This window comes from Micromonospora fulviviridis (genome assembly GCF_014648395.1).
Lineage (GTDB): Bacteria > Actinomycetota > Actinomycetes > Mycobacteriales > Micromonosporaceae > Micromonospora > Micromonospora fulviviridis.
The window spans coordinates 154,921-212,591 of sequence record NZ_BMRA01000011.1 but is presented as its reverse complement, the minus strand read 5'-3'; the positions used below and the strand labels follow the sequence as shown (position 1 = coordinate 212,591).

48 protein-coding genes, 2 tRNA genes and 1 pseudogene (1 of these 51 running past the window's edge) are annotated in these 57,671 nt (G+C 71.6%); 20 read left to right on the top strand and 31 right to left on the bottom strand.

All coding sequences use genetic code 11. From position 1 onward, the window contains the following. Window positions 1-762, top strand: partial view of a phosphotransferase enzyme family protein gene (locus IEY96_RS26420; protein WP_189197506.1) — the 3' portion only. 204 nt of this gene lie to the left of the window's left edge; only the last 762 of its 966 coding nucleotides appear in the window; its start codon lies beyond the left edge, outside the window; the stop codon is at window positions 760-762. Between the two features lie 122 nt (window positions 763-884). Further along, entirely contained in the window at window positions 885-1,178 is a 294-nt protein-coding gene (locus tag IEY96_RS26415) for a hypothetical protein (RefSeq protein WP_189197505.1), read from the top strand. A gap of 31 nt (window positions 1,179-1,209) precedes the next feature. On the opposite strand, the gene IEY96_RS26410 is transcribed toward IEY96_RS26415, so the two are convergent. From IEY96_RS26410 to gyrB, 10 genes are all read right to left on the bottom strand, one after another. Continuing rightward, window positions 1,210-1,800 (bottom strand): VanZ family protein, encoded by a 591-nt coding sequence (locus tag IEY96_RS26410; protein WP_189197504.1) that lies wholly within the window; start codon window positions 1,798-1,800, stop codon window positions 1,210-1,212. Window positions 1,801-1,919: 119 nt separating this feature from the next. Then, entirely contained in the window at window positions 1,920-3,083 is a 1,164-nt protein-coding gene (locus IEY96_RS26405; protein ID WP_189197503.1) for a CU044_5270 family protein, read from the bottom strand. Then, window positions 3,080-3,607, bottom strand: coding sequence for an RNA polymerase sigma factor (locus IEY96_RS26400; protein WP_229791920.1), 528 nt, complete (start codon window positions 3,605-3,607; stop codon window positions 3,080-3,082). Before IEY96_RS26400 ends, IEY96_RS26405 begins: the two co-directional genes overlap by 4 nt. Before the next feature lie 628 nt (window positions 3,608-4,235). Further along, the gene (locus tag IEY96_RS26395; RefSeq protein WP_189197582.1) at window positions 4,236-4,652 is read right to left on the bottom strand and encodes a hypothetical protein; all 417 of its coding nucleotides are present in this window, start codon (window positions 4,650-4,652) and stop codon (window positions 4,236-4,238) included. A 414-nt stretch (window positions 4,653-5,066) separates the two neighbouring features. After that, window positions 5,067-5,142, bottom strand: a tRNA-Ala gene (locus IEY96_RS26390). A gap of 46 nt (window positions 5,143-5,188) precedes the next feature. Then, window positions 5,189-5,317: a DLW-39 family protein gene (locus tag IEY96_RS32940; RefSeq protein ID WP_208862918.1), complete on the bottom strand. Its 129-nt coding sequence runs from the start codon at window positions 5,315-5,317 to the stop codon at window positions 5,189-5,191. A gap of 43 nt (window positions 5,318-5,360) precedes the next feature. Then, a tRNA-Ile gene (locus tag IEY96_RS26385) sits at window positions 5,361-5,434 on the bottom strand. A gap of 149 nt (window positions 5,435-5,583) precedes the next feature. Continuing rightward, window positions 5,584-6,501 carry a DUF3566 domain-containing protein gene (locus IEY96_RS26380; protein WP_189197501.1) on the bottom strand — a complete coding sequence of 306 codons (918 nt, stop codon included), beginning with the start codon at window positions 6,499-6,501 and terminating at the stop codon, window positions 5,584-5,586. A gap of 3 nt (window positions 6,502-6,504) precedes the next feature. Then, window positions 6,505-9,030 carry a DNA gyrase subunit A gene (gyrA, locus tag IEY96_RS26375; RefSeq protein ID WP_189197500.1) on the bottom strand — a complete coding sequence of 842 codons (2,526 nt, stop codon included), beginning with the start codon at window positions 9,028-9,030 and terminating at the stop codon, window positions 6,505-6,507. A gap of 130 nt (window positions 9,031-9,160) precedes the next feature. Then, window positions 9,161-11,107, bottom strand: a complete 1,947-nt coding sequence (gyrB, locus tag IEY96_RS26370) for a DNA topoisomerase (ATP-hydrolyzing) subunit B (RefSeq protein ID WP_189197499.1) — start codon at window positions 11,105-11,107, stop codon at window positions 9,161-9,163. 525 nt (window positions 11,108-11,632) lie between these two features. Here gyrB and IEY96_RS26365 point away from each other — a divergent pair. After that, complete coding sequence (locus IEY96_RS26365) at window positions 11,633-12,187, top strand: hypothetical protein (RefSeq protein ID WP_189197498.1); 555 nt, start codon at window positions 11,633-11,635, stop codon at window positions 12,185-12,187. On the opposite strand, the gene IEY96_RS26360 is transcribed toward IEY96_RS26365, so the two are convergent. Next, on the bottom strand, window positions 12,172-12,666 hold the full coding sequence (locus tag IEY96_RS26360) for a MarR family winged helix-turn-helix transcriptional regulator (RefSeq protein WP_189197497.1): 495 nt from the start codon (window positions 12,664-12,666) through the stop codon (window positions 12,172-12,174). The two genes, IEY96_RS26365 and IEY96_RS26360, sit on opposite strands and share 16 nt — an antisense overlap. Before the next feature lie 71 nt (window positions 12,667-12,737). Here IEY96_RS26360 and IEY96_RS26355 point away from each other — a divergent pair, with 71 nt between their 5' ends. Next, window positions 12,738-12,992: a hypothetical protein gene (locus IEY96_RS26355; RefSeq protein ID WP_308429951.1), complete on the top strand. Its 255-nt coding sequence runs from the start codon at window positions 12,738-12,740 to the stop codon at window positions 12,990-12,992. 3 nt (window positions 12,993-12,995) lie between these two features. Here IEY96_RS26355 and IEY96_RS26350 read toward each other — a convergent pair whose 3' ends face one another. From IEY96_RS26350 to dnaA, 5 genes are all read right to left on the bottom strand, one after another. Further along, window positions 12,996-13,610: a DciA family protein gene (locus tag IEY96_RS26350; protein ID WP_373293649.1), complete on the bottom strand. Its 615-nt coding sequence runs from the start codon at window positions 13,608-13,610 to the stop codon at window positions 12,996-12,998. Next, window positions 13,600-14,733: a DNA replication/repair protein RecF gene (gene recF, locus IEY96_RS26345; RefSeq protein WP_189197496.1), complete on the bottom strand. Its 1,134-nt coding sequence runs from the start codon at window positions 14,731-14,733 to the stop codon at window positions 13,600-13,602. The genes IEY96_RS26350 and recF overlap by 11 nt, the downstream gene beginning before the upstream one ends. Window positions 14,734-14,749: 16 nt before the next feature. Further along, window positions 14,750-15,622, bottom strand: coding sequence for a phosphogluconate dehydrogenase (NAD(+)-dependent, decarboxylating) (gene gnd, locus IEY96_RS26340; RefSeq protein WP_189197495.1), 873 nt, complete (start codon window positions 15,620-15,622; stop codon window positions 14,750-14,752). A 40-nt stretch (window positions 15,623-15,662) separates the two neighbouring features. Continuing rightward, on the bottom strand, window positions 15,663-16,796 hold the full coding sequence (dnaN, locus tag IEY96_RS26335) for a DNA polymerase III subunit beta (RefSeq protein ID WP_189197494.1): 1,134 nt from the start codon (window positions 16,794-16,796) through the stop codon (window positions 15,663-15,665). 765 nt (window positions 16,797-17,561) lie between these two features. Next, window positions 17,562-19,388 (bottom strand): chromosomal replication initiator protein DnaA, encoded by a 1,827-nt coding sequence (gene dnaA, locus IEY96_RS26330; protein WP_189197493.1) that lies wholly within the window; start codon window positions 19,386-19,388, stop codon window positions 17,562-17,564. A 576-nt stretch (window positions 19,389-19,964) separates the two neighbouring features. Between dnaA and rpmH the strand changes: the two genes are divergently transcribed. The 9 genes and pseudogenes from rpmH to IEY96_RS26285 form a co-directional block, all read left to right on the top strand. After that, window positions 19,965-20,102, top strand: coding sequence for a 50S ribosomal protein L34 (gene rpmH, locus IEY96_RS26325; protein ID WP_074478258.1), 138 nt, complete (start codon window positions 19,965-19,967; stop codon window positions 20,100-20,102). A gap of 34 nt (window positions 20,103-20,136) precedes the next feature. Continuing rightward, window positions 20,137-20,550: a ribonuclease P protein component gene (gene rnpA, locus IEY96_RS26320; protein ID WP_189197492.1), complete on the top strand. Its 414-nt coding sequence runs from the start codon at window positions 20,137-20,139 to the stop codon at window positions 20,548-20,550. A gap of 41 nt (window positions 20,551-20,591) precedes the next feature. Beyond that, entirely contained in the window at window positions 20,592-20,831 is a 240-nt protein-coding gene (gene yidD, locus IEY96_RS26315; RefSeq protein ID WP_229791919.1) for a membrane protein insertion efficiency factor YidD, read from the top strand. Continuing rightward, window positions 20,832-21,833, top strand: coding sequence for a membrane protein insertase YidC (yidC, locus tag IEY96_RS26310; protein ID WP_189197490.1), 1,002 nt, complete (start codon window positions 20,832-20,834; stop codon window positions 21,831-21,833). A gap of 217 nt (window positions 21,834-22,050) precedes the next feature. Then, window positions 22,051-22,635 (top strand): Jag family protein, encoded by a 585-nt coding sequence (locus tag IEY96_RS26305; RefSeq protein WP_189197489.1) that lies wholly within the window; start codon window positions 22,051-22,053, stop codon window positions 22,633-22,635. Window positions 22,636-22,910: 275 nt separating this feature from the next. Beyond that, window positions 22,911-23,828, top strand: coding sequence for a 16S rRNA (guanine(527)-N(7))-methyltransferase RsmG (gene rsmG, locus IEY96_RS26300; protein ID WP_189197575.1), 918 nt, complete (start codon window positions 22,911-22,913; stop codon window positions 23,826-23,828). 579 nt (window positions 23,829-24,407) lie between these two features. Beyond that, complete coding sequence (locus IEY96_RS33285) at window positions 24,408-25,436, top strand: ParA family protein (protein ID WP_373293652.1); 1,029 nt, start codon at window positions 24,408-24,410, stop codon at window positions 25,434-25,436. A 27-nt stretch (window positions 25,437-25,463) separates the two neighbouring features. Further along, the gene (locus tag IEY96_RS26290) at window positions 25,464-26,519 is read left to right on the top strand and encodes a ParB/RepB/Spo0J family partition protein (protein WP_189197488.1); all 1,056 of its coding nucleotides are present in this window, start codon (window positions 25,464-25,466) and stop codon (window positions 26,517-26,519) included. Window positions 26,520-29,476: 2,957 nt separating this feature from the next. Beyond that, window positions 29,477-30,399 (top strand): annotated as a pseudogene (locus IEY96_RS26285) (hypothetical protein); the annotation flags it as partial. Here IEY96_RS26285 and IEY96_RS26280 read toward each other — a convergent pair. Both IEY96_RS26280 and IEY96_RS26275 read right to left on the bottom strand, forming a co-directional pair. Next, complete coding sequence (locus tag IEY96_RS26280; RefSeq protein ID WP_189197487.1) at window positions 30,298-31,296, bottom strand: D-alanine--D-alanine ligase family protein; 999 nt, start codon at window positions 31,294-31,296, stop codon at window positions 30,298-30,300. The pseudogene IEY96_RS26285 and the gene IEY96_RS26280 sit on opposite strands and share 102 nt — an antisense overlap. Window positions 31,297-31,303: 7 nt before the next feature. Beyond that, entirely contained in the window at window positions 31,304-32,617 is a 1,314-nt protein-coding gene (locus tag IEY96_RS26275; protein WP_189197486.1) for an aminotransferase-like domain-containing protein, read from the bottom strand. Window positions 32,618-32,906: 289 nt separating this feature from the next. Here IEY96_RS26275 and IEY96_RS26270 point away from each other — a divergent pair, with 289 nt between their 5' ends. After that, window positions 32,907-33,572 (top strand): GNAT family N-acetyltransferase, encoded by a 666-nt coding sequence (locus IEY96_RS26270; protein WP_091316295.1) that lies wholly within the window; start codon window positions 32,907-32,909, stop codon window positions 33,570-33,572. Between the two features lie 14 nt (window positions 33,573-33,586). Here the strand turns inward: IEY96_RS26270 and IEY96_RS26265 are convergent, their stop codons facing one another. From IEY96_RS26265 to murJ, 7 genes are all read right to left on the bottom strand, one after another. Further along, window positions 33,587-34,747, bottom strand: coding sequence for an N-acetylmuramoyl-L-alanine amidase (locus IEY96_RS26265; protein ID WP_189197485.1), 1,161 nt, complete (start codon window positions 34,745-34,747; stop codon window positions 33,587-33,589). A gap of 190 nt (window positions 34,748-34,937) precedes the next feature. Then, window positions 34,938-35,261, bottom strand: a complete 324-nt coding sequence (gene trxA, locus IEY96_RS26260) for a thioredoxin (RefSeq protein WP_073836974.1) — start codon at window positions 35,259-35,261, stop codon at window positions 34,938-34,940. 38 nt (window positions 35,262-35,299) lie between these two features. Continuing rightward, complete coding sequence (trxB, locus tag IEY96_RS26255; RefSeq protein WP_107077222.1) at window positions 35,300-36,253, bottom strand: thioredoxin-disulfide reductase; 954 nt, start codon at window positions 36,251-36,253, stop codon at window positions 35,300-35,302. 178 nt (window positions 36,254-36,431) lie between these two features. After that, window positions 36,432-37,403 carry an RsmA family anti-sigma factor gene (locus IEY96_RS26250; protein WP_189197484.1) on the bottom strand — a complete coding sequence of 324 codons (972 nt, stop codon included), beginning with the start codon at window positions 37,401-37,403 and terminating at the stop codon, window positions 36,432-36,434. Then, window positions 37,400-38,131, bottom strand: a complete 732-nt coding sequence (sigM, locus tag IEY96_RS26245; protein ID WP_189197483.1) for an RNA polymerase sigma factor SigM — start codon at window positions 38,129-38,131, stop codon at window positions 37,400-37,402. The genes IEY96_RS26250 and sigM overlap by 4 nt, the downstream gene beginning before the upstream one ends. A 43-nt stretch (window positions 38,132-38,174) precedes the next feature. After that, the gene (locus tag IEY96_RS26240; protein ID WP_189197482.1) at window positions 38,175-39,788 is read right to left on the bottom strand and encodes a protein kinase family protein; all 1,614 of its coding nucleotides are present in this window, start codon (window positions 39,786-39,788) and stop codon (window positions 38,175-38,177) included. 430 nt (window positions 39,789-40,218) lie between these two features. After that, a complete protein-coding gene (gene murJ, locus IEY96_RS26235) occupies window positions 40,219-41,958 on the bottom strand; it encodes a murein biosynthesis integral membrane protein MurJ (RefSeq protein ID WP_189197481.1) in 1,740 nt (579 codons plus the stop codon). A 133-nt stretch (window positions 41,959-42,091) separates the two neighbouring features. Between murJ and IEY96_RS26230 the strand changes: the two genes are divergently transcribed. From IEY96_RS26230 to IEY96_RS26220, 3 genes are all read left to right on the top strand, one after another. Beyond that, window positions 42,092-43,552 carry a CCA tRNA nucleotidyltransferase gene (locus tag IEY96_RS26230; protein WP_189197480.1) on the top strand — a complete coding sequence of 487 codons (1,461 nt, stop codon included), beginning with the start codon at window positions 42,092-42,094 and terminating at the stop codon, window positions 43,550-43,552. Between the two features lie 176 nt (window positions 43,553-43,728). Continuing rightward, the gene (locus IEY96_RS26225; protein ID WP_189197479.1) at window positions 43,729-45,771 is read left to right on the top strand and encodes a S8 family serine peptidase; all 2,043 of its coding nucleotides are present in this window, start codon (window positions 43,729-43,731) and stop codon (window positions 45,769-45,771) included. Window positions 45,772-46,275: 504 nt separating this feature from the next. Then, window positions 46,276-47,841: a trypsin-like serine protease gene (locus tag IEY96_RS26220; RefSeq protein WP_189197478.1), complete on the top strand. Its 1,566-nt coding sequence runs from the start codon at window positions 46,276-46,278 to the stop codon at window positions 47,839-47,841. A gap of 122 nt (window positions 47,842-47,963) precedes the next feature. Here IEY96_RS26220 and IEY96_RS26215 read toward each other — a convergent pair whose 3' ends face one another. From IEY96_RS26215 to IEY96_RS26200, 4 genes are read right to left on the bottom strand one after another with little or no spacing between them, the layout of a single operon-like run. Further along, on the bottom strand, window positions 47,964-49,469 hold the full coding sequence (locus IEY96_RS26215) for a flotillin family protein (RefSeq protein ID WP_189197477.1): 1,506 nt from the start codon (window positions 49,467-49,469) through the stop codon (window positions 47,964-47,966). A 26-nt stretch (window positions 49,470-49,495) separates the two neighbouring features. Beyond that, window positions 49,496-50,038, bottom strand: a complete 543-nt coding sequence (locus IEY96_RS26210) for an NfeD C-terminal domain-containing protein (RefSeq protein WP_189197476.1) — start codon at window positions 50,036-50,038, stop codon at window positions 49,496-49,498. 18 nt (window positions 50,039-50,056) lie between these two features. Next, window positions 50,057-51,166, bottom strand: a complete 1,110-nt coding sequence (locus IEY96_RS26205) for a TolB family protein (protein WP_189197475.1) — start codon at window positions 51,164-51,166, stop codon at window positions 50,057-50,059. After that, window positions 51,163-51,675 (bottom strand): SigE family RNA polymerase sigma factor, encoded by a 513-nt coding sequence (locus IEY96_RS26200; protein WP_229791917.1) that lies wholly within the window; start codon window positions 51,673-51,675, stop codon window positions 51,163-51,165. The genes IEY96_RS26205 and IEY96_RS26200 overlap by 4 nt, the downstream gene beginning before the upstream one ends. Window positions 51,676-51,745: 70 nt before the next feature. Here IEY96_RS26200 and IEY96_RS26195 point away from each other — a divergent pair, with 70 nt between their 5' ends. Next, the gene (locus IEY96_RS26195; RefSeq protein WP_189197473.1) at window positions 51,746-52,225 is read left to right on the top strand and encodes a methylated-DNA--[protein]-cysteine S-methyltransferase; all 480 of its coding nucleotides are present in this window, start codon (window positions 51,746-51,748) and stop codon (window positions 52,223-52,225) included. Window positions 52,226-52,287: 62 nt separating this feature from the next. Here IEY96_RS26195 and IEY96_RS26190 read toward each other — a convergent pair whose 3' ends face one another. Both IEY96_RS26190 and IEY96_RS26185 read right to left on the bottom strand, forming a co-directional pair. Continuing rightward, window positions 52,288-53,367 (bottom strand): inositol-3-phosphate synthase, encoded by a 1,080-nt coding sequence (locus tag IEY96_RS26190; RefSeq protein WP_091264990.1) that lies wholly within the window; start codon window positions 53,365-53,367, stop codon window positions 52,288-52,290. A gap of 24 nt (window positions 53,368-53,391) precedes the next feature. Then, window positions 53,392-54,030: a PadR family transcriptional regulator gene (locus tag IEY96_RS26185; protein WP_189197472.1), complete on the bottom strand. Its 639-nt coding sequence runs from the start codon at window positions 54,028-54,030 to the stop codon at window positions 53,392-53,394. A gap of 174 nt (window positions 54,031-54,204) precedes the next feature. On the opposite strand from IEY96_RS26185, the gene IEY96_RS26180 reads away from it, so the two are divergent. Together IEY96_RS26180 and IEY96_RS26175 are read left to right on the top strand one after the other, a co-directional pair. Continuing rightward, complete coding sequence (locus IEY96_RS26180) at window positions 54,205-54,651, top strand: DUF5318 domain-containing protein (RefSeq protein ID WP_189197471.1); 447 nt, start codon at window positions 54,205-54,207, stop codon at window positions 54,649-54,651. A gap of 194 nt (window positions 54,652-54,845) precedes the next feature. After that, window positions 54,846-57,641: a transglycosylase domain-containing protein gene (locus IEY96_RS26175; RefSeq protein ID WP_189197470.1), complete on the top strand. Its 2,796-nt coding sequence runs from the start codon at window positions 54,846-54,848 to the stop codon at window positions 57,639-57,641. Window positions 57,642-57,671: the final 30 nt, after the last annotated feature.

The window sequence follows — 57,671 nt, the reverse complement described above, 5'->3', positions numbered from 1 at the left end:
GGCTTCCTCCGGGCGCAGGGAGTCCGGCAGGTCGTCGCGCCGATCGACCTGCCCGGCGGCGGAGCCGGCCGGGCGTTCGGGGACCATCAGCTGCTGCTCTACCCGTTCCACGACGGCGGCAGCCGGTGGGGCCGCGGCCTCACCGACCGCCAGTGGATCGAGTACGGCGAGTTCCTGGGCCGGCTGCACGCGGTCACGCCGAGCGCCGACATCGCCGCGGTCCTGCCGCACGAGACCTACCGGTCGAGCGCGGGCGAGCGGCTGCGGACCCTCGGCGGGCAGGCTGCCGCGAGCGACATCCTCGGCGCGTTCTGGGACCGGTACGCCGCCGCGCTGCACCGGCTGTCGGACACGGTCGACGACCTCGCCTCCCGCGTGACGCGAGGCCGGCACGTCGTCTGCCACGCCGACATCCACCCCGGCAACCTGATCGCCGACGGCGACGGACCACTGCACGTCGTGGACTGGGATGCGCCGATCCTCGCGCCGCGCGAGCGCGATCTGATGTTCGTCTTCAGCCAGGACTTCGGCGATCACCCGATCAACGCGCACCGCGCCGAACTCTTCGGGCGGGGCTACGGGCCGCTGGAACCGGACCAGACCCTGCTGAGCTACTACCGCGGCGAACGGCACCTGGACGACATCGCCGTCTTCCTCGGTAGCATCCTCGACCCCGAGGCCAGTCCGGAATCCCGGGCCAACGACCTGCACTGGCTGACCCGCATCGCCGAGACGGTCGCCGACCCCGGCTACGCGCCCTGATCCGCCGAGCCCATCCGGCGCCGATGCACGCCGTTCGGCAGCTCTGTCTGCTGCCTCGGGCTGAAGGGCTGAGATGTTCAAAGCGACGGGTAGGGGCCGTGGCCTCTCCTATCCTCGGAACTGTGGCGGAGGAGGACGCGGAGCTGCTGACCCTGTTCCGGAACGCCGTTCGGCGGGTGCGCCAAGCCGCCGTGAGGCATCAGGACGAGGAGTTGCACCAAGCTGCGGCAGAGATCGGCTACGCGGTGTGCACGGTAATGCGCGGTCAAGGGCAGGCCTGCCTGGCGCCCGAGGACATGTGCGACTGTCCGGTCTGCGGCGCTCATCCGGGCCAGAACTGCATCTCCCTCCCGGGCCATTCTCTGGGTGACCGGCCGTTTCACACCGAACGGCAGCACCAGTGGGAGAAGGCGTAGGCCCCTGGCCGGTGACCGGACCGCAGGCGGCTCAGCGTCCCGGTACCGGGGCCGGTCGAGGTCGACCTGACGACGCTCCGGCCGTGGCGCGCCACCAGCGGCGCGACGCCAGCGCGGCCAGCCCCGCGCCGGCGGTGTTGAGCAGTACGTCGTCCACGGACGAGACCCGGTCCAGCCGCAGGACGTACTGCGCGACCTCGACCAGGGCTGAGCAGGCCGCCGCGAGCGCCAGGATCCGCGGTACCGACGCCAGCACCGCGAACCGCAGCGGGGCGAGGAACCCCAGCGCCGCGAACACCAGCAGGTTGCCGACGATCTGGACCGTCACCGTCAGCGGCCCGCCCGCGAGGACCGTGAACAGATCCCGCAGCGGTACGAGGCTCACCCGACCGGGGACGGCACCGGCCCGGTCGCCCGGCAACATGATCATCCATACCCACGGCACGGTCCCGTAGACGATGCCGGCCTCGGCCAGCGACGTCCGCCACGGCTGGGTGGCGCCGCGGACACTCCGACGGCGTGCCAGAGCCCACACCGCCAGCGCGGCCAACGGCAGCGCGGCCACCGTGAGGAGCACCACGCCGTTGAACGTGCCGAGCCAACCGTGCCACCCCCGGACCATGCCACCCCCGTTTCCGTCCGAGACAACGCCACTCTAGGGCCGCATACCCGGCCGTCGGCGCTCCGGGCGGGAGACGCGGCCGGCGGCGCTGCTGCGCCGCCGGCCGGGTGTTCAGGAGGTCAGTTCTTGACGTCCACCGCCGGCGGGTCGTCGTTGGTGTTCTTCGATACGAGTACCAGCTGGTACGTGGACAGCGCTCCCGGTGCGATCCACGACCACGAGCCACTCGGCTTCACCGCCCGCATCTCCCTGGCCAGGGCCTGCCCGGTGTCCGGGTCGATGATCAGACGCACCTCGAAGCGGCCGATCGCGGGGTTGTCCTGCGTGAATGCGATCGCCTGTCCGGGCCGACCGCGCATGTCGTGGACGGCTCCCAGCCCGCGCACCCCGGGCAACGTGGCGAGCACGCGGTATGCGGCGGCGCGGACCGCATTGCTGACCGGCAGGTCGATCACCACGTGGGCGGCGACGGTGAGCAGCCACTGGTCGCGGTCGGTGGGCATGTCGCCGCCTCCCCCGCCGAAGCGGCTGAGCAGTGCGCCGCGGAGGGCGGTCGGGTCGGTCGGCAACGCGTCGAGTTGCGCCTGCGACACGTTCCGGTCGCCGAGGGCGAAGAGGTGCTTTGCGTCGACCGTGTTGCCGTAGACCTTGCCCGGTGCGATCTGCAAATCGAACGGCTTCGGCTTGGAGATCTTGATGGTCGCCGGGGAACCGTCGCGGCGCCAGGCGGCCTCGTCGCTCGGTGTGGCGGGCGCGGCGCCGAGCGACTGCGAGATTGCCCAGCTGCTGTCAGCGCCGGAGTTGGCCAGCCAGTACTGGCCACCGGTCTTCTGGAACATGGTGTACGTGCCGTCGGCGGCATTGACCGGCACCGCGAAGCCATTCTCCGTTTGGATGGTCAGATAGCGCCCGTCGGCTTGCGGCGCTTTGTCGCTGCGTTCGGCTGCCACGAGCAGCAACCGGCTGGAGTCCATCGGCGCCTGTGTGGCCGGCGATGCGACCTCGGGTGCGGCATCGGGTGCATTGCGCGGAGCGGCGCCTGGTCCGGCCACGGCCACCGCGACGGCGGTGACGGCCGCCGCCCCCACGGTTCCGAGGAACGCCATCCGTAGACGCTTGGGCCTGCGGAGCTGGTCAGGAGTGGCGCGCCTTTCGGCGGCCGAAGGATGAGCCACGATGCCGGCAACGGTGTGTGCGGTTTGCTCGCCCCGACTCGGCGGTGGGTCCAGTCGTGCCGGCCGGGCCTTGGCAAGCAGGTCCACAACATCCGGTGAACGGCTCATCGGATCGACTCCTTCGGTACGAGCGTGGCGAGGGCAGATCGGGGGGATTCCGGTCCGATGGCGGCAGCCATGGCGACCTTGAAGTGACGCCGGGCGCGGTGCAGGCGCACGTAGTACGTCGCTGTGGAACAGCCGAGGACCCGGGCCGCCTGACCCGGCGCGAGCCCATGCCAGGCAACCAGCGTCAACAATTCGCGGTCACCGTCGGACAACTGGGCCAGAGCAGTGAGCACCGCGGCCCGCTCGGCGACGCCGTCTGCCACGTCGACGACGGACAACTCCTCGTCGGCGATCCACGCGCGCATCTCGGCCGCGATGGCCTGCTGCCGTTCCTCCGCGCGGTATCGCTCGCCCACGACATTGCGGGCGACGGCAAGCAGCCATGGCAGCGGCGTTGCCCTCGGCAGTTCCGGCAACCGCCGCCACGCCACCAGGAACGTCTCGGCCACGACCTCATCGGCCAACTGGCGACCGGCGCGCGTGACGGCATACGCATACACCTGCCGGTAATGCGCCTGGTACACAGCGGTGAAATGGTCCTCCGGTTGAAGTTCTGGCACTGGCTTCGGCCCTTCCTGTCAGAGGTTCCCCCGTCACCAGGAAATGTCTCGGGCACGCCGTTTCTTACATCGGTCACCGTTCTCGACCCGGTCACCCTCCGAAAGGCGGACCTCGGATCATGTCCTATGGCCTTGTCAGAACCTCGGCTCGACCGGTGAGGGCAGCATGTCGGCCCACTTGCGTAACACGTCGTGGCCGGTGGCTCCGAAGTTCAGGCGGGGGATGCGCGCCCAGTAGCAGGCCATGAGGCACACGAGGCAGGGCTCGCTGCCGGCGTACATGACGCCGTCTTCGAGGAGGTGTCGCCCTAGTACTCCGGGCGGAGCCACGCCGGACCGCGGGGCAGTTCGTGGAGGGGCTGCTGTCGGGTGTGGAACGTAAGACCTGCTGGTCCCTCGCGGAGCAGGCGGGTCACGCTGATCCGCAGGCGATGCACCGGCGGCTGGCCTTCTACCTGTGCTGGGCGCCTCGCCAGCGCACACCCTGCACTGGTCGATCTGGCGACGAACATCCCAAGCCCGAGCCCGGCGCTCCCACTATCAGCGCAGATCCGGACACAGCGCCGGCCGAAAGATCAAGTGAGCTGGAATACTAGGCCCCTCCCTTCGGGTATCCCAGGTAACTCTCGCCGGCCTGGGAACCGAGGCCTCCGGGCGGCTGCTTCCACTCGCCGGCACGCTTCCTCGAGATCGACAGGTGGGGCCAACGCTTTCGTGCCGCTTGCCGGCTGGCACCTACCGCCGCGCCTAGCTCGGGATAGCCGGCACCGCACTGCACCGCTTCCTCCGCGCTGTCGGACACGATGTCAGCGAGCAGGCGGCGCATCTGTTCACCTGCCGCCATGCGTGCCAGGTGGGCGGCCAGCATCCGCTGCTCGCCCCCCGACTCATGGTCGCCCAGGGCGCGGGCATCGGGGCCGGCGGCCGTCAGCCGCCGCGCCCAATCGGCGGCAACAGCACCAAGCTCTCGCCGCAACTCCTGGTGCTCATCCGGTGTCAGATCCCGCATGGTGCGACTCCTCTCGCCAGGTAGCTCACCCTCAGGGTCCGCGCGACAACAAAGGTTGTCAACCCTGGCGCGTGCCCGTGACGGCAGGACCCGCACCTGACGGATCACCGCACCCAGCTACGGGGCGACCCTCGGCGACCCGTGGCGGGCCGGTTGTCGGCACCGAGCGTGCCCCATGGTCCATGCAAATGACTCCCCTGCTTGATCGGCCGCCGTCAAAGCGGGTCAGGCCCAAAGATCAAGTGATGTTGGAGTACCAGGTTGGTGCCGGCGTGACGTAGGGCCATGACTTCGGCGTGTGCGGTCGGATCCCGCAGCTCGACAACACTGCTGGTGCCCTCGCCGATCTCTCCCATAAGGGGACGGCGTGACCGCTTGGCTGTACCCGGGACCGAGATCAACCGGTGTTCGTGCTGGTGGAGCCCAGGGGACTTGAACCCCTAACCCCTGCCTTGCAAAGGCAGTGCTCTGCCAGTTGAGCTAGGGCCCCGAGAACGGGCGGAGTCGCCCGGTGCTGGCAGTCGGAGGAGGCGCGGTCAGCGCAGGTCGGGCGCGGTGGTCGCCTCGTGCCACAGAGCGCGCTCGTCGTTCGAGGCCTTGATCTTCTTGGCCACGACGGCGGCAACGCCGACGACGCCGACCAGGATCAGGAGCTTCTTGAACATGGGCTTGACCCCTCGCGCTCGACTATCGTCGGACGATGTGCGGTGGGGCTAGCTGGAATCGAACCAGCGACCTCAGAGTTATCAGCTCTGCGCTCTAACCGACTGAGCTATAGCCCCGCGTAGCGACGAGCAAGGTTAACCCATCGCCGCCGTGGCTCCCAAATCGGGGGCCCCTGCCGGCGCGCTCACCCGCGCCATCCTGAACCTACCCGGACACGCGACGCCGGGGCGACCGCTTTACGCGGTGCCCCGGCGTCGTCGTCGGGTCAGTCCCGCTCGGCGAGCGTCAGCTCGATCCCGCCGACCAGGTCGGCGCAGACGTTGTAGACGAACGCGCCCAGCGTGGCCAGCGCGGTGAAGAGCACAACGTTGACCAGGCCGATCAGGGCGGAGCTGAGGATCACGCCCTTGGCGGTGATCCGGAAGCCGCCGCCGCCCTGGCCGCCGCCGGCGTTCACCAGGTCGGTGAGGCTGTCGTTCACGCTCTTGAACACGCCCATCGCGTCCAGGGCGAGGTAGAGCACCGAGGTGGCGACGACCACCACGATGAAGAGCACCACGGAGACCGCGAACGCGAACTTCATCACGGACCACGGGTCGATCCGCTTGAGGTTCAGCCGGGCCCGGCGCGGTCCGCGCGACGCGGCCGAGCTGACCGAGGTACGCGCGGCGCGTACCGCCTCACCCACGCGGGCGGCCCCGACGGCGGCCGCACCGCTGATGCCCGGCGGCAGGCCGCCCCCGTTCGCGGGGCGGCCCGAGGTGCCGGGACGCGCGCCGTCGGGCGACGGCTTCGGCGCCGTGCCGAGGCCCGCGCCGACACGCGGCTGGGTGCCGGTGGTGCCGGTGGACGGCCGGGCGGCCGCCGCCGGCTGGACCGGCTGGGCCGGCTGCGGTGTCGTGGCGGGCTTCGCCGCGGCCGGGGCGGCCAAGCCGTCGGCCGACGTCGGGGCGTCGACCTTCGTCTCGGCCTGCTCGGACGGGCTCGAGTCCGCACCGGGCTTGTCCGGCGGCGGGGCCATGCCGGGGGCCCGGGTGAACTTCGGGGCAGGCGCGTCGGCGGGGACGGTGGCCCGGCCCACGGCCGCGCGGCCGGTCGCTGGTGTACCGCCCTGTGCGGCCTCCTCGTCGACCGGGTTGGCCGAGGTCCCCTTGTTCCCCGACTTCGCCTGTGTCTCCGTCATCAACTAGTCCTGTTCGTCAGGCTCGTCGGCATTGCGAGCAATCGCCACGATAGTCACGCCGTCCGGGAGGTCCATCAGCTTGACCCCCATTGTGTTCCGGTCCCGCGTACGGCGTACAGGCTTCACCGGAGTCCGGATGACGCCACCGTTGCTGGTGATGGCGAACAGCTCGTCGTCCGGGCTGATCACCACCGCGCCGACCAGACCACCGCGTCGCTCGGTGATCTTCGCAGTCAGCACGCCCTTACCTCCCCGGCCCTGGACCGGGTATTCCTCGATCGGGGTACGTTTCGCGTATCCCCCGTTCGTCGCGACCAGCACGTCCATTTCCATGCCCTCGCGGACGACCTCCATCGCCAGCAGGACATCCTCCTCGCTGAAGCGCATGCCGATCACACCAGAGGTGGCGCGGCCCATCGGGCGCAGCGCCTCGTCGCTGGCGTTGAACCGAATCGCCTGGGCGTTCTTGGAGACCAGCAGCAGGTCGTCGGTCGGGGCGACGAGGGCAGCACCGACCAGCTCGTCCTCATCGCGCAGGTTGATCGCGATGACTCCGCCGGAACGGTTGGAGTCGAACTCCTCGAGCCGCGTCTTCTTCACCAGGCCGTTCTTCGTGGCCAGTACCAGGTAGGGGGCCACCTGGTAGTTCGGAATTTCGATGATCTGCGCGATCTGCTCGTCTGCTTGGAAGGCGAGCAGATTGGCCACGTGCTGGCCCTTGGCCACCCTACTGGCTTCGGGAAGCTCGTACGCCTTGGCCCGGTAGACCCGGCCCTTGTTCGTGAAGAACAGGATCCAGTCGTGGGTGGAGCATACGAAGAAGTGGCTGACGATGTCGTCCTGCCGCAGTGTCGCCCCGCTGACGCCCTTGCCGCCGCGCCGCTGGGAGCGGTAGAGATCGACCTTGGTCCGCTTGGCGTACCCGGTGCGGGTGATCGTGACGACCACGTCCTCGCGGGCGATGAGGTCCTCCATCGAGACCTCGCCGTCGAACGGCACGATCTTGGTGCGCCGGTCGTCGCCCCACTTGGCCACGATCTCGCCCAGCTCCTCGGAGACGATCCTCCGCTGCCGCTCCGGCTTGGCCAGGATGTCCTTGAGGTCGGCGATCTCCACTTCCAGCTTGGCCAGGTCGTCCAGGATGCGCTGCCGCTCCAGGGCGGCCAGCCGGCGCAGCTGCATGTCGAGGATCGCGGTCGCCTGGACCTCGTCGATCTCCAGCAGCCGGATCAGGCCCTGGCGGGCGTCCTCGACGGTGGGCGAGCGCCGGATCAGGGAGATCACCTCGTCGAGCGCGTCCAGCGCCTTGGCCAGACCGCGCAGGATGTGCGCCCGCTCCTCGGCCTTGCGCAGCCGGAACGCGGTCCGCCGGCGGATGACCTCGATCTGGTGCTCGACGTAGTAGCGGAGGAACTGAGCCAGGTTGAGCGTGCGCGGCACGCCGTCGACCAGCGCCAGCATGTTGGCGCCGAAGGTCTCCTGGAGTTGGGTGTGCTTGTAGAGGTTGTTCAGCACCACCTTGGCGACCGCGTCGCGCTTGAGCACGAGCACGATCCGCATGCCGGTACGCCCGGAGGACTCGTCGCGGATGTCGGCGATCCCGGCGAGCTTGCCCTCCTTGATCAGCTCGGCGATCCGCTCGGCCAGGTTGTCCGGGTTGACCTGGTAGGGCAGCTCGCTGACCACCAGCGCCGGCCGGCCGCGCTTGTCCTCCTCGACCTCGACCACCGCGCGCATCCGGATCGAGCCGCGCCCGGTCCGGTAGGCGTCCTGGATGCCGGCCTGGCCGACGATCAGGCCGTGGGTCGGGAAGTCCGGGCCCTTGACGATCTCCAGCAGCGCCTCGAGGGTGGTGGCCTCGTCGGCCTCCGGGTTCTCCAGGCACCACTGCACGGCCGCGCCGATCTCGCGCAGGTTGTGCGGCGGGATCTTGGTGGCCATGCCGACCGCGATGCCCTCGGAGCCGTTGATCAGCAGGTTGGGGATGCGGGACGGCAGGATGGTGGGCTCCTTGGCCCGGCCGTCGTAGTTGTCCTGGAGGTCGACGGTGTCCTCGTCGATGTCCCGGAGCATCTCCATCGCCAGCGGGTCGAGCTTGCACTCGGTGTACCGCATGGCCGCGGCCGGGTCGTTGCCCGGCGAGCCGAAGTTGCCGTTGCCGTCGACCAGCGGGTAGCGCAGCGACCAGGGCTGCGCCATCCGGACCAGCGCGTCGTAGATGGCCGAGTCGCCGTGCGGGTGGAACTGACCCATCACGTCACCGACGACGCGGGAGCACTTCACGTAGCCGCGGTCCGGCCGGTAGCCGGAGTCGAACATGGCGTAGAGGATCTTGCGGTGGACCGGCTTGAGCCCGTCCCGGACGTCCGGCAGGGCCCGCCCGACGATCACGCTCATCGCGTAGTCGAGGTACGAGCGCTGCATCTCGACCTCGAGCCCGACCGGCTCGATCCGGTCGTGCGCGACGACCGCGGCGAGTGTCTCCGGGGTCTCCGGCTCGTTCGGCGTGGACTCGGGAGTATCGGTCACTGTTAACCCTTATCAGACTCAGAGTCGTTTTCGTGCTGTGGATAACGGCTGTGGAAACCGGCCAGACTGTGGATAACTCTGTGGACCGCCGGGCCGGCCGGTGGATCCCCGGCCGACCCGGCCCGGCCCGTCAGATGTCCAGGAACCGCACGTCCTTGGCGTTGCGCTGGATGAACGACCGGCGCGCCTCGACGTCCTCGCCCATCAAGACGCTGAACAGCTCGTCGGCGGTTGCGGCGTCGTCGAGCGTCACCTGGCGCAGGGTGCGGGTCGCCGGGTTCATCGTGGTCTCCCACAGCTCGGGATAGTTCATCTCGCCGAGACCCTTGAACCGCTGGATGTCGTCCGGCCGTGCGTTGGCCTTCTTCTGCTGGCGCAGCGCGATCAGCCCGTCCCGCTCCCGGTCCGAGTACGCGTACTGCGCGTCGTCGCCCTTCTTGTTCCACTTGATCTTGTACAGCGGCGGGGCGGCCAGGTACACGTGGCCCAGCTCGACAAGGGGTCGCATGAAGCGGAAGAGCAGGGTGAGCAGCAGCGTCTGGATGTGCTGGCCGTCGACGTCGGCGTCGGCCATCAGCACGATCTTGTGGTAGCGCAGCTTCTCGATGTCGAAGTCGTCGTGGATGCCGGTGCCCAGCGCGGTGATGAGCGCCTGGACCTCGTTGTTCTTCAGCACCCGGTCGATGCGGGCCTTCTCCACGTTCAGAATCTTGCCGCGGATCGGCAGGATCGCCTGGGTACGCGGGTCGCGCCCCTGCTTGGCCGAGCCGCCGGCGGAGTCACCCTCGACGATGAACACCTCGGACTCGCGCGGGTCGGTGGACTGGCAGTCGGCCAGCTTGCCCGGCATCGAGCCGGACTCCAGCAGCGACTTGCGCCGGGCCAGCTTGCGCGCCTGCTGCGCGGCGATCCGGGCTCGCGCCGCCTGGGACGCCTTCTGGATGATCATCTTGGCCTCGGCCGGGTTGCGGTCGAACCAGTCGACCAGCCACTCGTTGCAGACCCGCTGCACGAAGCTCTTCACCGGCGTGTTGCCGAGCTTGGTCTTGGTCTGGCCCTCGAACTGCGGGTTGGCCAGCTTGACCGAGATGATCGCGGCAAGGCCCTCGCGGATGTCCTCGCCGGAGAGCTTCTCGTCGCCCTTGAGCAGCTTCTTCTCCGCGCCGTAGCGGTTGACCACGCTGGTCAGCGCAGACCGGAAGCCCTCCTCGTGCGTGCCGCCCTCGTGGGTGTTGATCGTGTTGGCGAAGGTGTAGACCGACTCGCCGTACGACTCGTTCCACTGCATGGCGATCTCGACCGACATGCCCTCCTCCTCGGCGCCGAACTCGACCACGGTCTTGTGGATCGGGTTCTTGGAGGCGTTGAGGTGCCGGACGAAGTCGGCGATGCCGCCCTCGTAGTAGAAGGTCACCTCGCGCTGCCGGCCATCCTCCTCCTCGGCCACCCGCTCGTCGAGCAGGTGGATGCGGAGGGCACGGTTGAGGAAGGCCATCTCCTGGAGGCGCCGGTAGATGGTCTGGAAGTCGAAGTCGACCGTCTCGAACACGTCGGGGTCGGGCCAGAAGGAGACCGCCGACCCGGTGCGGCCGGTCGTCTCGCCCTTCTCCAGCGGGGTCGGCTTCGAGTTGTGGTACTGCTGCCGCCAGACGGAGCCGTCCTTGTGGATCTCCACGGCCATCCGGGTGGAGAGCGCGTTCACCACCGAGACGCCGACGCCGTGCAGGCCACCGGAGACCGCGTACGCCTTGCCGTCGAACTTGCCGCCCGCGTGCAGCACGGTCAGCGCGACCTCGACACCCGGCTTCTTCAGCTTGGGGTGGAGGTCGACCGGGAAGCCGCGCCCGTTGTCGGTGACCCGGACGCCGCCGTCGGCCAGCAGCACCACGTCGATGGTGTCGCAGTAGCCGGCCAGCGCCTCGTCCACCGCGTTGTCGACGACCTCCCACACGAGGTGGTGCAGGCCGCGTTCACCGGTGGACCCGATGTACATACCGGGCCGCTTCCGGACCGCCTCCAGGCCCTCGAGAACGGTGATCGACTCGGCGCCGTACTTCTTGTTGTCCTCCGCTGCCACCCTCGGCCACTTTCTCGCGCCGGCCGCGCCAGGGCGCGGGGCGCGGGTTCGGCGGACAGGACGCGACGTCGGCGCGCACGACCGGTCCCCGGATCTCCAGGTCACGAATCGCGTACGCCGGTCGCCGCGGTTGCCCGCGGATCGCGATCGGCTCGACCCGATCCGGGACAATGATCAAGGGCCCTGGGGCCCCTGTCCGCCGCTCCGTGTCGGGTCTTTCGTCTCGCCGTCAATCTTACTCTGCGCAGCCGACCAAACCGCCACTCGGCACCCCCTGCGGGGCGGCTGAGAATGCCGTAGCGGGCCGAATGGCGCTGTCCGCGACTCCCCCTACACGCCACGGCCTGATCGAGGGCGCGGCTGGCACGGATCGGTACCGGCGGGTGACCGACCGGGGGTCGCGGCGGGACCTGCCGTGCCGTACCTTTTGCGGCGCCGCCGCCTGTGGTCTTGATCTTTCGCGGACGGAACCGGGACGATCGACCCGACCGGTCGGACAACGTGCTTGCTGAGAGGTGACGCCAGATGGGGCTGGACAACGTCGCGGTGCACTGGCCGCGGACCGGCCGCTTCTACGATCCGGTCGCGCCGGCCGAGTTCGTCGACTTCGGCGAGATCGTGGACATGCCACGCATCTCGGCACCGACCGCCGCGCTCGCCGAACTGATCGCGAAGACCGGCACGGTGCGGGCCACCGCGTACACCGAACTGGTCGACCTCATCCTCGGGCTGGAGAATGTGCTCTACGCCACGGAGAACTCGGCCGAGGACGAGGACCCGGTGATCGACCCGGACGGCTGCTCCTGGATCGCCGACGGCGTGGAGAAGTTCGTGGCCCGGCACCGCCCGTTCGGCGAGGCGGTCACCTTCGAGTCGGTGAGCGAGGTGCTGCGCTCGCTGCTCGGCGACGGGCGCCTGGCCGAGCAGCAGCTCCGCTGGCTCGACAGCCGGCTGGACAAGCTGCGCGACGAGAGCGGCGAGCCGCCGCAGTGGAACTTCACCTGCGCCGAGCTGAGCGTGCTCGCCGCCTTCTACCGACGCTGCGCCGAGCGTGGCTTCGCGGTCTACGCCGACGCCTGACCGGGCTGCCCGGCGGCGCCGGGCTCGGCGGTCGCGGCCCGGTTGGCCGCCGCGATCACCTCGGTCAGCACCGTGTGCAGGTGCCGCAGGTCCGCCAGCGGCAACCCGAGCCGCTGCACGATCGCCGGCGGGATCCGCTCGGCCTGCTCGCGGAGGGCCTGTCCGCTGGCGGTGAGCGAGACGGCCAGGCTGCGCTCGTCCGCCGCGTCCCGCTCCCGCCGCACGTAGCCGGCGGCTTCGAGCCGTTTGAGCAACGGCGACAGCGTGCCCGGGTCGAGCTGGAGCAGGCGGCTCAACTCGCGCACGGACAGCGGCGCGTACTGCCAGAGCGCCAGCATGACCAGATATTGCGGATGGGTGAGCCCCATCGGCTCCAGCAGCGGCCGGTAGACCGCGACGACGCCGCGTGCGGCCACGGAGAGCGCGAAGCACACCTGCTGCTCCAGCGCCAGGGGATCGCCCTCGAGCTGGTCGGCCACCCTCGTCCTCCTCGTCGTCGTTGCGATCCTAGCAACGCTTGGTGTACCAATTATTGGCGTACCAATCATGCATGGTCGGTGAGGGAGAGGGCGAACGGATGAGCGGCGACGAGCAGGTGGGCGACGCTTCCGGCAAGGGCGGCCGCCTCATGGGCTGGGTGTTCCGCAACCTCGCCGGCCCCTCCCAGGTGCAGGGCGCGGTGCAGGGCGGCTCGCGGCTGGCCCGCGAGGCGTGGAAGCAGGACCTGGAGCGGCGCAAGCAGTGGAGCCGCGAGCAGCGGGAGCTCAAGCGCGCCCAGCGGGAGGCACGCCGCACCGACCGGTGACGGTCAGCCGTAGGTGTCCCGGGGGCCGCGGCCGCGCACCCGGCGCGGGCCGCGCGACCAGGACGGCGCGGCCGGGCCGTGGATGTGCAGCTTGCGCACCACGTTGTGGCCCACCTCGCTGGCGATCTGCTTGAGCAGCGAGCCGGCGAGCAGCCGCAGCTGGGTGGCCCAGGCCGTCGAACGCGCCTCCACGGTCAGCTCGCCGTTCTCCAGCTTCACCGGGCGGCTGTGCTGCGCCACCTCCGGCCCGACCACCCGCTCCCAGGCGCCGAAGACCGTCGCCTCGGCCGCCGGCTGCTGCCAGCCGCGGGCCTTCACCAGCTTGTCCAGCACGGCGCCGAGCGGCTGCGGGTCGCGCGGGTCCGGCCCCGGGCCGGAGTAGCCGCGCAGCCGCTTCTCACCGTCGCCCTGGACCGCGCTGCGCCGCCGGGTGCTCGCGGCCGCCTGCCGGCGGGCCTTCGCGGCGTCCAGCACCGCCCGGGCCAGCTCCGGCCCGGCCGCCCCCTCCGGCAGGCCCGCGCCGGCCTCACCGCCCGGCTTCGCCTCCGGCCCCTCAGGGGTACGCCCACCGCGTCCCGGCCCCAGCCGCGCGGGCGGGAGCTCCACCTCATCCGACACGGCGTACCGTCCCCTCGCCCACCGCGTACCGGGTGCCCCGCAGGGTCGCCGGCACGTCGTCGTCCACCGCGCACGTCACCAGGAGCTGGCTCGCGCCGCCGACCAGCTCGGCCAGCCGCTCCCGCCGGCCGGCGTCCAGCTCCGCGAAGACATCGTCCAGCACCAGCACCGGCTCGATCCCGTCGGCGCGCAGCAGGTCGTACCCGGCCAGCCGCAGCGCCAGCGCGTACGACCAGGACTCGCCGTGGCTGGCGTAGCCCTTGGCGGGCAGCGGGCCGAGGGTGAGCGCCAGGTCGTCGCGGTGCGGGCCGACCAGCGTGGTGCCCCGCTCGATCTCCGCCGACCGGCTCGCGGTCAGCGCGGCGCCGAGCGCCTCGACCAGCGCCGCCCGGTCCGTGGTCGCCTCGGGCAGCTCCACCGACGGCCGGTACGCGATCCCCGCCGCGCCCCGACCCGCCGCCACCGCGTCGTACGCCTTGGCCACGTGCGGGGTCAGCGCGGCGACCAGCTCCAGCCGGCCGGCGAGCAGCTCCGCGCCGTGGTGCGCCAGGTGGGTGTCCCAGACCGCGAGGGTGGACAGGTCCCCGCCCCGCGTGCCGCCCGTCTTCCGGGCCAGGTACGCCGTCCGCAGCAGCGCGTTGCGCTGCTTCACCACCCGCTCGTAGTCGGCGCGCACCCCGGCGTACCGGGGCTGGCGGGTGACCAGCAGGTCGTCCAGGTAGCGGCGGCGCTCGGCCGGGTCGCCGCGGACCAGCTCCAGGTCCTCCGGGGCGAAGAGCACCAGCCGCAGCGCGCCGAGCACGTCCCGGGCGCGGCGGGCCGGGGAGCGGCCCAGCCGGGCCCGGTTGGCCTTGCCCGGGACGATCTCCAGCTCGATCAGGAGTTCCCGGCCCTCGTGCACCACGGCGCAGCGGATCACCGCCGAGGTGGCGCCCATCCGGACCAGCGGGGCGTCCGTGGCGACCCGGTGCGAGTCCAGGGTCGCCACGTAGCCCAACGCCTCGACCAGGTTGGTCTTGCCGACGCCGTTCGCGCCGACCAGCACGTTCGGGCCCGGCTCCAGGTCGACGCCGACCCGCTCGTACGAGCGGAAGTCGACCAGTTCGAGCCGGCGGACGTACACAGGCTGTGGATACCGGTCAGCGCTTGTGGACGGCGTGGCCGCCGAACTGCTGGCGCAGCGCGGCGACGGCCTTCATGGCGGGCGAGTCGTCCTGCCGGGAGGCGAACCGGGCGAACAGCGAGGCGGTGATGACGTTCAGCGGCACGGCCAGCCGGACCGCCTCGTCGACCGTCCACCGGCCCTCGCCGGTGTCCTCGGTGTAGCCGCTCAGCTCGGCCAGCTCCGGGTCCTCGTCCAGCGCCCGGTCCAGCAGGTCGAGCAGCCAGGACCGGACCACGGTGCCCTCGCGCCAGGACTTGAAGACGCCCGGCACGTTGGTCACCAGCTCGGACGCGGCCAGCAGCTCGTAGCCCTCGGCGTAGGCGTGCATCAGGCCGTACTCGATGCCGTTGTGCACCATCTTGGCGTAGTGGCCGGCGCCGACCGGGCCGGCGTGCACAAAGCCGAACTCGCCCTCCGGCTTGAGCGCCTCGAAGATCGGCATGAGCCGCTCGACGTGCTCCTGGGCGCCGCCGACCATCAGGGCGTACCCGTTCTGCTTGCCCCAGACGCCGCCGGAGACGCCCACGTCGATGTAGCCGATGCCCTGCTCGTTGAGGCGCTCGGCGCGCGGGGCGTCGTCGCTGAACCGGGAGTTGCCCCCGTCGATGATGATGTCGCCCTCGCCGAGGACGCCGGCGAGCTCGTCGATGGTGGCGTCGGTGACGCCGGCCGGGACCATCACCCAGACCGCCCGGGGCGACTCCAGCTTCTCGGCCAGTTCCGTGAGGCTCGCGACGTCGCTCAGCTCCGCGTTGCGGTCGTAGCCGACCACCTCGTGACCGGCGGCGCGCAACCGCTCGCGCATGTTGCCGCCCATCCGGCCGAGTCCTACCAGGCCGAGCTGCATGTGCTCCTACCTCCGTACGTCTGGGTGGTGCTGCCGTCGATCAGCGGGACACGCGGATCGGCATGATGAGGTACCGGTACCCCGGGACGACCTCGCCATCCTCGCCCGCCGGGGAAATCACCGCGGGCTTGAAGGCGTCGACGAACGCCAGCTGGGCGTGCTGGGCGCCCAGGTTGGTCAGGCCGTCGATCAGGTACTGCGGGTTGAAGCCGATGGTCAGCGGGTCGCCCGTGAAGGTCGCCTCCATGGCCTCGCTGGCCCGGGCCTCCTCGGTGCCGCCGGCCTCGACCACCAGGCCGTCGGAGCTGAAGCTGAGCAGCACCGGAGTGGTGCGCTCGGCGACCAGCGCCACCCGCTTGACCACCTCGATGAGCGTGGCGACCGGGACCCGGGCCTCCGCGTTGTGGCTGGCTGGGAAGAGCGAGCGCACCGGCGGGTAGTTGGCCCCGTCGAGCAGCCGGCTGGTGGTCCGGCGGGTGCCGCCGGAGAAGCCGATCATGCCCTCGCCCGCGCCGCCCTGGGACAGCGCCATGGTGACGTGGCCGCCGAGCGGGCCGAGGGCCTTGGCGGTGTCGTGCAGCGTCCGGGCGGGCACCAGCGCGTTGAGGCTGATCTCCGGGTCGTCCGGGTTCCACTCCATCTCGCGCAGGGCCAGGCGGTAGCGGTCGGTGGCGAGCATGGCCAGCGTGCTGCCGGACAGCTCGATCCGGACACCGGTCATCATCGGCAGCGTCTCGTCGCGCCCGGCGGCCACGGCCACCTGGGCCACGGCGGCGGCGAACGCGGCCGCGTCGACGGTGCCGGCGCTCTCCGGCATCTCGGGCAGGGTGGGGTAGTCCTCGACCGGCATGGTCGGCAGGGTGAACCGGGCACTGCCGCAGACCAGTTCCAGGTGCGCGCCGACCGCGGCGATGTCCACCGGCTTGGCCGGGAGCGCCTTGGTGATCTCGGCGAGCAGCCGGCCGGAGACCAGGGCGGCGCCGTCGGCGTCACCCTGCACCTCGACGGTGACCTGGCTGGAGACCTCGTAGTCGAAGCCGGAAACCTGGAGGTTGCCGTCGGTGACCCGGAGCATCACCCCGGCCAGCACCGGTACGGAGGGTCGGTTGGGCAGGCTCTTGGCGGTCCACGCGACCGCCTCGGCGAGCGCGTCGCGCTCCACTCGGAACTTCATCAATGCCTCCGCGTCGACGTCAGCGACAACTCTCTCATGCCGACCGCTGCCACCCGTCCCGCCCGACCGTGCGGGTACCCATCGCACCTTAGGGCGCGTGGGCATCGGCTGTGCGCCCGACCCCGTGGATCCAGGTGCCCGGGCGACTGCCGACGGCAGTGCTCCGGCCCGATCCACAGGAAGTCCAACGGTGATGATTGGTTTTTGTTGTTTAGAAGAGATAACTCATCGTCTTCATCGCACCTGTGCAAACTGTGGAGAACCGGCGTCCGCCCAGGTCAGCCAGGTTATCCACCGGTGGTTTCCCTGTGGAGAACCAGGGGTACAACCCGTGTCCGGGTCCACAGCCGTCGCCGGCCGCCGGGTTTTCCACGGCTGTCCACCGGTTGTCCACCGCTAATCCACCGGGTTTCTCCCCAGTGTTGTGGACAGCGCCGACGGCGTCGACCGTCGTCATCCCCAGAACCTTCAACAGGTCGCCCACAGGTCGACCGTCGTCGGTGGACAACTCGCCCGTCGTCCCCAGGCGTCCACAGCATCGTCCCCAGGAGTTGTCCACAGTCTGTGGGTAACCGGGTCGGAACCGAGCGTGGTTTTCCACCGCCTGTGTCACAGGGGATGTGGACAACCGGGTCGAGCTGTGGACGAACACGACCCCGATAGTGGGCCCTCCACCGGGTCGAGGGTCAAGCTCCGGGTCTCCACAGGCACGAAAAAGCCCGGCCGGTGGGGCCCGGCCGGGCGTCGCGTCGCCTTGCGTACGGATCAGGTGGTCTGCTTGATCCGGTTGGTCAGCTCGGCGATCTGGTTGTAGAGCGACCGCCGCTCCGCCATCTGCTGGCGGATCTTCCGGTCGGCGTGCATGACGGTGGTGTGGTCCCGGCCGCCGAACGCCTGGCCGATCCGGGGCAGCGACAGGTCCGTCAGCTCCCGGCACAGGTACATGGCCACCTGGCGGGCGTTGACCAGCACCCGGGAGCGGGAGTGGCCGCGCAGGTCCTCGAGGCTCACCCCGAAGTAGTCCGCGGTGGAGACCATGATCTGGTCCGCGTTGATCTCCGGCCCGGCGCCGTCGGGCATGAAGTCCCGCAGCACCTCCTCGGCCAGCGAGAGCTCGACCGTCGAACGGGTCAGGCTGGCGAACGCGGTGACCCGGATGAGCGCACCCTCAAGCTCGCGGATCGAATTCGACACCCGGGACGCGATGAACTCCAGCACGTCCGGCGGGGCGTACATCCGCTCCTGGGCCGCCTTCTTCTGCAGGATCGCGATCCGGGTCTCCAGGTCCGGCGGCTGGATGTCGGCCAGCAGCCCCCACTCGAACCGGGTCCGCATCCGGTCCTCCAGCGTGGCGAGCTGCCGCGGGGACCGGTCGGAGGTGATCACGATCTGCTTGTTGGCGTTGTGCAGGGTGTTGAAGGTGTGGAAGAACTCCTCCTGGGTCCGCTCCCGGTTCTCCAGGAACTGGATGTCGTCGATCAGGAGGATGTCCACGTCCCGGTAGCGGCGCTGGAACGCGCTGGTCTTGTCGTCACGCAGCGAGTTGATGAAGTCGTTGGTGAACTCCTCGGTCGAGACGTACCGGACCGAGCGGGCGTTGCCCAGCGTCGTGGCGTAGTGCCCGATGGCGTGCAGCAGGTGGGTCTTGCCCAGCCCGGAGCTGCCGTAGATGAACAGCGGGTTGTACGCCTTCGCCGGCGACTCGGCCACGGCCACGCTCGCCGCGTGGGCGAAGCGGTTGGACGAGCCGATGACGAACGTCTCGAACATGTACTTCGGGTTGAGCCGGTTGCCGCCGCTCTCCGCCCCGCCGGGCAGCCGCCGGTCGGCCTGGCCGCCGGGACGGTGGTCGGGGGCGCCGCGGCCGGGGCCGCTGTCCGTGGCGCCGTCGCGGGGCAGGCCGCGCAGCGGCGGGGCGCCGGCCGGGCCGGGCGCCTCCCGGTAGCGGGGCTCGTAGCCGCCGGCGTCGGGGGCGGGCGGTTCGACCCGGGGGCGCTCGTCGAAGGCGCGGCGCTCGGGTGCGGCGCGCAGCGGCTCGGCGAAGGCGGCGCTGAAGAGCGTGTCCTGCCCGTCCCGGCTGGCCGGGATCAGCTGGGGGCGGGCGCCGTCGGCGGTGCGCTGCCGGGGGGCCGGCTCCTCGGCCGGCGGCTCCGGGTGCGGGTCGGCGTACGTGGGGGCCTCCGGCCGGGCCGGCGGGAAGCCCAGCTCGGGGAAGCCGGGCGCGGTGTCCGCCGGGCCGGGCTGGTCGAAGCCGGCGAGCAGGTCCGCGGGCGCGGCGGAGGGCTCCGGGGCGCTGCGGTAGACGGTGCCGGCCGGACGGGCGCCCGGGTCCTCGGCGACGCGCACGGTGACGGCGACCTGGATGGGCCGGCCGAGCCGGCGGCTCAACGCCTCGGTGATGGCCGGGCGGAGGCGGGACTCGATCACGTCCCGGGTGAACGCGTCCGGTACGGAGAGCAGCGCGGTGTCCTCGACGATCGCCCGCAGCCGGGTCAGCCGGAGGTACGCCCGCTGCTGCGCGGAGATGATCTCGTCGGCGAGCTCGTCGGTCGTCGCCGTCCACACCGCGGCAAGGTCGTTCGATCCGGTCACCGTCGTGCCACCCCCCTCGCCTCTCCTCACGCCCGCCCGGACGGCTGACCGGTCGTCATCCACAAGTTATCCACAGCCTGTGTGTACCGACCGATTGTGGCCGCCCACCGGACGCGGGTCGGACCTGCCCCCTGGTTCCCGGAGGCGCTGAAGCGGGTTCACCGTGCCGAACGATTCACTACCTTGTCCGGTCTTGCCGGTCAGCGACAAACCCAGACCCCCGACGCTGACCGCAATCGGGCACGCTAACAGCGCGGACCCCGCGCCATCAACCGTCGACACCGGGACGGCCTTGTCAACATCAGTGAAAACCGCCCCTTCGGTCGCGCTTCCCGCGCTGGTCGGGGCCCTGGTGTGAGGTTTGACGGTCATTGCCGCCCTGCGTAGGCTGGAACGGCTGCTCTCTCGCCCTCTGCTAGGGTGATGGGTGCTTGCTGTCCGCGGTCACCTCCCCGCATCGCCGGGGCCCCGCACCGCCGGGCAGCACCGATCGGAGGCCACCGCTGAGGTGGCCTGGACCACCACACGACCCCGGGCGATCCCCCGCGCGGGGCGTACGACAACGGAGAGCCTGACGTGAGCAAGCGCACCTACCAGCCGAACAACCGCCGGCGCGCGAAGACCCACGGCTTCCGGCTGCGCATGCGCACCCGTGCCGGCCGCGCCATCATCTCGACCCGTCGCGCCAAGGGCCGCACCCGCCTGTCGGCCTGAGGCCGACCGGTCCGGTCCGGGGACGTGGGCAGTCGTGCTGGCGGCCGCGCAACGACTGCGGCGCAGTAGCGACTTCGCCGCAGCGGTCCGGGGTGGCCGCCGCGTCGGCCGTGGCGCCGTCGTGGTCCACCTGACCCTCCCCGAGCAGACCGGACCTACCGCGACAACCTCGCCGGAGCCGGCGCGGAGCAGCGGTGCGGAGACCTCCGCACCCCGCCGCGCCGGCTTCGTCGTGTCCAAGGCCGTCGGCAACGCCGTGGTCCGGAACAAGGTCCGCCGACGGCTTCGCCACCTGGTCCGCGAGCGGCTGGACGACCTGCCCGCCGGCAGCACCCTGGTGGTACGCGCCCTGCCGCCGGCCGCCGAGGCGTCGTACGCCCGGCTCGGGGCCGACCTGGACGCCGCCCTCGCCGCCGCGCGCACCCCCCGGGGCCGGCGGTCCCGGTGACCGAGCGCACTTCCCCGCCGCGGCCTACAACCGGTGCCCGCATGCTGTTGGCGCCCATCATCGCGTACCGTCGGTGGATAAGTCCGGCACTGCCGGCCCGCTGCCGGTTCTACCCGTCGTGCAGTGCCTACGCCGTCGAGGCGGTCTCCCGGCACGGTGCGCTGCGGGGGGCCTGGCTGGCGGTCCGGCGGCTGTCGCGCTGCCACCCCTTCCACCCTGGTGGACACGACCCGGTGCCGGAGCCGGGCGGCCGCCGCCGTGCCGACGTGACTGGAGCCTGAGTGTTTAGTCTCGACTGGATCTACTACGCGATCTCGTGGATCCTGCTGACCTGGCACTCGGCCTGGGACGCCATCGGGGTCTCGGTCGACGCCGTGATCGGTACGAACTGGGCCTGGATCCTCTCCATCATCTTCCTGGTGGTGACTGTCCGGGTCATCCTGTTCCCGGTCTTCGTCAAGCAGATCAAGTCGCAGCGGGCCATGCAGGCGCTGCAGCCCAAGGTCAAGGAGCTGCAGGAGAAGCACAAGGGTGACCGGGAGACGCTCCAGAAGGAGATGATGGAGCTCTACCGGAAGGAAAAGGCCAACCCGCTCATGGGCTGCCTTCCGATGTTCCTCCAGATCCCGGTCTTCCTCGGCCTGTTCCACACGCTCAAGCGGCTCAACCCCGACAACCAGGGCAAGACCCTGTACGGCTGGACCGTCGAGCAGTTCAACAGCGCCTCGAACGCGAAGCTCTTCTCTGCTCCGATCTCCGGGAAGTTCGGCTCCACCGCCGCCGAGATGGCGTCGCTCGGTGCGAACCTGACCACCGTGAAGATCGTCGCCGGCGTGCTGGTCTGCATCATGATCGCCACGACCTACCTGACCAGCCGGCAGATGATCCTCAAGACCGGCTGGGCGGAGGACCCGCAGCAGCGCATGGTGCAGCGGCTGATGCTCTACGGCATCCCGTTCTCGCTGCTCATCTCTGGCGCGATCTTCCCGATCGGCGTGATCATCTACTGGGTCACCAACAACCTCTTCACCCTCGGCCAGCAGCAGTGGGTGCTGCGGAAGTTCCCGCCGCTGGTGCCGCCGAAGAACAGCACCGCGGGCAAGACCACCGGCGGCAAGACCGCCGCTCAGCCGGCCCGGACCGGTGGCCTGCTCGGCCGCAAGACCGCCCAGCCGGCGGTCAAGGCCCCGGCCGCCGCCCCCAAGGTGGCCGGCCCGAAGCCCGGCGCCAAGCCGGTCAACCCGAAGAAGAGCGGCGGCCGCCCCGCCAAGCGACAGGGCTGAGCCCACCGGGCCGCCGCCGGAGATCCGGTGGCGGCCCGTTCCGGCCCCCGAGCTGCCACCGAGAGGTCGGCGCCGGGCCGGAACCGCCGCGCGGAGCGCGGTCACGGGCGAAACTGGCCCGTACAGACGTGCCCGAGGGCACCGGCGAAACCTCCCGCCGGCCCTCGGGAGACCAGCGGACCCGACGGTCCGGCCGAGCGAGTACGGAGATGAGACCGTGACCGACACCAGCATCCCCAGCGCCGACCAGTCCCTGGACGAGGAGGGCGCGCCGGCCGCCACCACCGAGGAGGCCGAGGAGACCCAGGCCGAGGCCCGGGAGAAGAAGGCCCCCGCCGACAGCGACCTGTTCCGGCAGAGCGAGATCGCCGCCGACTACGTCGAGGGCCTGCTCGACATCCTCGACTACGACGGCGACATCGACGAGCTGGTCTCCGGCGGCCGCCCGGTCGTCGAGGTAGTCGGCGCCCGCCTGCAGAACCTGGTCGGTCAGCGCGGCGCCACCCTGGAGGCGCTGCAGGAGCTGGCCCGGCTCGCGGTGTTCCGCCAGACCGGTTCGCCCAGCCGCCTGCTGCTCGACGTCGGCGGCTACCGCGCCGCCCGGCGCAAGGAGCTGGCCGCCGTCGCCAAGAACGCGGTGGAGAAGGTCAAGGAGTACGGCGAGCCGGTGCGCCTGGAGCCGATGTCCGCCTTCGAGCGCAAGTGCGTGCACGACGTGGTCAACGCGATGAGCGGCGTGGAGAGCGAGTCCGAGGGCGTCGAGCCGAACCGCCGGATCGTGGTCCGGCCGGTGGCGGACTGACCCGGGTGGCTTCCGACGAGACGACGGCGGGTGCCGTGACCGGCCCGGGCGGGGCGCCGCCCGGGCCGTCCCCTGTCCACCCCGACCCGGCCGTGGACCCCGTCTTCGCTGCCGGTGACGTCCCCGCTGATCCCGCGGTGCCGGCGGGGCCCGCGACCCCGGCGGATCCGACCTTCTCCGGCGAGTCCGCCCCGGAGCCGGTCGTGGCGGTGGACCCTGCCGCCGAGGTGACGCCGGCTCTCTTCAGCGAGCCCCTGCCGCCGGGCGGGTCCCCGATGCCGGCCCCGGCCACTCCCGCCGGTCCCGTCGACCCGGTGTTCGCCGAGCCGGCCGCTGCCGCTGCGCCGCCTCCCGGTGACCGGGGCGCCGCGGCCCCCGGCGACGAGGAGGCGGGACGGTCCTTCGTGGACGGTGCGGACCGGTCCGCCGGCGAGCAGCCGTCCCCGGCGGAGGCGACGTTGCCGCCCGAGTTGGCGGGCGCCGCCCGTACCCTCTTCGGCGACCGGCTCGACCTGGCCGCCGCGTACGCGGAACTGCTGGCCACGGACGGGGTGGTACGCGGCCTGATCGGCCCCCGCGAGACGCCTCGGCTCTGGGACCGTCACCTGCTCAACTGCGCGGCGATGGCCGAACGCATCCCGGAGGGGGCCAGCGTCATCGACGTCGGCTCCGGGGCGGGCCTGCCCGGTCTGGTGCTGGCCATTGCGCGCCCCGACCTCGCCGTGACCCTGGTGGAGCCGCTCGCCCGGCGGACCTCCTTCCTGATCGAGGCGGTGCAGCACCTGGGGCTGACCAGATCGGTCCGGGTGTTCCGCGGCCGCGCCGAGGAGGCCGCGGCCGGATCGCGTGACCGGGATCCACTGACCGCCGACATCGTCACCGCGCGCGCCGTGGCCGCGCTGGACCGGCTCGCCGCCTGGTGTCTTCCGCTGGCGGTGCCCGGCGGTCGGCTCATGGCGCTCAAGGGCGCCTCCGCCGCCGAGGAGATCGCCGAGCACGCCGCGGCGGTGGCCCGGCTCGGCGGCGGCGAACCGGAGTTGCACCGGTGCGGGGACGGCGTGATCGATCCGCCCGCGACGGTGATCGAGGTGGTCCGCGAACGGATGGTCGGCCCGGCCAGGAAGAAGAAGCCGAAGCGCTCGCGGGGCGGTCGCCGCCGCGGCTCCCCAGGGTCGGGACCGCTGACGCGGTAAGGCTTTCCGGACGCCCACCCGGTCGTCGGACCGGGTGGGCGTGAGCTGATCGATCAGAACCCGACGTGGACCCGCTGCGCCCGTCGGCCGTAGGCTGGCCGCGCGTCGATAGTGTGGAGCGGCGGTGCCGGGCGCACCCGAACCCGACCGCTCCCACCGGGCCGGTGACGCCGCGCGGTGAGCGCGGGGGCCTGAATGACGGGGTGCGGACCGACCATCCGGAGCGGGCAGGGATGACAGGTGCATGACGACGGCAGGTACGACGATCCACGGGTGACCGGGCCTGGAGGGCAGCCCTCTGCCACCGGCCCCGTTTCACGTGAAACCACCTACCAGGGCTGGCCGGCGAGCGGTGAGCCCGACGACCCGTCCACGCGTCCCCCCGACTGCGATCCGGTGGTGCGCCGGGAGGCGCCGTCGGCGGGTGGCGTGCGGCCGACGTCATCCGTACCGGCGAACGTGCCGCTGGCCCGGGATCCCCACGACCCGAACGGCGGCCCGGCGAACGCGCCCGCCCCTCGTCCGGCCCCGGTACGCGGCAACGCGGCGGTCCCCGCGCGCTACGAGCCGCAGCCGCCGGTGGTGGCCGTGCCGCAGCAGCCCACCCCCGAAGCTGCCCCGGACGTGGCCGTCGGCGCGGCTGCCCCTGCCGACACGCCACCGGCCGCCGGCTACGGCGCCGCACCCGCCGCGAGCACGTACGTTTCACGTGAAACCCCGACGCGCGAAGAGGATGACCCACCGTTGGCTATGGAGGCTATGCGCGCCGTGCAGATCCTGAATCCCAGTGGTGAGGTCACCATGCCCCGCCCCGAACGGACCCGGGTGATGTGCGTCGCCAACCAGAAGGGTGGCGTGGGCAAGACCACGACCACGGTGAACCTGGCGGTGGCGCTCGCCCTGCACGGCAACCGGGTGCTGGTGGTCGACCTCGACCCGCAGGGCAACGCCTCCACCGGGCTCAACGTGCCGCACCACACCGGGGTGCCGGACGTCTACGACTGCCTGATCGACAGCGTGCCGCTGGAGGAGGTGGCCCAGGCCGTCGAGGGCATCCCGAACCTGTGGTGCGTACCGGCCACCATCGACCTGGCGGGCGCGGAGATCGAGCTGGTCTCGGTGGTCGCCCGGGAGTCCCGGCTGGCTCGCGCCATCGCCGCGTACCCGGGGCACTTCGACTACGTCTTCATCGACTGCCCGCCGTCGCTCGGCCTGCTGACCGTCAACGCGCTGGTCGCCGCGCAGGAGGTGCTGATCCCCATCCAGTGCGAGTACTACGCGCTGGAGGGCCTCAACCAGCTGATCCAGAACATCAACCTGGTACGCCAGCACCTCAACCCGAAGCTCGAAGTCTCCACCATCCTGCTCACCATGTACGACCGGCGCACCCGGTTGGCCGATGCGGTGGAGCAGGACGTCCGGAACCACTTCGGGGACAAGGTGCTCCAGGCCGTGATCCCCCGGAACGTGCGGGTCTCCGAGGCACCCAGCTACGGGCAGTCCGTGATGACCTACGATCCCGGTTCGCGGGGGGCCACGAGCTACTTCGAGGCCGCTCAGGAAATTGCCGAGCGAGGCGTCATGGAGCCGGTGAGCCGGAATGCGTAGTGCGGAGAAGTCGCTGGGAGGCGTCGCATGAAGAACCGTCCTCGCGGCGGACTGGGCCGGGGGCTCGGTGCCCTCATCCCCACCGGACCCGCGCCGGGCAGCGCCCCGGCGACCGCCGAAACCGAGAACGGTACGGCGGCGGCCGCCCCGGCCATCCCCGCCGGTGGTCCGGCGGCGGTCGTGAACGGAGCCGCCGGCGCCGGCGAGGTGGCCACGCCGGCCGCCCCGGCCGCGGAGCCGGAGCCGCAACTGAGCCCGGTCCCGGGAGCCCGCTTCGCCGAGATCCCGGTCGACAGCATCGTGCCGAACCCGAAGCAGCCCCGGCACGTCTTCGACGAGGAGGCGCTGGAGGAGCTGAAGACCTCGATCCAGGAGGTGGGTTTCCTCCAGCCGATCGTGGTGCGCCAGCTCGACAGCGAGAAGTACGAACTCGTCATGGGCGAGCGGCGCTGGCGTGCGGCCCAGGCGGTCGGCCGGGAGAGCATCCCCGCCATCGTCCGGGACACCAAGGACGACGCGATGCTCCGGGACGCGCTGCTGGAGAACATCCACCGGGCCAACCTCAACCCGCTGGAAGAGGCGGCCGCGTACCAGCAACTGCTGGAGGAGTTCGGCGCGACGCACGAGGAGCTGGCCCGCCGGATCGGCCGGAGCCGGCCGCAGATCTCCAACACGATCCGGCTGATGAACCTGCCCGCCCACGTGCAGCGCCGGGTCGCCGCCGGGGTGCTCTCCGCCGGCCACGCCCGTGCCCTGCTCAGCCTCGACGACGCCGAGGCGCAGGAGCAGCTCGCCAAGCGCATCGTCGCCGAGGGCATCTCCGTGCGCGCCACCGAGGAACTCGTCGCCCTGGCGCTCGCCGACGGCCCGGCGAAGACCCCGGCCGCGAAGCGCCGGCCGAAGCCGCACGCGCCCGCGCTGACGGACCTCGCCGATCGGCTCTCCGACCGGTTCGACACCCGGGTGAAGGTCGACATCGGCCGGAGCAAGGGGAAGATCACGATCGAGTTCGCGACGGTCGACGACCTGGAGCGGATCGTCGGGATCATCGGTGTGGGCCACGAGGAACAGCCCGGGGAGTGAGTACGTCCCTGTCGGTCTCGGCCGCGTGGTCCCTGCGGGGGCGACGCGGCCGAATCGTTTGGAGGGTCTGCGGGCCGGATGGCGCGGGATCCGGTCGGCTGGGTGTTCGTTGGTGACGCTGGAGGTGGGTTACCTCGCTGTGTCGCCGTGCTGGTTGTTCTTTTCGGTGATGGTGCCGATGAGAGCCGGCCCGGGCGGCCGGCTTCGGGGGAAGTCGGCCCCAGGGTGGAAGGGGCGGCCGTGAGAGCGTCCTGAGCGCATCAGGACGGTGGACGGGTATCCGTGAGGGGTGCCGCAGGGTTCGGACCGGCTGAGGTCCAACTGTGGAGGCTCCTGGGGCCTGCCATGGGCAGGGCCGTCGGGTTCTCTCCGCTACTTCTCCCAGTCGCCTGTTGGAGGCCGGACGAGCCCTGTGCACCTGCGGCCAGCCTCGACAGTTCGCATGGGCTTGCTAGCGGGCTCCAGGCGGCCACCCGATACCGTCAGAAGGGTGGGCTCAGGGCCGGGGCACGTTTCACGTGAAACGGTGATGTGAGTCGAGGAACTCGGTTTCACGGAGACTCTGTCACTGATCGTTCCCGCCGCCGCTCACCGCCAGCAACAGTCGCGCGCTGTGCGGGTTGGGCGCCGGGCCAGCCCGGTCACTGAGCAGCCTGGTGCCCCGGGCGCTCCACCGGTCGCCAGCGCGGCGGCCTCCTTCACCGCCGGCTCCGTTGGCGGCCGCCGCCTAGCTCGTGCGCCGACGCCCGTGTGCGGTCGGCGCTGCCCACCGACATGCCAGTCGGCGTCGCCTGCCCGGCGGTGAGCCTTGCCGCAGAGGTACCGCTTGCCTCGGCGGCACGTCTGCGCGCCAGCGGCCTCCGCCCAGCGGCACCTCTGCACCGTGGGACCCCTGCCCGTTGGCCTCTGCCCGGGCGGCGGCCTCTGCTTGGGCGGCGGCCTCTGCTTGGGCGGCGCCTCTGCTCGGGCGGTGCCTCGGCTCGGGCGGTGCCTCGGCCCGGGCAGGCGCCTGCCCGGTGGCGCCTCCTGCCCCGTGGCAACCCTGCCCGGTGGCTACCCCTGCCCCGTGGCGCCTCCCGCCCCGTGGCAACCCGGCCCGATGGCGACCCCTGCCCGGCGGTGCCCCCCTGCCCGGCGGTGCCCCTGCGCGGTGGCGTCTTTGCTCGGCAGCCTCCGCCGACGCTCGTGCCGTGGCCGTGGAGTCGCAATCACTGCGAAGCCTCCTTGCCGATGTCCGTCTGTTGACTCGTGCTCTCTCGCTCCGGCCGTCGCGGTCCGCTGCTTCCTGGCATCGGCTCCTGTCCGGCAGACCATTCATGCCGAGAGCTGTGAGACCTTCTGGAGCGTCTGCCGTCGCCTTGGTGGCAGCGGGGAGGTCCGCCCCGATCTGGACCCGGCTCTGAGGTGCTGAACGGGCGCGGGGATCACTCCTATGCCCGCGGTGCCGCTCACCCGTCGTTCGCCGGTCTTCACGGCCGCAGGGCGTTGAGTCAACTCGCCACCAAGGGCTGGACGGTGGCGGCGCGAAAGCACGCTCCGCCCCATCGCACTGCCGTCAGGGAGCCCGGACTGTGAGCCGAGACGTGTGGCCAAGAAGTCGGCGGCCGACCAACCCGTCCGCAAGCAAGGCGGCCGGTCCGGGGCCTCCCTCGGGATCGCACGGTGAGCCGTGCGCGGGTTGCCGGCCGGGCGATGTTCCGCTCCCCGTCGACCAGCGAGAGAACCGAGCTTCAGGTGCCGGCCCCGGAACGTCCCGCTCTCACGCATGAGCGGCACCGCCCACTTTCCTGTTTCACGTGAAACGCCGGCCTAGCCCCTCCACCGGACGGGCGCGGCACCCTGCCGCCGGGCCGACCCGCTGAACCTTCGATCCGGCCGCACCGTGACCGAACGGGGTTGGCTGCTTGCCCCCAACCTGGCGAGCACACCTCGCCTCCCGGATCTGGGCCGACCTCGCGGCTCCTCGAGGGATGTTCACGGGGCGTGAGGCAGCTGCCGGGACTTGCCGCCATCCAAATCTCGTCGGTCACGCGGACCCTTCGAGGACCTGGACCGGCGAGGGTTCGAGCCGCTGCTGGCCAAGAACTGGGGAACTCTCAGGCGCAGGTCGCCAGAGACCGTCATGTCCCCGCGCAGCGCCCCCGCCGGCCGGGCCGTGGATGCAACCTTGCCCACCACGTTGCGGCACATCGTGCCGAGGCATGCGGGAGGGCGCGCCCCGGAGGCCGCCGGCTGCCGGTCGGCCAGGTATCGGGTCGGCCGGGTATCGGGCCGGCCCGGCATCGCGTCGTTCGGGCACCGGGCCGGCCGGGCATCGCGTCGGCCCGGTATCGGGCCGGCCGGGCATCGCGTCGGCCGGGCACCGGCTCGACCGAGCATCGGGTCGGCCGGCTGGTTGCAGGCGGCCCGAGGTTGCGACAACCGGAGAGGTTCGAGGGGTGCGGACAAGCGAGCTGAGCTCTTCCAAGGGTGAGCCAGGCCGCCGCATCCGAGCCGCCAAGAACATTGCTGGGGTCGAGCGCAGTGGGCGCTCTGCTGCCTTGACCGACGCGGCCCGCGATTCCCGTGGTCTCGGCTGGGGAGCTGTTTCACGTGAAACACGCGCCGCCGTGCATCCTCCGACCCCCGGACGCGCCCCTCACGAGAAGGGCCGGAGAGCCGTGAAACAGGCCGGTGCGGATGGCCGGTTCGCTCGTTAGGAAGGAAGGACCGAGGCACCCCCGCACCCCGTGGACAGCCCACCTCCGTTATCCACAGCCCTTGTCCACAGGCTCTCGCCGTTTCACGTGAAACAGCGCGCGAAAACCCTTGCTGAGCAGTGGATGACGCGGTGTGGTGGTGATCTCAGCGGCCTGTGGACAACGTGGTGGACAACCCGTTGTGGATCGACGAGGAACGCTCGCGTGCCCGGCGGTCAAGTAGGGACAGGCGTCGCCAACTCGGTTAGGGTCAGCGTCGTGCAGGACACCCCTCCCTCAGTCCCGGACTTCACCCAGTGGCCCTCCTTTCCCTTCGAGGGCGATCTCCACGTCAAGCCGCTCGACGAGCCGGTACCGGTCGAGCCTCCCCGCCGCGGCGAGGGGCACCGGGAATGCACCGCCTGCAACGCGCCGGACGAGGCGTACATCTGGGTGGGTGAGCGATGGCGGGTCCGGGCGATGGACCGGCCCACCGGCCTTCCGATGGTGCTGATCCTGGAGTCCCGGTCGCACCTCGATCTCGGCGACCTACCGAATCTGCTCGCCGCCGAGTTGGGCGTGATGACCGTGCGCCTGGAGCGGGCCATCCGCTCACTCGACGGGGTGGCCCGGGTGCACGTCAACCGCTGGGGCGACGGGTCGGCGCACCTGCACATGTGGTTCCTGGCGCGGCCGTACGGCCGGCTGCAACTGCGGGGCACCTTCCTGTCCCTGTGGGACTCGATCCTCCCGCCGATCTCCGAGGCGCAGTGGCGGGAGAATCTGGCCATGGTCGCCGCGTGGCTCGCCGAGTTCGGCGGCCGTCCCCTGGCCGAGCCGCCCCGCATCCAGTGGCAGGCGCCGTCGAGCTTCAACGCCCAGGCGGCCGGCGAGGCGGCCCGGGAGCCCGAGGAGGAGCCCGTGTCGGTGATCGAGGCCGCGGACGAGATCCCGGAGACCGAAGAGGCGGAGGGACCCTCGACCGTAAAACCGGAGAAGGCAGCCACACCGGAGAAGGCAGCCACACCGGAGAAGGCAGCCACGCCGGAGGAGGCCGGGGAGTCGCAGGCGCCGAGGCAGGGAGCCGGGTCGGCCTGAGGTCAGGGGCGGCGGGCGGCGGCGCGGGTGACCAGGGTGCCGAGCGCCCGCCCGAAGTCCAGCCCGGCCGCCTGGACGGCCAGCGGCAGCAGCGAGGTCTCGGTCATCCCCGGGGAGACGTTGACCTCCAGCACGTGCGGCTGCCCCTCTGCGTCGACGATCAGGTCGACCCGGGAGAGGTCGCGCAGCCCGAGCGCGGTGTGCGCGGCGAGCGCCACCTCGGCCACTCGCTCGGTCGTCCCGGCATCGAGCCGGGCCGGCGCGTGCCAGGTGGTGCGGCCGGCGGTGTAGCGGGCTGCGTAGTCGTAGACGCCGTTGCGGGGCACGATCTCGACCGGGGGCAGGGCCTGCGGTCCCTCGCCGAGGTCGAGCACGGAGACCGCCACGTCCATCCCGGGTACGTAGCGCTCCACCAGCGCCGTCTGGTCGTACGCGAAACAACCCACCATGGCGGCCGGCAGCGACGCGGCGTCCCGCACCACGGCGGCGCCCAGCCCGGAGCCGCCCTGCGCGGGCTTGACCATCAGCGGCAGGCCGAGCCGGTCGACGATCCGGTCCAGGACGGCCACCGCGCCCAGTTCGGAGAAGCGGTCGTGCGGCAGCGCCACCCAGTCGGGCGTGGGGATTCCGGCCTCGCGCAGCACCGCCTTGGCGGAGGGCTTGTCCCAGGCGAGCCGCGACGCGCGGGCGTCACAGCCGACGTAGGGCACGTCGCAGAGGTCGAGCACACCGCGCAGCGAGCCGTCCTCGCCCGTGGCGCCGTGCAGGGCGATCACCACGGCGTCCGGCGGGTCGGCGGCGAGGGCGGGCAGCAGCGCCACGTCGGCGTCCCGCAGTTCGGCCTCCACGCCGACCGCGCGCAGCGCGTCGAGCACCCGCCGGCCGGACCGGAGCGAGACGTCCCGCTCGTAGGAGAGTCCGCCGGCGAGCACCAGCACGTGCAGTTCGTCGGTGGCGGCGGATCCGGTCACGGAAGTGTGTGCGGCAGGGCTGACGGCCATGCGGGAATCATGCCAAGTCGGGACCGGGCGCGTCCGAGCCGCCCTGCCGGCGCCGCGGACCCGCGCCGCCGACCGCGCCGAAGACCTTGCGCATGGCGATCTCCTGCTCCATCACGCCGGCCAGCCGGCGGACGCCCTCCCGGATGCGCTCCGGCGGCGGGAAGGAGAAGTTGAGCCGCATGTTGCCGCTGCCGGTCCCGTCGGCGTAGAAGCCGGTGCCCGGCACGTACGCGACCCGGGCGGCGACCGCCCGCGGCATCATCGCCTTGGAGTCCAGGCCGTCGGGCAGGGTCGCCCAGACGAAGAGGCCGCCGGCCGGGGTGGTCCAGGTGGTGCCCTCCGGCATCAGGTCCGCGAGCGCGTCGAGCATGGCGTCCCGGCGCTCCCGGTAGACCTCCCGGTAGACCTTGAGCTGCTGCCGCCAGGGCATGGTGCCGAGGTACGTCGAGACGGCGGCCTGCGCGAAGCCGCTGGGGCAGAGGATCTGCGCCTCGCTGGCGATGACCAGCTTGTCGCGGACCGCGTGCGGGGCGAGGATCCAGCCCACCCGCAGGCCGGGCGCGAAGGTCTTGGAGAAGGTGCTCAGGTAGAAGACCCCGTCACGGCGCCGGGCCCGCAGCGGCGCGGGTGCCTCGCCCTCGAAACCGAGCTGGCCGTACGGGTCGTCCTCCACCACGAGCAGCCCGGCGCGCTCGCAGATGTCGAGCACCCGCTCGCGCCGCTCCTCGCTCAGCGTCACGCCGGTCGGGTTCTGGTAGGTGGGGATGGTGTAGAGGAACTTCACCCGCCGGCCGGCCCGGGCCAGATCGGCGATGGCCACCTCCAGCGCCTCCGGGATCAGCCCCTCGTCGTCCATCGGCACGTGCGCCACCTGGGCCTGGGCGGCCTGGAACACTCCGAGTGCGCCGACGTACGTCGGGCCCTCGGCGAGCACCACGTCCCCCGGGTCCAGGAAGAGCCGGGCCACCAGGTCGAGCGCCTGCTGGCCGCCGACGGTGACCACCACGTCCTCGGGCGAGGCGCCGCACGACGCGTCGATCCCGGACAGGGCCATCACCTCGCAGATCCGCTCGCGCAGCTCCGGGGTGCCCTGGCCGATGCCGTACTGGAGGGTGGTGGCGCCGTGCTCGGCGCCGAGCCGGCCGAGCATCTCCCCGACCGCGTCGAGCGGCAGTGCCGCGATGTAGGGCGCCCCACCGGCGAGCGAGACCACCTCCGGCCGGCTGGCCACCGCGAAGAGTGCCCGGATCTCGGAGGCCGTCATCCCCCGGACCCGCCGGGCGTACCGGTCGGTGTAGTCGTCGAGCGTCGTGCCGGTCATGACATCACCTCGATCGGGTGTCGGCGGGGCTGCCGCCCGGTGTGGTACCCGCGATGCCGGCAACCATGGCGGCGCGGGACGCCGGTTGGTCGATCGTAATCCGCGCCGACCAGCACCGGGCCCGCCATGTGGGTACGTCCACATCCCGGACCGGCCCTCCCCGCCTCGGGTGGGCGTTCGCGCGTCCTCTCCCGTACCGTCGGGCAGGGGCGTACGATCGCTCGTCGGGGGCAGAAGGCGGCGGGTGACCGCGGTGGTCCCCGCTGGCGAGCCTATGGGTGGGGTGCTCATGTCGCGACGTCTGGTCAGTCTGACCCTGGACACGCTGGAGGACCTGCCCCGCTCCTGCCGGCAGTGCGTCTACTGGGAGCTGGACCCGGTCTCTGCCGAGCGCGCGTGCGCCGCCGGCGACCCGGGCCTGGAGAAGGAAGCCTGGGTCTCGCAGACGCTCCTGGAGTGGGGTTCCTGCGGCAAGCTCGCGTACGTCGACGGCATGCCCGCCGGTTTCGTCATGTACGCCCCGCCGGCCTACGTCCCGCGTTCGATGGCCTTTCCCACCTCGCCGGTCTCCGCGGACGCGGCGTTGCTGATGACCGCCCACGTGGTGCCCGCCTTCGCCGGTGGTGGCCTGGGCCGGATGCTGGTCCAGGGGGTGGCCCGGGATCTCACCAAGCGCGGGATCAAGGCGATCGAGGCGTTCGGCGACGCGAAGTTCGGCGACGACGGGGACGACCCGACCCGGGCCTGCCTCGCCCCGGCCGACTTCTTCCTGTCGGTCGGCTTCAAGACGGTCCGCCCGCACCCGCGTTACCCGCGCCTGCGGCTGGAGTTGCGCACGGCGCTGAGCTGGAAGTCCGACGTCGAGTACGCGCTGGAGAAGCTGCTCGGCTCGATGAGCCCGGAGACGTTGCTCCGGCCGGTCCGGCCGGCTCCGGCCACCCGCTCGACCAGCTGACGGGCCGGCCGGGCTCAGTCCACCACCGTGCCGGCGGCCACCACGGCCCGCAGCTCGCTCACGTCGATCGAGCCGGTGGGCACGTCCCGCTCGATCGGGAAGTACATCCGCTGCACGGCGGCCACGATGGCCTCGACCACCCGGTCCCGGAACCGGGGGTCCACGAGCCGGCCCCGGTCGGCCGGCGAGGTCAGGTAGCCCACCTCGACGCGTACCGCCGGCATCCGGGTCAGCCGCAGCAGGTCCCACGCCTTGGCGTGGGTACGGCAGTCCCGCAGCCCGGTGCGGGCCACGATCTCCCGCTGCACCAGCCCCGCCAGTCGCTCCCCGGTGGCCGAGGTGACGCCGTTGTCGGTGCCGTAGTGGTAGGTGGCCACCCCGTCGGCCTCCGGGTTGGCGTGCCCGTCGGTGTGCAGCGAGATGAAGACGTCGGCGCCGAGGGAGTTGGCCAGTTGGGCGCGGTCCGCGTCCGGCAGGCAGGTCCGCGGGGACGGGCCCCGGGTGAGCTGCACCCGTACGCCGGCCGCGGCGAGCCGCCCCTCCAGGCGGCTGGCGAGGTCGTGCACGATGTCCGCCTCGGTCCAGCGCAGCGGGCCGTCGGGCACGACCACGCCCGGGTCGGTGCCGCCGTGGCCGGGGTCGATCACCACGGTCCGCCCGACCAGGGTGGGCCCGGCCTGCCGGATGGCGTCGGACTCGCGGAGCCACTGCGGCCGCCCGCCGACCACCTTGCGGCCGAGGCGGCGCAGCGCGTTGATGGTGTGCGGACCGCACGCCCCGTCCGGTTTCAGCCCCATCTCGCGCTGGAACTGGGCGACGGCACGGGAGGTGCGGATGCCGTAGATGGCGTCGGCGCGGCCGACGTCGTAGCCCATCTCCAGGAGCCGCTCCTGGAGCGACCGGACGTCCTCGCCGATCAGCGGCTCGGGGACCGCGTGGTAGAGGGTGCGCGCGCCGAACCGCCAGCGGGCGGCGTCCAACGCCTGCCAGGTTTCCGCGCCCACCCGCCCGTCCACGCTGAGGCCGCGGGACTGCTGGAACGCCCGGACCGCGCGTTCGGTCTCCGCGTCGAACTCGTCGCCCCCACCGCCGGCCGGGAGCAGTTCCAGGCCGTTGAGTACGGTGCGGATCTCGGCCACCGCGGGTCCCCGGTCACCGGGTCGGATGGGACGCACGACGACCCCCCTCTGCACGGACGCTGGCTGGCCGGACCACTCCGACGGAGGTGCCTTCCCGCCGCCGAACGCCTACGGAGCGTACCGTGGCCGGTCACCGACCGGCCCGGGTTCGGGGCAGGTCCGGAAAGGCGGAACCCCCGTCACCCGGGGTCGGGTGGCGGGGGTTCCGGCGGTGTCGGGCGTCGGCTCAGAGCGCCGACTCGATGAGCTTGACCAGTTCGCCCTTCGGCTTGGCGCCGGCGATGGACTGCACCGGCTCGCCGTTCTTGAAGATGGTCAGGGTCGGCACGGACATCACCCGGTAGGTGCGCGCCGTCTCGGGGTTCTCGTCGATGTTGAGCTTGACGATGGTGACCTGGTCACCCATCTCACCCGCGATCTCCTCCAGCAGCGGCGAGACCTTGCGGCACGGACCGCACCACTCCGCCCAGAAGTCGACCAGAACCGGCTTGTCGGACTTCAGCACGTCGCTCGCGAAGCTCGCGTCCGTGACCGCCTTGGTTGCTCCCACTATGAACCCCTCCTCCGGGACCTTTTCGTGAAAATCTTTCAGCCTTGCAGGGTGGCGATGAAGCGCTCGGCGTCCAGGGCGGCGGCACAGCCCGTGCCGGCCGCCGTGATCGCCTGCCGGTAGGTGTGGTCGACCACGTCACCGGCGGCGAAGACACCCGGAATGCTCGTCCGGGTGCTCGGGGCCTGCACCTTCACGTACCCCTCGTCGTCGAGTTCCACCTGGCCGCGGAAGAGCTCACTGCGCGGGTCGTGGCCGATCGCCACGAAGACGCCGGTGACGTCGAGCACCTTGCTCTCGCCGGTGTGCACGTTGCGCACCCGTACGCCGCTGACCTTGCCGTCCTCGCCGAGGATCTCCTCGATCACGCTGTTCCACTCGACCTTGATCTTCTCGTTGCCGAGGGCGCGGGCGGCCATGATCTTGCTGGCGCGGAACGAGTCGCGGCGGTGGATGATCGTCACCGACTCGGCGAACCGGGTGAGGAAGCTGGCCTCCTCCATCGCCGAGTCGCCGCCGCCGACCACCACGATGTGCTGGTTGCGGAAGAAGAAGCCGTCACAGGTGGCGCAGGACGACACGCCGTGGCCCAGGTACTCCTGCTCGCCCGGCACGCCCAGCGGGCGCCAGGCCGAGCCGGTGGAGAGGATGACGGCCTTGGCCCGGTAGGCCGTCTCGCCCACCCAGACGGTGCTGACCGCGTCGGAGCCGGTCTCGCCGGTGTCCTTGAGCTCGACCCGGGTCACGTCGTCGGTGAGGAACTCGGCGCCGAACCGCTCGGCCTGCTTGCGCATGTTGTCCATCAGCTCGGGGCCGAGGATGCCGTCCGCGAACCCGGGGAAGTTCTCCACCTCGGTGGTGGTCATCAGCGCGCCGCCGGACTGCACGCCCTCGATGACCAGCGGATTGAGGTTGGCGCGCGCGGCATAGACCGCCGCCGTGTAACCGGCCGGCCCGGAGCCGATGATGATCAGGTTGCGGACCTCGTCCACTGCCGTCTCCCGATGTGTGTGTTCGTCACCGGCGCGCACCGATGTCGATCCCGAGTGCCGACGGCCCAGCGGCGCCGGCGCCTGACTTGCAGAACGTCATCGTACGAAGCGGGGATTCCCGAGACGGTCATCTGGTGGGTCACGTCACGTGGCAGGACACGCCCGGGTGACCGTGACCTCACCCTACCCGCGTGGTGAACCGGGTGTCGGCGCCGGACCCGGGGACCCCGCACTCGGGTCCGCTCACCCACGCCCACCGAGCGCCGCCCGCGTCCGTGAAGGTGACCACCAGCGCCGGGCTGCCCCGGAACCGTGCGTAGTCGACCAGGTCGACGGTGAGCGGGCCGGCTCCGTGCTCGCCGCCGATCGCGGACAGGCAGGAGGCCAGCGCCTCCGGGCCGGCGAGCCGGTCCAGCGTGGCACCGGCGCCGACCCGGTGCTCGTTCTCGGTCCCCGAGGTGTCCCCCTTGCCGCCGCCCGCCGAGGGCGAGGTCGCACCGAACAAGGCCGACGCCTGGGCGAGCCCTTCGGGGCTGTAGTCGGTGCCGCTGTGCCGCGCCGGTCCGGTGGTTCGGAACGGCGTGGCCGCCAGCGGCGCGGCCTTGCTGTCGGCCCGGCCCTCCGCGCTGTCGCCCGCCGCGGTGATCCGGCCGGCCCCCGCGTCGAGCAGGTGGCTGACCCCGAACCCGACGGCGGTCACCGAGGCGGCGGCCAGCGCGACCGGGCCGGCGATCCGGGTCCAGCGCCGCGAGCGGTGGCCCGGTCCGGTGTTGCGGCCCGGCCGGCCCGTCCCGCCGGGCGCCTGGGCACCCCGGCTGGGCTGCGCGGGCACGACGGCCGGCCCCCGGTCCGGCTCGGAAGCGTCGGTGGTGAGAGCGGCGGTCGGGGCCGGGCCGGCGCCGGCGAGCGCCGCGTCGACCCGGTCCGCCACGGTGGGCGGCAGCTCCGGGACGGGCTCGGCGGCCCAGGCGGCCAGGTCGGCGTGGACCAGCTCGACCGCCCGGGCCAGGGCGTCGTACGCCTCGCCCCAGGCCGGGTCATGCTCGACCAGCCGGGCGACGGCGGCCTGCTCCGGGGTGCCGTCCAGCGCACCGCCGAGGTAGTCGGCGAGCAGGTCGTGGTCGACCTCGCTGAACTCCCGGGAAGTCACGTCTCCTCCTGGCTGGCGTCCCGCCGGGACAACCCCGACGTGGATCCGACGCCCTCGGGTGGCCGCGGGTTCCCGCCCGTGACCCCGGGCACGTCCGCTGACTCGTCGGAGCCGGTCCGCAGGTGCCCCAGGAGCACGGCCAGCCGGGCCCGGCCCCGCGCGCACCGGCTCTTCACCGTCCCCTCGGCGACCCCGAGCATGCGGGCCGCCTCGGCCACCGGGTAGCCCTGCACGTCCACCAGGACCAGCGCGGCGCGCTGCTCGACCGGCAGCCCGGCGAGGGCCTGCCGGACCACCAGGGCGGTGTCGTGGTCCCGGGCCGGCGCGGCCGGCTCCACCCCGCCGGTGTGCCGGCCGGGTTCCCCGTCGGTGTGCACCCCGTCCGGCAGCGGGACCGTGGCGTGCGTCTGGCGCCGCCGGATCCGGTCCAGGCAGGCGTTGACCACGATCCGGTGCAGCCAGGTGGTGACCGCCGAGTCGCCCCGGAACCGGGCCGCGGCGCGGTGCGCCGACAGCAACGCGTCCTGGAGGGCGTCAGCCGCCTCCTCGCGGTCGCCGACCGTGCGCAGGGCCACCGCCCAGAGCCGGTCGCGGTGCCGGTGGAACAGCTCGGTGAAGGCGTCCCGGTCACCGGCGACGTGCGCCCGCAGCAGGTCGAGGTCGGACACCCCGGCCGGCGGGCCGTCCCCGGTCGCCGGCCCGGGCGTACGCCCACCGCGACCCGCCATCACCACGTCCGGCGGAGGCGGTGCACCGGGTGCGGCGAGCGGCTCACGAGCCCTGGACCGTGATTTCCTGGACGCCCAGCTTCCAGCCGCCGCCGCTGTCCTTCTCCGGCAGCTCGGTGATCCAGAAGAGGAGGTACTGGTACTTCTCCTCCGGGTTGAACCCGTCGAAGGTCATCGTGGTGCCGTCGTGCTCCTCGAACGGCTGCCCGATCCGCTCCGTGTAGGCCGCGACGAGCTGCTTGTCGCCGGAGGAGCTGGAGGCGAACTCGCGCTTGCCGGCGCGTAGCTCCGCCGAGGCGCCGGTGGACGACAGGGTGGCCTGGATCGACTTGACCGTGTGCGGGGCGCCGAGGTCGATCCAGATCCCCATGCCCTTCTTCAGGCCGCCGAACTTGCCGTTGTTCCGGTAGCTGGCGGTTTCCCAGCCCTCGTTCGTGTTGCCGTCGATCACCTTCTCGGCGTCCCGCACCTCGGCGCGGTCCCGGCTCTCCGGGTCGATGATCCGGACGTCCTGGATGGTCAGCTTGCCGACCGGCGCGGCCGGTGCGCTGGTGCCGCCGGTGGCGGGCGCGCTGCTGGACGGCTGGGCCACCGGCTCCTTGTTCGGGTCCTTGTCGTCGCCGAGGGCGCTGATACCGATGAGCAGCCCGACCAGGGCCACCGCCAGCAGGCCGGCGATGCCCAGGGCGACCTTGCGGCCGCCGGCCGCAGCCAGCGGCGAGGGCTCGTCCTCGGTGTCGGCGGTGAAGCGCAGCGGACCGGCCTGCTCCAGGAAGTGCTCGTCGGCGGGGATGTCGAGCCGGTTGAGCTCGGCCGACAGCACGTCCGACGAGGGCGGTGCGATCTCCGAGTCGAGCAGGTCCATGGTGAGGTCGTCGAGGTACGCCGGCACCCCGGCGCGCACCTGGCGGGGCGCGGCGATGGCGCCGCCGGCGTCCCGGACCGCGTCGGGGAGGGCGGCGCGGCCGTGGCCGGCGGTGGCGCCGTGCAGCGGGGCCTCGCCGTGCGGCCAGTGCCCGGTCAGGGCGAAGTAGAGCACCCCGCCAACCGCCCGCAGGTCGTTCTCCTGGCTGTCCGCCCCGTCGGTCCGGGCGTCGGCCAGCACGACGCGGGCGTCGTCGCTGATCATCACGGTGCCGGGGTGGACGTTGCCGTGCACCATGCCGGTGGCGTGGACGGCGGCGAGGGCGCTGGCGACCGCGCTGCCGATGGCGGTCGCCCGGGCCGGGTCCAGCGGACCGTCGGCGGCGACGAGCTCGCGCAGCGACTGGCCGTCCACCCACTCGCGGACCACGTAGGCCCGGTCGTCCTCGTCGATCGCGTCGTAGACGCCGACCAGGTTGGGGTGGATCACCCGGCTGGCCGCGACGGCCGCCTGGAGCATCTCGGTGGCGGAGTCGCCACCGGGGTAGCGGAGGACCACCGCGACGGGACGGCGCAAGATCACGTCGACCCCGCGCCAGACGAGCCGGCCCGCGCTGTCGTTGTTGATGTGCTCGACCAGCTCGTACCGCTCGGCGAGGACCTCACCGGCCGTGGGAGCACCGAAGGTCACGACCGGAGGAGAGGTTTCCTCCGCCTCCTGACCCTCGCCGACCTGGGTCACCCGTCCTCCCTCGGTGATCGTGTCGATCGATGGACCCGTGCTGCTGGGCATGTGGCTTCCCGCTCTGCCTTGGATGGAACCGGCAGACCCGTGTCGACGCCCACGTCGGCACCTGCCGTGCCCGTCGAGAGCGACCTTACCCGGGATGCCCGGTTCTCCGACATGTCATCTTCCCGCCGGAGCCGTTGGGACACCAGTGACCCCGGGCATCGGCCGGGTAACGGCCGCGTCCGGCCAGGTCGCTGGGACATGCACGCCCAATCTAGATGTTGACGGCAAGTAGTCGGCGCAGGGGCGACCGGTGTGGCGGCCGCCGGGAACCGGAGTGGACTTCCCCCGCCCCGGCCTGGGCACCCTCAGCCGTACGGTTGGTTGTCCACAGGCCGAGAGGCCCATTGGGCGGCGGAACCCGGGGTTATCCACAGCCGTATCCCCAGGCTGGTGATCCTCGTTCACCGTCCGTCATCGGCGCCGGTCGAGGTCACCGCCCAAGCCTGCGCCGGACCATCCCGACCACCTCGGTGATCTCGCCGATCCGCAGCGCCATGGCCAGCACGAGGTAGGTCACGCCGATCACCGCGCCGCCGATCACCAGCTGGACGGCGGCGGCCAGCCAGCTCAGGTGCGCCGAATCGCCGGGGAGCAGCTTCACCACCAGCAGGCCGACCAGTGCGGCGCCCAGCGCGGCGATCACCACCCGGCCCATGGTCCGCATGATCCCGCCCAGCCCGATCCGGCCCACCCGCGGCCGCAGCAGCAGCGCCGAGATGACCGCCGCCGCCACGTACGAGATCGCGTTGCCGAGCATCATGCCGGCCGCCGCGAAGGTGGCCGAGAAGGCCAGGTAGAGACCGACCTGGAGGAGCACCCGCAGGGCGACCACCGGGATGTTGACCAGCGCCGGGGTGCGGGTGTCCGGCAGCGCGTAGAAGGCGAAGGTGAAGAGCTGGCTGATCGCGAAGGGCACCAGGCCGACCGCCGCCACCAGCAGCACGATCGAGGTCGCCACGGCGTTGTCGCCGGTGAAGGCGCCGTACCGGAAGACCACCACCGAGATCGGGCCGGCCAGCACCGCGTAGCAGACCGCGATCGGGGCGAGCACCGCGGTGACCATCCGGGTGCCCCGGGACAGGTCTGCGGTGACGTCGTGGAACCGGCCGTCGGCGGCGGCCGCGCTCATCCGGGGCATCAGCGCGGTGATGATCGAGACGGCGATGATGCCGTGCGCCATCATCAGCAGCAGGAAGACGTTGTTGTAGATCAGCAGGCCGGCGCTGTCCTCGCCCGCCGCCCGGGTGAGCAGGTTGACCACCACGAAGAGGCCGAGCTGGTTGACCGCGACGTAGCAGAACATCCAGGCGCCGAGCTGGGCCAGCTCGCGCAGCCCCAGCTCGCGGAAGTCGAAGCGCAGCTTCCACCGGAAGCCGACCTTGCGCAGCGCCGGCAGCAGTCCGGCCGCCTGGACCGCCACGCCGAGCAGGGCACCCCCGCCGACCAGCAGGATCTGCCCCCAGCCCATGTCCTCCGGCCGGATCGCCTCCGCGCCGTAGATCAGGATGTAGAGGCCGAAGGCGCCGATCACCACCAGGTTGTTGAGGATCGGCGCCCACATCGGGGCGGCGAAGTGCCCCCGGGTGTTCAGCACCGCGGCGATCAGCGCGCTCAGGCCGGTGAAGAACAGCATCGGGAGCATCAGGTACGACAGGTCGGTGACCAGGTTCGTGTAGCTCGCGTCCTTGCCGCTGGCGTAGAGCGCGGTGAGCACCGGTGCGCCGACCATCGCGATCAGCGCGGTGGCGGCCAGAGCGAGCACGGCCAGGGTCAGCAGCCGCTGGGCGTACGCCTCACCCCGATCGGGGTCGGTCTTGCGCCGGCGGACCAGCACCGGGATGAGCACGCTGGTGAGCACGCCGCCGAGCAGGAACTCGTAGACCTGGTTCGGCAGGAACTGGGCGGTGGTGAAGACGTTGCCGACCAGGTTGCCCAGCGCCGCGCCGACCATGAGGTTCCGCACGAAGCCGGTGCCCCGGCTGACCAGGCTGCCGATGGCCATCACCGCGCTGTTCGCCGCGGCGCTCGTCTCCGCGACCACCTCCTGGGGCGGCGCGGTGGCCTCGACGCCCGGCTGGTTCAGCGGCTCGGCCGAGATGAAGGTGGCGCCGTCGTCCGGCGGCAGGCCGCCGCCGTGCGCGTTCGCGCTGCGGTAGAGCCCGCCGCTCATCTGCCAGCCTCCAAGGGGTACGTCGGAGCCGGGGCCTCGCCGGCCCCGCCCAACCGGAACCTTAGTCAACCTCGGCCCGTTACCCGCGCCCGGCGCAGGAGATACGGTCCCGGCCCGATAGGCTTGCGGTCCCATGTCCGAAGTCTCCGCCTCCCACGCCGCCGAACGCCGCGAGCTGACCGCCGCGCAGCGCAACGCCGTCGCCGAACTGCTCCGCGTCTCTCCCGTCGCCGACGAGCTGGGCCGGCGTTTCGCCCAGGCCGGTCACGAACTGCACCTGGTGGGCGGATCGGTGCGGGACGCACTGCTCGGTCGCCTCGGTGACGATCTGGATTTCTGCACCGACGCCCACCCGGACGAGACCATCCGGATCATCCGGGGCTGGGCCGAGTCGATCTGGGAGACCGGACGGGAGTTCGGCACCATCGGCTGCCAGCGCGACGGGCTCCGGCTGGAGATCACCACCTTCCGCGCGGAGGCGTACGACCAGGTCAGCCGGAACCCGATCGTCGAGTACGGGACCAACCTGGTCGACGACCTGAAGCGCCGGGACTTCACCATCAACGCGATGGCGGTCAGCCTCCCCGACCACCGGTTCACCGACCCGTACGGCGGCCTGGCCGACCTGGCCGCGAAGATCATCCGTACTCCCGGCACGCCGCAGGAGTCGTTCCGCGACGACCCCCTGCGGATGCTGCGCGCGGCCCGGTTCGCCGCCCAGTTGCGCTTCACGGTCCACCCGGACGTCGCCGAGGCGATGACCCGGATGGCCGCCGACCTGGACCGGATCACCGCCGAGCGGATCCGGGACGAGTTCACCAAGCTGCTCTGCGGCGCCGACCCGATCACCGGGCTGCGGCTGCTGGTCGACACCGGGCTGGCCGACCGCTTCCTGCCGGAGCTGACCGGGCTCAAGCTGGAGATCGACGAGCACGCCCAGCACAAGGACGTCTACGAGCACACGCTGACCGTGGTCAGCAACGCCATGTCGATGGAGGAGGACGGCTGCGACTTCGTGCTGCGGATGGCCGCCCTGATGCACGACGCCGGTAAGCCGGCCACCAAGGCGGTCGGCCCGGACGGCCGGGTCAGCTTCCACCACCACGAGGTGGTCGGCGCCCGGCTGACCAAGGCCCGGATGAAGGCGCTGCGCTACCCCAAGGACGTGACCTCCCAGGTGGTCAAGCTGGTCGGCCTGCACCTGCGCTTCTACGGCTACGGCCGGGGCGAGTGGACCGACTCGGCGGTCCGCCGCTACGTCACCGACGCCGGTGACCTGCTGTCCCGCCTGCACAAGCTGACCCGCTCCGACTGCACCACCCGCAACCGGCGCAAGGCGTCCCAGCTCGCCGCCGACTACGACGCGCTGGAGGAGCGGATCGCCCGGATCGCCGCCGAGGAGGACCTGGCCCGGGTCCGCCCCGACCTCGACGGCAACGCGATCATGGAGCTGCTCGGCGTGCCGCCGGGACCGGTCGTCGGGCGGGCCTGGCAGCACCTCAAGGAGCTGCGGCTGGAACGCGGCCCACTGGAGCGGGACGAGGCCGAGGCCGAGCTGCTGCGCTGGGCCCGCGAGCAGGGCATCGTCGGCTGACGCAGGCTGACGCCGATACGCCGGCGTGTCGACCGAACGGTTGACGCGCACGGGTCGATGTCTCCCGCATGATGTTGGTCATCGCCAGCCTCCCGATTCCGATTCGAGGATGAGGCTGTTCCGATCGCATCCGCCCGTCCGATCCGGACGGTCGCTGGACACGGGGAGAACGCTCAGTGACACGTCACGGCGCGCTGCGCCGCTCTGCGCTGGTGGGGCTCGCCCTCACCTCGGCAACCTCCATCTTCTGCGCCGCCACCGGCGGCCCCGCCCTGGCCGACCCGGCCGACCCGCCGCGGGTCGAGGTCCGGGGCGCCGACTCGGCTGACGCGGTGCCGGACCGCTACATCGTGGTGCTCAAGGACGGCAAGGCGAGCCCCGCCGAGGTGCGGTCCGACGCCTCGGCCCTCGCCGACGAGCACGGCGGGTCGGTCCGCCAGGTGTTCACCAAGGCGCTGCACGGCTACTCGGCCAGCATGAACCGCCGGCAGGCGGAGCGGCTGGCCGCCGACCCGGACGTCGCGTACGTCCAGCAGGTCCAGCGCTGGTCGGCCACCGGCAGCCAGACCGGCACCCCGTCCTGGGGCCTGGACCGGATCGACCAGACCACCCCGAAGACCGACGGCGTCTACACCTACCCAGCGACCGGGGCCGGGGTGACCGCGTACGTCATCGACACCGGGATCGACATCGATCACCAGGAGTTCGGCGGGCGGGCCAGCTACGGCTACGACGCCGTCGAGAAGGACAACGTCGCGCAGGACTGCGACGGCCACGGCACCCACGTGGCCGGCACCATCGGCGGCACGAAGTACGGCGTGGCCAAGGACGTCAAGCTCGTCGCCGTACGGGTGCTGAACTGCGAGGGTGGCGGGACCAGCGAGCAGGTGCTCGCCGGCATCGACTGGGTCACGGCGAACGCCGTCAAGCCGGCGGTGGCCAACATGAGCCTCGGCTTCGGCGGCATCGACCAGGCCGTCGACGACGCGGTCAACCGCTCCATCGCCGCCGGCATCACGTACGCCGTGGCAGCCGGCAACAGCATGCGGGACGCCTGCGGCGTCTCCCCGGCCAGCGTGCCGGCGGCCATCACCGTCGGCGCCACGGACAAGGTGGACTTCCGGGCCGTGTTCTCCAACTACGGCCGCTGCCTCGACACCTTCGCGCCCGGCACGGGCATTGTCTCCGCCGCCATGGGCACCACCAGCGAGTCCGTGGCGATGAACGGCACCTCGATGGCCTCCCCGCACGTCGCGGGCGCCGCCGCGCTGCTGCTGGAGGCGCACCCGGCCTGGACCCCGCAGCAGGTGCGCGACTCCATCGTCACCACCGGCGTCGGCGGCGCGGTGCACGACACCATGGGCTCGATGGACCGGCTCCTGCACGTCGGGGCGGTCCCGACCGCCCGCGGCTCGTACGGCCTGAAGGCGCGGATCAACGGCCGCTACGTGACCGCGGAGACCGCGGGCACCAAGCCGCTGATCGCCCGGGGCACCACCGTCGGCGCGTGGGAGAAGTACGACGTGGTCGACGCCGGCAGCGGCCTGGTCGGGCTGCGTGCCCGGGTCAACAACAAGTTCGTGACCGCGGAGAGCGCGGGGGCGAAGCCGCTGATCGCCCGGGCCGCCTCGATCGGTGCCTGGGAGAAGTTCCAGATCGTCGACAACACCGACGGCACCATCAGCCTGAAGGCGACCATCAACGGCCGGTACGTCACCGCGCCGAGCACCACCTCCCCGCTGATCGCCAGCAAGACCGCGATCGGCACGGCTGAGAAGTTCGACTTCGACGCGGCGGCTCCCGTGGTCGGCATCAAGTCGCTGGCCAACGGGAAGTTCGTCACCGCGGAGAGCGGCGGCAGCCAGCCGCTGATCGCCCGGTCCGCCACCGTCGGGGCCTGGGAGAAGTTCGAGATCGTCAGCGTCGGCGACGGCTTCTTCGGCCTCAAGGCGCTGGTCAACGGCAAGTTCGTGGCCGCCGAGAGCGCGGGCGCGAAGCCGCTGATCGCCCGGTCTGCCTCGATCGGCCTGTGGGAGACGTTCGACTTCCTCGACTACAACCCCGACGGCTCGATCTACCTCCGGGCGTACGTCGACGGGCAGGCGGTCACCGCCGGCAGCACCGGCACCAGCCAGCTCATCTCCAGCCGTACCGTCGACTGGAACAGCGAGACCCTGGGTCTCGGCATCGGCGAGAAGTTCGTCGTCGCGGTCATCTGACCATCCTCGTAACGGCGCCCGCCGGAGCCCCGCAGGAGGGGGTTCCGGCGGGCGCCGTCGTGTCACTGACCTGCCTCGGTGGTCACGCCTCGCGGCTTTCCTGTTGCCCCTTGTGAGCTGCCGGGCGGAGCGGATAGCGTCACCACGCTTCTTCATTTCACGGGGGTGAATGTGACGAAACGCGTCCTTCCTGCTGTCCCGATACCCGCAGCTGCCGGCGATGCACCGGTCCGCCGGGCTTCGCTGCCCGGCATCCAGCGGGCCTGATCCTTCGCCCGGCGGCGTCCCGCCGGCCGGCGCAGCCGATCCCTCCAGCCGGAAACCGCGTCGGCTTCGCGCATCTCGGGAATCGTCGGACGCCGATGTCTTACTGGTGGCGCCGCGCTCACGCCACCCCTGACCGCCCTTCCCACGACCTCAGGTCACGGTGGAGTCCGCCGTGACCTGGGTCCGGATGTCCGACCGACCCTGCTTCCTGCCACCCAAGACGACGAGGAGCCATGAATGAGAAGAACCCTGCGGTTGGGGCTCGCTGCCGCCCTGACCGGCGCCCTGCTCGCGGTACCTTCGGCCGCCGCCCATGCCGACGAGGTGATGCCGCTCGTGCCAGCAGAGGACTACGCCTACCCCGGGGCATCGGCGATCCAGCAGGAGTCCGGGCTCCAGGTGAAGCGCGGTGACGGCAACGTCCGTTTCGCCGCGCGTCGCACGATGGACGAGAATCAGTGCAGCTTGGACCAGATCCAGGTCGAGCAGTTGATTCCGGATTCGCCCTATGGCTACTACTACTGTTTCGACGTCAAGGCCCCGAAGGGTTACGTGACGCTTTCGGTTTCCGGCACGTTCGGTGTTCGCGGTGGCAGTCAGCCGCTGACGGCCACTGCCGAACTGCCCACCGGAACGCAGCAGAGCTATGACGTGGGCGCGGGATCCTTCGTGCCGATCAACCCGGGTACCGGAAACGAGCTGCCGGCGAACACGCTGGTCGAGCTGCGACTGACCGGGACCGTGACGCCGCAGGTGGGTTCTGCCTCGACGTACCCGTTCGTAGCGAAGATCCGCATTCCCAGCGGCGATCCGGCCTACGGCTACCGTGAGTGCAGCGGCACCCTCGTGGATGCCTACTGGGTGCTGACCGCCTACGACTGTGTGTACTACGTTGCCACCGATCCGCCGACGCGCACCCCGCAACCGACCCAGGTCATCCTCAATCGCGCCAACGTGGACGACACCGGCGGTTTCCAGACCACCGTGGTCAGCACCGTCGGCAACGATGTCCTCCGCCTCGCGCTGCTGCGTCTCGCCGCGCCGGCGACCGGCGTGACTCCCGCTCTCTTGGCGACCCAGGCACCGCAGGTCGGCGAGCAGTTGATCGCCACCGGCTACGGCCACACGGCCACCGAGTGGGTCGGTCGCCAGCTGCACACGGGCACGTACACCGTGTCGAGCACCGCCACCGACACGATGGTCATGGACCGCACGGCGGACAATCCGGCGAGCACCTGCAAGGGTGACCTCGGTGGCCCGACCCTGCGCCAGTCCGGGAGCACCGTGCAGCTGGTGGGCGTGCATCTCCGGAGCTGGCGGGGTGGCTGCGTCGGCAGCACCGAGACCCGCACCGACGTGACCGAGGTTCGCGCCGACTCGGCTGCGAGCTGGATCCGCAGCGTCACTTCGCCGATCGCCCTGCGCGCCCGGGTCAACCTGAAGTACGTGACCATGGGTGGCTCCACCACCACTCCGCTGATCGCCAACCGGACCGCCGTCGACATCTGGGAGAAGTTCGACCAGATCGACCTCGGCGGCGGCTACGTCGCCCTGTACTCCCGCCACGTCAAGCGGTACGTGACGGCGCCGGGCGCTGCCAGTCCGCTGGTGGCCGACCGGACGTCGATCGGCGACTGGGAGAAGTTCAAGGTGATCACCAACAGCGACGGCACGACCAGCCTGCTCGCCAACTCCAACAGCAGGTACGTCTGCGCCGATGCGGCCGGCGCCAGCCCGCTGATCGCGAACAAGACGGCCATCGGCCTGTGGGAGAAGTTCGACCGGGTGGCATCCAGCTACTGAGCACGGAAACGCGAAAGGGGTGCCGAGGATCGGCACCCCTTCCGCGTCCGTCACTGGATCTTGTCGACCGCCGTACAGCGGTTGGCCGGACCTCGACTGAGACAGCGAGATCCTGGCCGTCGTCACTGGGTGACGGTGTTGCCCTCCACAGCGTTCTTGCCGTTGGTGTGCGCGCCGCCCAGCTTGGCGAGCAGCCCGGCCAGGTCGATGCCGGTCAGGTCGCTGCCGAGTTGGAGGCCCTGCGCCACGTTGCCGGCGACCGACTTCGTCAGCGACGATGCGCCGTCGGTGGAGATGACCGTCATCTTGTCGATCGCGCCGATCGGGGCGCTGGCCGCCTCGACAACCTGCGGCAGCACCTTGACCAGCAGGTCCAGCACCGCGGCCTCGCCGTACGCGGCGAACGCCTCGGCCTTGCGGGCCATCGCGTCGGCCTCGGCCTGGCCCTTGGCCAGGATGGCCGCGGCCTCGGCCTGGCCCTCGCGCTCGACCGCCTCGGCGATCGCCGAACGCCGGCGCTGCTCGGCCTCACCCTCCTTGGCGCCCTCGATCGCGTTCGCCTCGGCCAGCGCGGCCCGCCGGGCCCGCTCGCCCTCACCGGTGAGCCGGGCCTGCTCGGCGGCGGCCTGGGCGGCGGCGATGGTGGCCTGCCGCTGCGCGTCCGCGTTGAGCACCGCGGCGTTGCGGGCCGCCTCGGCCTCCTGCTCGACCTTGTAGCGGGCCGCGTCGGCCGGCTTGCGCACCTCGGTGTCGAGCTGACGCTGCTTCAGCTCGGCGTTGCGCTCGGCCACCTTCTGCTGCTCGGAGAGGATCGCCTGGTCGCGCTCGGCCTGGGCGAGCGGGCCGGCCGCCGCCGACCTCGCCTTGGCCGCGTCGATCTCGGCCTGGATGGCCGCCTGCTTGAGCGACAGGTTCCGGTTCGCCTCGGCGATCGCCTCCTCGGCGAGCAGCCGCTCCTGCTCGGCCTGCTGCCGGGCCCGCGCCTCGGCGATGGCCGCGTCCTTGAGCACCCGGGCGGCCTCGGGCCGGCCGAGGTCGGACAGGTAGGACCCCTCGGCCAGGATGTCCTGGAGCTGGAAGGTGTCCAGCACCAGGCCCTGGTTGGTCATCGAGTGCTCGGCCTCCTCGGCGACCGCGCTGGCGAACGCGGCCCGGTCCCGGATGACCTCCTCGACGGTGAGCCGGCCGACGATCGAGCGCAGCGCGCCGGCCAGCACCTCCCGGGTGAAGTCCTCGATCTCGTCCTGCTGGTGCAGGAACCGCTGGGCGGCCGCGCGGATCGCGTCCTCGGTGCCGCCGACCTTGACGATCGCCACGCCGTGCAGGTCGGTGCGGATGCCCTGCTTGCTCACCGCGCCCTTGATGCCGACGTCGATCCGCCGGCTGGACAGGTCGAGGGACTGGAGCTTCTGCACCACGGGCAGCACGAAGACCGACGCGCCGAGGACGACCTTCTGCCCCGACATGTCGGTGGAGCGTCCGCCGTCGGCGGTCTGGGTGGTCCGGCCCTTGCGGCCGGTGACGATGAACGCCTCGTTCGGGCCGGCCACCTTGATCCGGGACAGCACGAAGAGGACGAGGACGACGGCGAGGAGGACCGCGCCGCCGATGGCGACGAGCAGGGGCATGGGAGTTCCCGTCTGTGCTGGGGGAATCAGTAGGTCTCGACGTGCACGCTGGTCTCGCTGAGCGCTTCGACCACGAAGATCCGGGCGCCGACCGGGATCGGACGGTCGGCCCGGGCGTTGAGTTTGACCGGCTGGCCGGCGAGGCGTACCCGGACCTCGCCGTAGCCGTCGGCGGGGACCGGGGTCACCACCAGGCCGATCGCGCCGACCAGGTGGTCCCGGGTCGGCGTGGCGTCCGTGCGCATGTTCCGGGCCGCGCGGCTGAGCCGGGCCGCCAGCCAGCCGGGGGGCACGGCGGCGAGGGCGCCGCCGGCCACCGCCGCCGCGACCATCCCGGGGGTACGCCCACCGAGCAGCTCGTTGACGATCGCGGCGCCGAAGCCGAACGCCCCGGTGAACCCGGCGACCGCCTCCAGCGACACCGGCCCGTCGATGTCCGGGTGGCCGAGGTGGAGCACGCCCGACCCGAGCAGGGCGAGCGTCAGCACGCCGACCCCGGCTCCGCCGATGATCAGGAAGATGAGCGTCCCCGTGGCCACGACCTGCACGGTATCGACGCCGTGCAACATCGAATACTGAGCGAACGGTCAGCGCGGTGCGACGGTCACCTCCAGGTCGACCAGCTGTTTCGGCAGGGGCTGGCGGACCAGTTCCCGACCGGAGAGGTCAGCGAGCACGAAGTCCCGCGACCCGTGCGGCCGCCGGTAGAGCAGCCGGTCGTCGGTGACCCACACGGCGTCGGCGGTGGGCAGCTGGTTCACCACCCGGCCGGTCGCCGTCTCGACCAGCAGCGGTTCCTGCTGGCCCTGGACGACCACGAGGCTCCCGTCCGGCGACCAGGACCACGGCCCGGCCGGGTCCCCGGGCATCGGCTCGAACCGGGTCGGCCGGCCGTCGTCCGCAGAGAAGAGCTGCACGCCCCTGCGGGGATGCCGGGCCGACTCGGACCGGGGCCGGTTCGGATCGGTCTGCTGCAACGCCACCTCCCGGCCGTCCCGGGTCCAGACGAAGAAGCAGTAGTCGGTGCAGAGGAAGCGCTTCATGTCCACCGGGTGGGTCTTCCTCGCCCCGTCCCTGCCGAGCACGACGAACCCGAAGTGGTCGAACCGCTGGGTGGTGAACAGGAGCCGCCGCCCGTCCGGCGACCACGCCGGGGCGGAGAGCGCCGGGCCGACCTCGTACCAGCGGGTCCTGCCGTTCGCCGTGTCGACCAGGCCGACCTCGCGGGGGCGGTCCTCCTGGGTGACCGCGACGAGGGAGCCCGTCGGCGCCGGGAAGATGCCGTCGTAGCGGTCGGTGGTGAAGTAGCGGCCCCGTCCCCGGTCGAGCAGGACCCCGCTGCCCGACCCGCCGGTCGCCTGGGCCCGGATCACCACCCAGTCGCCGGGCAGCACCAGCGGTTTCCCGGCCCAGTCCGCACCCGGGGTGGGTCGCATCGCCGGCGACGGGGTGACCGTCACCGGTGGCGCCGTCGGTGGCGTCGTCGGGGGCGGAGTCGGCCGGGGCCGGAACAGCACGAAGGGCAGGGTCACCGCGACGACCGCGACCAGGGCGGCTCCGGCCGCGGTCACCCGCCGTCGGCGGCGCAGCCGACGACCCCGGCCGAGCGCCCGGGTGGCCAGGTCCGGTGCGGGGCCGGCGTGGTCCGCGAGTTCGCGTACGGCCGCCCGGAGGGTCTCGTCCAGCGACGTGCTCATCGGGTCACCTCCGCTCGGCTGGTGCGCTCGTCCAGCCCCGGCACCAGTTGGCGCAGCTTGGCCAGCGCCTTGGCGCTCTGGCTGGCCACCGTGCCGGTCCGGCAGCCGAGGAGCGCCGCGGTCTGTTCGACGCTCAGGTCCTCCAGGTAGCGCAGAGTCAGCACGGCCCGCTGCCGGGGCGGCAGTGCCCGCAGCGCGTCCCGGAGCAGCAGCCGCAGGTCGGTGTCCTCCTCGCCGGTCACCGCCCGCTCCGGCAGCTCTGCCAGCGGCACCTCCGGGCGTCGCGCCCGGCGCCGCCAGCCGGAGACCTGGTCGTGGTAGAGGATCCGTTTCACGTACGGCTCCGCGTCGCCGCGGATCCGGGGCCAGCGGGCGTACGCCTTGGCCAGCGCGTTCTGGAGCAGGTCCTCCGCCGCGTGCTGGTTCCCGGCGAGCGCGTACGCGACGCGCAGCAAGGCCGCTCCCCGTTCGTTGACGAACGCGGTGAACTCCCCGTCGACCTCTGCCACCGCCCACCTCCGTAGCTCAGACGCCCGGGGCGGGAGGAACTTTGCCTCATGGCGCGGGACAATGGGCGACATGCGTTGGACCGTGCTCGACTCGCCGATCGGGGAGTTCTCCGTCGGCACCGACGCCGACGCCGTCCGCGGGGCGCACTTCGGCCGCGTGGCGTCGGCGACCGACGACCCCGGCGACGAGGTCGCCCGGCTGGCGGTGGCCGAGTTGCGGGCGTACTTCGCCGGTGAGCTGACCGGCTTCACCGTGCCGGTGGTCGCGCCGCGTGGCTCGGAGTTCGAGCGCGCCGTGTGGCGGGAGATGACCCGCATCCCGTACGGGGAGACGAAGACCTACGGCGAGGTGGCGAAGGCGGTCGGCGATCCGGGGGCGGCCCGGGCGGTCGGGGTGGCCTGCAACCGCAACCCGGTGCCGGTGCTCGTGCCCTGCCACCGGATCGTCGGGGCGGGCGGCAAGCTGGTGGGCTTCGGCGGGGGGCTGCCGCGCAAGGTGACCCTGCTGGAGCTGGAAGCCGCCGTGGCGCTGCGGCGCGCCTGGTCCTGACGTACAGCGAAAAGGAAGGCCGGGTCCGTGCGGACCCGGCCTTCCTCCGTGTGCTCAGCGCGTCAGCGCTCGACCTCGCCGGCGATGAACGCCTCGACGGCGGCGTGCGCGTCGTGGTCGGCGTACTGCTTCGGCGGGGACTTCATGAAGTACGAGGAGGCGGAGAGGATCGGGCCACCGATCTTCCGGTCCAGCGCGATCTTCGCGGCCCGGACGGCGTCGATGATGACACCGGCCGAGTTCGGCGAGTCCCACACCTCGAGCTTGAGCTCGGCGTTGAGCGGGGTGTCACCGAAGGAGCGGCCCTCCAGGCGGATGTACGCCCACTTGCGGTCGTCCAGCCACGGCACGTGGTCGGACGGGCCGATGTGCACGTCGCTCTTCTGCATCTCGTGCGGGATCTGGGAGGTCACCGACTGGGTCTTCGAGATCTTCTTCGAGACCAGGCGGTTGCGCTCCAGCATGTTCATGAAGTCCATGTTGCCGCCGAAGTTGAGCTGGTACGTGCGCAGCAGCTCGACCCCGCGGTCCTCGAAGAGCTTCGCCAGGGCGCGGTGCACGATGGTGGCGCCGACCTGGCTCTTGATGTCGTCACCGACGATCGGCAGGCCCGCGTCCTCGAACTTCTTCGCCCACTCGGGGTCGGAGGCGATGAAGACCGGCAGGGCGTTCACGAACGCGCAACCCGCGTCGATCGCGGCCTGGGCGTAGAACTTGTCGGCCTGCTCGGAGCCCACCGGCAGGTAGGAGACGACCACGTCGACCTGCGCGTCGCGCAGCGCCTGGACCACGTCGACCGGCTCGGCGTCCGACTCCTCGATGATCTCGCGGTAGTACTGGCCGAGACCGTCGAAGGTCGGGCCGCGCTGCACGGTGACGCCGGTCGGCGGCACGTCGCACAGCTTGATGGTGTTGTTTTCGCTGGCCACGATGGCCTCGGCGAGGTCCATGCCCACCTTCTTGGCGTCCACGTCGAACGCCGCGACGAACTTCACGTCGGAGACGTGGTAGTCGCCGAAGGTGACGTGCATGAGACCCGGGACGCGGTCGTTCGGGTCGGCGTTCCGGTAGTACTCCACGCCCTGCACGAGGGACGAGGCGCAGTTACCCACACCGACGATGGCGACGCGGACGGAGCCCATAACGTCTGCCTCCTTCTTCTTTCATCACGGCCGCTTCGTCCTGGACTCTCCAGGCGGGGGCGGGCTGTCGTTTTCTCCTCGGCCGCCGGTCGTCCCGGATCGGGGGACCGTCGGGGCTCGGCCGGAGCGCTCGTTGGCGATGAGCTCCTCCAGCCAGCGGACCTCGCGCTCACAGGCGTCGAGCCCGTGGCGTTGCAGTTCCAGGGTGTACGCGTCGAGCCGCTCGGCTGCCCGGCCGAGCACGTCACGAAGTCCTTCGCGACGCTCCTCGATCTTCCGGCGACGACCTTCCAGGATCCGGAGCCGGGTGGCCTGGTCGGTCCGGGCGAAGAACGCGAAGTGCACGCCGAAGCCCGTGTCGTCGTACGTCTCGGGCCCAGCCTGCGCTATGAGCTGGGCGAAGCGTTCCTTGCCCTCCGCGGTAATGGTGTAGACCACCCGACCGCGTCGGCTGGTCAGCGCGGGAACCTCCTCGGCGGTCGCGGGTGTCTCGGCGGCTTCGGTGATCCATCCCGCCGCCTGCAGCCGGCGCAGGGTCGGGTAGAGCGAGCCGTAGCTGATCGCCGCCCGGATCGCGCCGAGCTTGGCGGTCAACTCCTTGCGCAGTTCGTAGCCGTGCATCGGAGCCTCCTGCAGGAGGCCCAGGATGGCGAACTCGAGCACGGGCCATCCCTTCTTACCCCCGGCGCGGAGCGGTAACCGCCGCGATGTATCGGACCGATACATCGCACGTTAGCGGAGACGCATGATCAGGGCAAACCCCCGATTCCGAGGTTCTGTCGTCACGGATCGTGACGGTGGTCGCCTCACCCCGCCGGACCGCGTACCCTTTCCCGCATGCGTACGCAGCGCCAGGTGGTCGACTACTCGCTCCAGAAGCGAGCGGTGCTGCGTGAACTCCTCGCCGGGCGGATCGGCGCGTACGACGTCTGCGACGCCTCGCCGTACCTGAAGAACGCCGCCCGCTTCCACGGCGAGCCCACCGACCAGCGCTGCCCGATCTGCCGCAGCGAGAACCTCATCCACGTCCACTACATTTACGGCGACGAACTCAAGCAGTCGGCCGGCCAGGCGCGTACCCGGGCGGAGTTGCCCGTCCTGGCCATGACGCTGCGTGAGTTCCAGGTGTTCGTGGTGGAGGTGTGCCCCGGCTGTGACTGGAACCATCTCGTCGAGCAGTTCCTGCTCGGTCGCGACGGTCTGGCGGGCGGCACGGAGGACGCGGCGGAGCAGGAGACCGCGAGCGGCTCCACCCCTCGGCGAAGGCGAGAGGCCCAACGGTGAACCCGGCTGTCCCGATCGATCCCGGCCCGATCCCTGGGCGGGACGAGCGACAGCTGTTGGGTCTGAATAGTCCGAATAGGTCGGATTTGACGCCTGCGCCCCGGCACGCCCGGGGTGTAGCGTCTCGTGTTCCATCTCACGGCAACCCGGTGGCGGCGCGCCCGCGCCCCACCGCGACCGGCAGGGTGTGAGGAATGAACTACGGCGATCCCAGTTCTTCGCGTGGGCGGGCCCAGACTCCGGGCCCGAACGGCGACCCGCACGGGAACGGCTGGTCCTCCGGGTCGGAGGGCGCTGCCTCGGCCCGGGCCTCCGTGACGCCGCGCGGCTCCGCGTCCGGTGGCCGGGCCTCGGTCGGCGGCGCCGCCCCGACACCCCGCGGCGCCGCGGGCTCCGCCTCCGTGGGCCGGGCCGGCGCGGGACGCGCCTCGGTGCCGGTCTCGCCGGCACCGGGCGCCGCTTCGGGCCGGGCCGGTGCCGGACGGGCCTCCGTGCCGGTGTCCCCGGCCGGCCCCGCCGGGCGGGCCTCGGTCGGCGCGGCGAGCGTGGGCACGGCCGGCCGGGCGAGCGTCGGCTCGGCGGCCGTGGGCGGCCGGGCCGCGGTGGCCCGCGCCGGCGTGCCCGGCATGGCCGGTGGCGGTCCCGGTGGGCCGGGCGGCCCGACCGGTCCCGGTCGGGGTGGTCGCGGCGGGCGCGGAAACGACCCGGCGGCGGCCGCCCGGGCGAAGAAGCGCCGGCGGATCAACATGCTGATCGCCGGGTTCGCCGTGTTCGTCATGCTCGCCGGCATCGGCGTGGTCGGCTTCACGTGGTACTCGCAGAAGGTGCTGCTGCCCGAGGACACCATCCCGCCGCTGTCGACCACCATCTACGACCGCACCGGCAAGACCACCATCGCCAAGGTCGGCGACCAGAACCGGCAGCTGGTCACCATCGACCAGATCCCGGAGTGGGTGCAGCACGCCGTCGCCGCGGCGGAGGACCGGAACTTCTACCGCCACTCCGGTGTGGACTACAAGGGCATCGCCCGGGCCGCCTGGAACAACATCAGCGGCGGCGACAAGCAGGGCGCCTCGACGATCACCCAGCAGTACGCCCGCAACGCGTTCGACAACCTGAACCAGGACACGTACGGCCGCAAGGTGAAGGAGGCGATCCTCGCCTCCAAGCTGAACGACAAGTACGACAAGCGCGAGATCATGCAGCACTACCTGAACGTGATCTACTTCGGCCGCGGCGCGTACGGCATCCAGGCGGCGGCGCAGACGTACTTCAAGAAGGACGTCTCCAAGCTGACCGTGGCCGAGGCCGCCGTGCTCGCCGCGCTCATCAAGCAGCCCGAGCCGAGCGCCACCCACAAGGGCTACGACCCGGCGATCAACCAGCAGGACGCGCTGGACCGGTGGAACTACGTCATCAACGGCATGATCACCGAGAAGTGGCTCGACGCGCCGAACATGCCGCCGCACCCCACCGAGTACCCGACCAAGACGCTGCAGAAGCCCTCGAAGAACAACGGCGGCGGCTTCGGCATCGACACCCCGTACGGCAACGTGGTCAACTACGTCTCGCAGGAGATGCGCGAGATGAACCTCTGCACCGACAACGAGGCCGAGGTCACGCTGGACAAGCCGCTCTGCTCGAAGGCGCTGAGCCGGGGCGGCTACCGGGTCACCACCACCATCGACACGAAGATCCAGGCGGCGGCGCTCGAGGCGGCCCAGCGGGCCAAGAAGGGTTCCGAACTCGACGGGCAGCCCCCGAACCTGATGGCGGCCCTGGTCTCGATCGATCCGAGCAACGGCGAGGTGCGCGCCTACTACGGCGGCGACAACGGCACCGGCACCGACTACGCCGGCAAGAACTTCGACAACGGCGTCGTCAGCGGCGGCCACTCGCCGGGTTCGAGCTTCAAGATCTACACCCTGGCGGCGGCCCTCAAGGAGGGCATCTCCCTCAAGTCGCGCTGGAAGGGTTCGGCGTTCACCCCGAAGGGAACACAGTTCAAGGTCAGCAACGCCGGTGCCGACAAGGTTTCCTGCGGTGACTCCTGCACGCTTGAGCTGTCGACCCTGAAGTCGCTGAACGTGCCGTTCTACTACATCACCGAGCAGATCGGCCCGGACAAGGTGCTCGACATGGCCAAGCAGGCCGGCGTCACCACCATGTGGCGCACCGACACCAGCCCGGCCAGGGCCTACGACCTCACCAAGGCGGACCCGAAGGACCTGGCTCCCGCGCCGTTCTTCCACGTGATCGGCTACGGCCAGTACCCGATCACGGTCCTCGACCACGCCAACGGCGTCGCCACCTTCGCCAACCAGGGCGTCTACAACAAGGCGCACTTCATCAAGAAGGTGGAGAAGCAGAACCCGACCACCGGCAAGTGGGACCTCGTCGGGGCCCCGAAGCTGAAGTCGCAGCAGCGCATCCCGAAGGACATCGTCGCCGACGTCACCTCGGTGCTGGAGCAGTACCCCGCCAAGTCGTCGCACCGTCCGCTCGACGACGGTCGGAAGGTCGCCGAGAAGACCGGTACCTGGGAACTCAACGAGAAGACCACGGACAACGGTGACGCCTGGATGATCGGCTACACGCCGCAGCTCGCCACCGCCGTCTGGGTCGGCAACAAGGGCGACCGCAAGGCGATCAAGGACGACGACGGCAACAAGATCAGCGGTGCGAGGATGCCGGGTGCGATCTTCCAGCGCTTCATGAACGACGCCCTCAAGGGCAAGGACAAGCTGGACTTCCCGCCCGCCGCGAACATCGGCAAGGACGACGTCGGCAACGGCACGGCGCCGCCGCCGGACCCGACGCAGCCGGGCCAGCAGCCGGGCTGTGACCCGCTGGGCCTGTTCTGTCCGAACAACCCCGGCGGTGGCAACCCCGGCGGCGGCGGCCCTGGCGGTGGCGGCCCGGGCGGCCCCGGCGGGGGTGGCGGCGGTGGCCTGCTGCCGAGCACACCACCGACCCGTCAGACCAACTGACGCACACGGCCTGACGGCGGCGGCCGGACC

What these genes read in the sequence shown, in the direction of transcription:
- IEY96_RS26410 (WP_189197504.1), bottom strand. Translation starts at nt 1,800, where the DNA reads ATGGTCCGGGGGTGGCACGGTTGGCTCGGCACGTTCAACGGCGTGGTG.
- IEY96_RS26405 (WP_189197503.1), bottom strand. Translation starts at nt 3,083, where the DNA reads ATGAGCCGTTCACCGGATGTTGTGGACCTGCTTGCCAAGGCCCGGCCG.
- IEY96_RS26395 (WP_189197582.1), bottom strand. Translation starts at nt 4,652, where the DNA reads ATGCGGGATCTGACACCGGATGAGCACCAGGAGTTGCGGCGAGAGCTT.
- IEY96_RS32940 (WP_208862918.1), bottom strand. Translation starts at nt 5,317, where the DNA reads ATGTTCAAGAAGCTCCTGATCCTGGTCGGCGTCGTCGGCGTTGCCGCC.
- IEY96_RS26380 (WP_189197501.1), bottom strand. Translation starts at nt 6,501, where the DNA reads ATGACGGAGACACAGGCGAAGTCGGGGAACAAGGGGACCTCGGCCAAC.
- IEY96_RS26365 (WP_189197498.1), top strand. Translation starts at nt 11,633, where the DNA reads ATGGGGCTGGACAACGTCGCGGTGCACTGGCCGCGGACCGGCCGCTTC.
- IEY96_RS26355 (WP_308429951.1), top strand. Translation starts at nt 12,738, where the DNA reads ATGGTCGGTGAGGGAGAGGGCGAACGGATGAGCGGCGACGAGCAGGTG.
- gnd (WP_189197495.1), bottom strand. Translation starts at nt 15,622, where the DNA reads ATGCAGCTCGGCCTGGTAGGACTCGGCCGGATGGGCGGCAACATGCGC.
- dnaN (WP_189197494.1), bottom strand. Translation starts at nt 16,796, where the DNA reads ATGAAGTTCCGAGTGGAGCGCGACGCGCTCGCCGAGGCGGTCGCGTGG.
- yidD (WP_229791919.1), top strand. Translation starts at nt 20,592, where the DNA reads ATGCTGTTGGCGCCCATCATCGCGTACCGTCGGTGGATAAGTCCGGCA.
- rsmG (WP_189197575.1), top strand. Translation starts at nt 22,911, where the DNA reads ATGCCGGCCCCGGCCACTCCCGCCGGTCCCGTCGACCCGGTGTTCGCC.
- IEY96_RS26290 (WP_189197488.1), top strand. Translation starts at nt 25,464, where the DNA reads ATGAAGAACCGTCCTCGCGGCGGACTGGGCCGGGGGCTCGGTGCCCTC.
- IEY96_RS26280 (WP_189197487.1), bottom strand. Translation starts at nt 31,296, where the DNA reads ATGGCCGTCAGCCCTGCCGCACACACTTCCGTGACCGGATCCGCCGCC.
- IEY96_RS26275 (WP_189197486.1), bottom strand. Translation starts at nt 32,617, where the DNA reads ATGACCGGCACGACGCTCGACGACTACACCGACCGGTACGCCCGGCGG.
- IEY96_RS26270 (WP_091316295.1), top strand. Translation starts at nt 32,907, where the DNA reads ATGTCGCGACGTCTGGTCAGTCTGACCCTGGACACGCTGGAGGACCTG.
- sigM (WP_189197483.1), bottom strand. Translation starts at nt 38,131, where the DNA reads ATGGCGGGTCGCGGTGGGCGTACGCCCGGGCCGGCGACCGGGGACGGC.
- IEY96_RS26240 (WP_189197482.1), bottom strand. Translation starts at nt 39,788, where the DNA reads ATGCCCAGCAGCACGGGTCCATCGATCGACACGATCACCGAGGGAGGA.
- murJ (WP_189197481.1), bottom strand. Translation starts at nt 41,958, where the DNA reads ATGAGCGGCGGGCTCTACCGCAGCGCGAACGCGCACGGCGGCGGCCTG.
- IEY96_RS26230 (WP_189197480.1), top strand. Translation starts at nt 42,092, where the DNA reads ATGTCCGAAGTCTCCGCCTCCCACGCCGCCGAACGCCGCGAGCTGACC.
- IEY96_RS26220 (WP_189197478.1), top strand. Translation starts at nt 46,276, where the DNA reads ATGAGAAGAACCCTGCGGTTGGGGCTCGCTGCCGCCCTGACCGGCGCC.
- IEY96_RS26215 (WP_189197477.1), bottom strand. Translation starts at nt 49,469, where the DNA reads ATGCCCCTGCTCGTCGCCATCGGCGGCGCGGTCCTCCTCGCCGTCGTC.
- IEY96_RS26210 (WP_189197476.1), bottom strand. Translation starts at nt 50,038, where the DNA reads ATGTTGCACGGCGTCGATACCGTGCAGGTCGTGGCCACGGGGACGCTC.
- IEY96_RS26205 (WP_189197475.1), bottom strand. Translation starts at nt 51,166, where the DNA reads ATGAGCACGTCGCTGGACGAGACCCTCCGGGCGGCCGTACGCGAACTC.
- IEY96_RS26195 (WP_189197473.1), top strand. Translation starts at nt 51,746, where the DNA reads ATGCGTTGGACCGTGCTCGACTCGCCGATCGGGGAGTTCTCCGTCGGC.
- IEY96_RS26190 (WP_091264990.1), bottom strand. Translation starts at nt 53,367, where the DNA reads ATGGGCTCCGTCCGCGTCGCCATCGTCGGTGTGGGTAACTGCGCCTCG.
- IEY96_RS26180 (WP_189197471.1), top strand. Translation starts at nt 54,205, where the DNA reads ATGCGTACGCAGCGCCAGGTGGTCGACTACTCGCTCCAGAAGCGAGCG.
- IEY96_RS26175 (WP_189197470.1), top strand. Translation starts at nt 54,846, where the DNA reads ATGAACTACGGCGATCCCAGTTCTTCGCGTGGGCGGGCCCAGACTCCG.